The sequence below is a fragment of the Allokutzneria oryzae genome (assembly GCF_042429765.1).
Lineage (GTDB): Bacteria > Actinomycetota > Actinomycetes > Mycobacteriales > Pseudonocardiaceae > Allokutzneria > Allokutzneria oryzae.
This window is the reverse complement of sequence record NZ_JBHLZU010000002.1, coordinates 354,446-411,099: the sequence shown is the minus strand read 5'-3', so window position 1 is coordinate 411,099 and position 56,654 is coordinate 354,446. Positions and strand designations below refer to the sequence as shown.

The 56,654-nt window shown below is 70.7% G+C and carries 50 protein-coding genes and 1 pseudogene; 24 read left to right on the top strand and 27 right to left on the bottom strand.

All coding sequences use genetic code 11. The features are described 5' to 3' along the window. Nucleotides 1–161: 161 nt before the first annotated feature. Nucleotides 162–902: an MBL fold metallo-hydrolase gene (locus tag ACFFQA_RS02290; RefSeq protein ID WP_377849845.1), complete on the bottom strand. Its 741-nt coding sequence runs from the start codon at nucleotides 900–902 to the stop codon at nucleotides 162–164. Nucleotides 903–1,071: 169 nt separating this feature from the next. On the opposite strand from ACFFQA_RS02290, the gene ACFFQA_RS02285 reads away from it, so the two are divergent. Next, a complete protein-coding gene (locus ACFFQA_RS02285; protein WP_377849843.1) occupies nucleotides 1,072–4,098 on the top strand; it encodes an ATP-binding protein in 3,027 nt (1,008 codons plus the stop codon). A 103-nt stretch (nucleotides 4,099–4,201) separates the two neighbouring features. Here ACFFQA_RS02285 and ACFFQA_RS02280 read toward each other — a convergent pair whose 3' ends face one another. Then, nucleotides 4,202–6,208: a copper-translocating P-type ATPase gene (locus ACFFQA_RS02280; protein ID WP_377850205.1), complete on the bottom strand. Its 2,007-nt coding sequence runs from the start codon at nucleotides 6,206–6,208 to the stop codon at nucleotides 4,202–4,204. Nucleotides 6,209–6,487: 279 nt separating this feature from the next. Here ACFFQA_RS02280 and ACFFQA_RS02275 point away from each other — a divergent pair, with 279 nt between their 5' ends. Both ACFFQA_RS02275 and ACFFQA_RS02270 read left to right on the top strand, forming a co-directional pair. After that, nucleotides 6,488–6,697, top strand: a complete 210-nt coding sequence (locus ACFFQA_RS02275) for a heavy-metal-associated domain-containing protein (RefSeq protein ID WP_377849841.1) — start codon at nucleotides 6,488–6,490, stop codon at nucleotides 6,695–6,697. 52 nt (nucleotides 6,698–6,749) lie between these two features. Then, nucleotides 6,750–7,178, top strand: a complete 429-nt coding sequence (locus ACFFQA_RS02270) for a hypothetical protein (RefSeq protein WP_377849839.1) — start codon at nucleotides 6,750–6,752, stop codon at nucleotides 7,176–7,178. 284 nt (nucleotides 7,179–7,462) lie between these two features. Here ACFFQA_RS02270 and ACFFQA_RS02265 read toward each other — a convergent pair whose 3' ends face one another. The 3 genes from ACFFQA_RS02265 to ACFFQA_RS02255 all read right to left on the bottom strand — a co-directional run bounded on the left by ACFFQA_RS02265 (nucleotide 7,463) and on the right by ACFFQA_RS02255 (nucleotide 9,976). Continuing rightward, complete coding sequence (locus ACFFQA_RS02265; protein WP_377849838.1) at nucleotides 7,463–7,870, bottom strand: hypothetical protein; 408 nt, start codon at nucleotides 7,868–7,870, stop codon at nucleotides 7,463–7,465. Between the two features lie 242 nt (nucleotides 7,871–8,112). Then, nucleotides 8,113–8,502, bottom strand: coding sequence for a hypothetical protein (locus ACFFQA_RS02260; RefSeq protein ID WP_377849837.1), 390 nt, complete (start codon nucleotides 8,500–8,502; stop codon nucleotides 8,113–8,115). Between the two features lie 370 nt (nucleotides 8,503–8,872). After that, on the bottom strand, nucleotides 8,873–9,976 hold the full coding sequence (locus ACFFQA_RS02255; RefSeq protein WP_377849836.1) for a carboxylate-amine ligase: 1,104 nt from the start codon (nucleotides 9,974–9,976) through the stop codon (nucleotides 8,873–8,875). A gap of 123 nt (nucleotides 9,977–10,099) precedes the next feature. On the opposite strand from ACFFQA_RS02255, the gene ACFFQA_RS02250 reads away from it, so the two are divergent. After that, nucleotides 10,100–11,722 (top strand): PucR family transcriptional regulator, encoded by a 1,623-nt coding sequence (locus ACFFQA_RS02250; protein ID WP_377849834.1) that lies wholly within the window; start codon nucleotides 10,100–10,102, stop codon nucleotides 11,720–11,722. 69 nt (nucleotides 11,723–11,791) lie between these two features. On the opposite strand, the gene ACFFQA_RS02245 is transcribed toward ACFFQA_RS02250, so the two are convergent. Continuing rightward, on the bottom strand, nucleotides 11,792–13,009 hold the full coding sequence (locus ACFFQA_RS02245) for an MFS transporter (RefSeq protein ID WP_377849832.1): 1,218 nt from the start codon (nucleotides 13,007–13,009) through the stop codon (nucleotides 11,792–11,794). A gap of 11 nt (nucleotides 13,010–13,020) precedes the next feature. Next, nucleotides 13,021–13,533, bottom strand: a complete 513-nt coding sequence (locus ACFFQA_RS02240; RefSeq protein WP_377849830.1) for a helix-turn-helix domain-containing protein — start codon at nucleotides 13,531–13,533, stop codon at nucleotides 13,021–13,023. Nucleotides 13,534–13,731: 198 nt separating this feature from the next. On the opposite strand from ACFFQA_RS02240, the gene ACFFQA_RS02235 reads away from it, so the two are divergent. Next, complete coding sequence (locus ACFFQA_RS02235) at nucleotides 13,732–14,769, top strand: glycoside hydrolase family 5 protein (protein WP_377849828.1); 1,038 nt, start codon at nucleotides 13,732–13,734, stop codon at nucleotides 14,767–14,769. An 807-nt stretch (nucleotides 14,770–15,576) separates the two neighbouring features. Next, nucleotides 15,577–17,109 (top strand): NCS1 family nucleobase:cation symporter-1, encoded by a 1,533-nt coding sequence (locus ACFFQA_RS02230; RefSeq protein WP_377849826.1) that lies wholly within the window; start codon nucleotides 15,577–15,579, stop codon nucleotides 17,107–17,109. Nucleotides 17,110–17,161: 52 nt separating this feature from the next. On the opposite strand, the gene ACFFQA_RS02225 is transcribed toward ACFFQA_RS02230, so the two are convergent. The 5 genes from ACFFQA_RS02225 to ACFFQA_RS02205 form a co-directional block, all read right to left on the bottom strand. Continuing rightward, the gene (locus tag ACFFQA_RS02225; protein ID WP_377849824.1) at nucleotides 17,162–17,692 is read right to left on the bottom strand and encodes a CHRD domain-containing protein; all 531 of its coding nucleotides are present in this window, start codon (nucleotides 17,690–17,692) and stop codon (nucleotides 17,162–17,164) included. Nucleotides 17,693–17,801: 109 nt separating this feature from the next. After that, on the bottom strand, nucleotides 17,802–18,107 hold the full coding sequence (locus tag ACFFQA_RS02220) for a DUF3040 domain-containing protein (protein WP_377849822.1): 306 nt from the start codon (nucleotides 18,105–18,107) through the stop codon (nucleotides 17,802–17,804). Between the two features lie 67 nt (nucleotides 18,108–18,174). Then, entirely contained in the window at nucleotides 18,175–18,678 is a 504-nt protein-coding gene (gene def / locus ACFFQA_RS02215) for a peptide deformylase (RefSeq protein ID WP_377849820.1), read from the bottom strand. A 75-nt stretch (nucleotides 18,679–18,753) separates the two neighbouring features. Beyond that, on the bottom strand, nucleotides 18,754–19,206 hold the full coding sequence (locus ACFFQA_RS02210; protein ID WP_377850204.1) for an organic hydroperoxide resistance protein: 453 nt from the start codon (nucleotides 19,204–19,206) through the stop codon (nucleotides 18,754–18,756). A 14-nt stretch (nucleotides 19,207–19,220) separates the two neighbouring features. After that, entirely contained in the window at nucleotides 19,221–20,174 is a 954-nt protein-coding gene (locus ACFFQA_RS02205) for a quinone oxidoreductase family protein (protein WP_377849818.1), read from the bottom strand. Nucleotides 20,175–20,244: 70 nt separating this feature from the next. On the opposite strand from ACFFQA_RS02205, the gene ACFFQA_RS02200 reads away from it, so the two are divergent. After that, a complete protein-coding gene (locus tag ACFFQA_RS02200) occupies nucleotides 20,245–20,910 on the top strand; it encodes a TetR/AcrR family transcriptional regulator C-terminal domain-containing protein (protein ID WP_377849816.1) in 666 nt (221 codons plus the stop codon). 33 nt (nucleotides 20,911–20,943) lie between these two features. Here ACFFQA_RS02200 and ACFFQA_RS02195 read toward each other — a convergent pair whose 3' ends face one another. Further along, on the bottom strand, nucleotides 20,944–22,053 hold the full coding sequence (locus ACFFQA_RS02195; protein ID WP_377849815.1) for a glycosyltransferase 87 family protein: 1,110 nt from the start codon (nucleotides 22,051–22,053) through the stop codon (nucleotides 20,944–20,946). 71 nt (nucleotides 22,054–22,124) lie between these two features. On the opposite strand from ACFFQA_RS02195, the gene ACFFQA_RS02190 reads away from it, so the two are divergent. Then, nucleotides 22,125–23,372, top strand: a complete 1,248-nt coding sequence (locus ACFFQA_RS02190; RefSeq protein ID WP_377849814.1) for a glycosyltransferase — start codon at nucleotides 22,125–22,127, stop codon at nucleotides 23,370–23,372. 81 nt (nucleotides 23,373–23,453) lie between these two features. Beyond that, entirely contained in the window at nucleotides 23,454–25,214 is a 1,761-nt protein-coding gene (locus tag ACFFQA_RS02185) for an AfsR/SARP family transcriptional regulator (protein WP_377849813.1), read from the top strand. 332 nt (nucleotides 25,215–25,546) lie between these two features. Here ACFFQA_RS02185 and ACFFQA_RS02180 read toward each other — a convergent pair whose 3' ends face one another. The 10 genes and pseudogenes from ACFFQA_RS02180 to ACFFQA_RS02135 form a co-directional block, all read right to left on the bottom strand. Continuing rightward, nucleotides 25,547–26,728, bottom strand: a complete 1,182-nt coding sequence (locus tag ACFFQA_RS02180; protein ID WP_377849812.1) for a hypothetical protein — start codon at nucleotides 26,726–26,728, stop codon at nucleotides 25,547–25,549. Between the two features lie 405 nt (nucleotides 26,729–27,133). Continuing rightward, nucleotides 27,134–28,405 (bottom strand): HNH endonuclease signature motif containing protein, encoded by a 1,272-nt coding sequence (locus ACFFQA_RS02175; protein WP_377849811.1) that lies wholly within the window; start codon nucleotides 28,403–28,405, stop codon nucleotides 27,134–27,136. Nucleotides 28,406–29,093: 688 nt separating this feature from the next. Further along, nucleotides 29,094–30,641, bottom strand: coding sequence for a GMC family oxidoreductase (locus ACFFQA_RS02170; protein WP_377849810.1), 1,548 nt, complete (start codon nucleotides 30,639–30,641; stop codon nucleotides 29,094–29,096). Further along, nucleotides 30,638–32,149 (bottom strand): APC family permease, encoded by a 1,512-nt coding sequence (locus tag ACFFQA_RS02165; protein ID WP_377849809.1) that lies wholly within the window; start codon nucleotides 32,147–32,149, stop codon nucleotides 30,638–30,640. The genes ACFFQA_RS02170 and ACFFQA_RS02165 overlap by 4 nt, the downstream gene beginning before the upstream one ends. 66 nt (nucleotides 32,150–32,215) lie before the next feature. After that, the gene (locus tag ACFFQA_RS02160) at nucleotides 32,216–33,676 is read right to left on the bottom strand and encodes an aldehyde dehydrogenase family protein (protein WP_377849808.1); all 1,461 of its coding nucleotides are present in this window, start codon (nucleotides 33,674–33,676) and stop codon (nucleotides 32,216–32,218) included. Between the two features lie 116 nt (nucleotides 33,677–33,792). Further along, on the bottom strand, nucleotides 33,793–34,920 hold the full coding sequence (locus ACFFQA_RS02155; RefSeq protein ID WP_377849807.1) for an aromatic ring-hydroxylating oxygenase subunit alpha: 1,128 nt from the start codon (nucleotides 34,918–34,920) through the stop codon (nucleotides 33,793–33,795). After that, nucleotides 34,917–36,047, bottom strand: coding sequence for an N-methyl-L-tryptophan oxidase (solA, locus tag ACFFQA_RS02150; RefSeq protein WP_377849806.1), 1,131 nt, complete (start codon nucleotides 36,045–36,047; stop codon nucleotides 34,917–34,919). The genes ACFFQA_RS02155 and solA overlap by 4 nt, the downstream gene beginning before the upstream one ends. A gap of 14 nt (nucleotides 36,048–36,061) precedes the next feature. Continuing rightward, a complete protein-coding gene (locus tag ACFFQA_RS02145; protein WP_377849805.1) occupies nucleotides 36,062–38,467 on the bottom strand; it encodes a GcvT family protein in 2,406 nt (801 codons plus the stop codon). Further along, a pseudogene (locus ACFFQA_RS02140) lies at nucleotides 38,467–39,550 on the bottom strand (S-(hydroxymethyl)mycothiol dehydrogenase). The gene ACFFQA_RS02145 and the pseudogene ACFFQA_RS02140 overlap by 1 nt, the downstream one beginning before the upstream one ends. 226 nt (nucleotides 39,551–39,776) lie before the next feature. Next, nucleotides 39,777–40,559 (bottom strand): IclR family transcriptional regulator, encoded by a 783-nt coding sequence (locus ACFFQA_RS02135; RefSeq protein ID WP_377849804.1) that lies wholly within the window; start codon nucleotides 40,557–40,559, stop codon nucleotides 39,777–39,779. 123 nt (nucleotides 40,560–40,682) lie between these two features. Here ACFFQA_RS02135 and ACFFQA_RS02130 point away from each other — a divergent pair, with 123 nt between their 5' ends. Next, nucleotides 40,683–41,000: a bifunctional 3-phenylpropionate/cinnamic acid dioxygenase ferredoxin subunit gene (locus ACFFQA_RS02130; RefSeq protein WP_377849803.1), complete on the top strand. Its 318-nt coding sequence runs from the start codon at nucleotides 40,683–40,685 to the stop codon at nucleotides 40,998–41,000. Further along, nucleotides 40,997–42,148 (top strand): NAD(P)/FAD-dependent oxidoreductase, encoded by a 1,152-nt coding sequence (locus tag ACFFQA_RS02125; RefSeq protein WP_377849802.1) that lies wholly within the window; start codon nucleotides 40,997–40,999, stop codon nucleotides 42,146–42,148. The genes ACFFQA_RS02130 and ACFFQA_RS02125 overlap by 4 nt, the downstream gene beginning before the upstream one ends. Nucleotides 42,149–42,430: 282 nt before the next feature. Here ACFFQA_RS02125 and ACFFQA_RS02120 read toward each other — a convergent pair whose 3' ends face one another. After that, nucleotides 42,431–44,008 (bottom strand): Na+/H+ antiporter, encoded by a 1,578-nt coding sequence (locus ACFFQA_RS02120; RefSeq protein ID WP_377849801.1) that lies wholly within the window; start codon nucleotides 44,006–44,008, stop codon nucleotides 42,431–42,433. Nucleotides 44,009–44,098: 90 nt separating this feature from the next. On the opposite strand from ACFFQA_RS02120, the gene ACFFQA_RS02115 reads away from it, so the two are divergent. From ACFFQA_RS02115 to ACFFQA_RS02100, 4 genes are all read left to right on the top strand, one after another. Then, nucleotides 44,099–44,887 carry an AraC family transcriptional regulator gene (locus ACFFQA_RS02115; RefSeq protein ID WP_377849800.1) on the top strand — a complete coding sequence of 263 codons (789 nt, stop codon included), beginning with the start codon at nucleotides 44,099–44,101 and terminating at the stop codon, nucleotides 44,885–44,887. After that, nucleotides 44,884–45,243, top strand: coding sequence for a VOC family protein (locus ACFFQA_RS02110; protein ID WP_377849799.1), 360 nt, complete (start codon nucleotides 44,884–44,886; stop codon nucleotides 45,241–45,243). Before ACFFQA_RS02115 ends, ACFFQA_RS02110 begins: the two co-directional genes overlap by 4 nt. Nucleotides 45,244–45,288: 45 nt before the next feature. Further along, nucleotides 45,289–45,873 carry a TetR/AcrR family transcriptional regulator gene (locus ACFFQA_RS02105; RefSeq protein ID WP_377849798.1) on the top strand — a complete coding sequence of 195 codons (585 nt, stop codon included), beginning with the start codon at nucleotides 45,289–45,291 and terminating at the stop codon, nucleotides 45,871–45,873. A gap of 112 nt (nucleotides 45,874–45,985) precedes the next feature. After that, the gene (locus tag ACFFQA_RS02100) at nucleotides 45,986–46,255 is read left to right on the top strand and encodes a GlsB/YeaQ/YmgE family stress response membrane protein (protein WP_377849796.1); all 270 of its coding nucleotides are present in this window, start codon (nucleotides 45,986–45,988) and stop codon (nucleotides 46,253–46,255) included. Between the two features lie 61 nt (nucleotides 46,256–46,316). Here the strand turns inward: ACFFQA_RS02100 and ACFFQA_RS02095 are convergent, their stop codons facing one another. Then, nucleotides 46,317–47,348 carry an LCP family protein gene (locus ACFFQA_RS02095; protein ID WP_377849795.1) on the bottom strand — a complete coding sequence of 344 codons (1,032 nt, stop codon included), beginning with the start codon at nucleotides 47,346–47,348 and terminating at the stop codon, nucleotides 46,317–46,319. Between the two features lie 121 nt (nucleotides 47,349–47,469). Between ACFFQA_RS02095 and ACFFQA_RS02090 the strand changes: the two genes are divergently transcribed. The 4 genes from ACFFQA_RS02090 (at nucleotide 47,470) to ACFFQA_RS02075 (ending at nucleotide 50,071) form a co-directional block, all read left to right on the top strand. Then, entirely contained in the window at nucleotides 47,470–48,033 is a 564-nt protein-coding gene (locus tag ACFFQA_RS02090) for a sigma-70 family RNA polymerase sigma factor (protein WP_377850203.1), read from the top strand. Next, entirely contained in the window at nucleotides 48,030–48,686 is a 657-nt protein-coding gene (locus ACFFQA_RS02085; protein ID WP_377849794.1) for an anti-sigma factor family protein, read from the top strand. Before ACFFQA_RS02090 ends, ACFFQA_RS02085 begins: the two co-directional genes overlap by 4 nt. Beyond that, nucleotides 48,683–48,922, top strand: coding sequence for a glutaredoxin family protein (locus tag ACFFQA_RS02080; protein ID WP_377849793.1), 240 nt, complete (start codon nucleotides 48,683–48,685; stop codon nucleotides 48,920–48,922). Before ACFFQA_RS02085 ends, ACFFQA_RS02080 begins: the two co-directional genes overlap by 4 nt. A gap of 99 nt (nucleotides 48,923–49,021) precedes the next feature. Continuing rightward, nucleotides 49,022–50,071: an NAD-dependent epimerase/dehydratase family protein gene (locus ACFFQA_RS02075; RefSeq protein ID WP_377849792.1), complete on the top strand. Its 1,050-nt coding sequence runs from the start codon at nucleotides 49,022–49,024 to the stop codon at nucleotides 50,069–50,071. 255 nt (nucleotides 50,072–50,326) lie between these two features. On the opposite strand, the gene ACFFQA_RS02070 is transcribed toward ACFFQA_RS02075, so the two are convergent. After that, nucleotides 50,327–51,352 carry a sensor histidine kinase gene (locus ACFFQA_RS02070; RefSeq protein ID WP_377849791.1) on the bottom strand — a complete coding sequence of 342 codons (1,026 nt, stop codon included), beginning with the start codon at nucleotides 51,350–51,352 and terminating at the stop codon, nucleotides 50,327–50,329. Between the two features lie 3 nt (nucleotides 51,353–51,355). Continuing rightward, the gene (locus ACFFQA_RS02065) at nucleotides 51,356–52,636 is read right to left on the bottom strand and encodes a hypothetical protein (RefSeq protein ID WP_377849790.1); all 1,281 of its coding nucleotides are present in this window, start codon (nucleotides 52,634–52,636) and stop codon (nucleotides 51,356–51,358) included. Between the two features lie 152 nt (nucleotides 52,637–52,788). On the opposite strand from ACFFQA_RS02065, the gene ACFFQA_RS02060 reads away from it, so the two are divergent. Genes ACFFQA_RS02060 through ACFFQA_RS02040 form a run of 5 tightly spaced genes read left to right on the top strand, consistent with a single transcriptional unit; the run spans nucleotide 52,789 to nucleotide 56,300 of the window. Further along, nucleotides 52,789–53,433, top strand: a complete 645-nt coding sequence (locus tag ACFFQA_RS02060; RefSeq protein WP_377850202.1) for a glycosyltransferase family 2 protein — start codon at nucleotides 52,789–52,791, stop codon at nucleotides 53,431–53,433. Continuing rightward, the gene (locus tag ACFFQA_RS02055) at nucleotides 53,430–54,080 is read left to right on the top strand and encodes a TIGR04282 family arsenosugar biosynthesis glycosyltransferase (protein ID WP_377849789.1); all 651 of its coding nucleotides are present in this window, start codon (nucleotides 53,430–53,432) and stop codon (nucleotides 54,078–54,080) included. Before ACFFQA_RS02060 ends, ACFFQA_RS02055 begins: the two co-directional genes overlap by 4 nt. Next, nucleotides 54,077–54,679 (top strand): class I SAM-dependent methyltransferase, encoded by a 603-nt coding sequence (locus tag ACFFQA_RS02050; RefSeq protein WP_377849788.1) that lies wholly within the window; start codon nucleotides 54,077–54,079, stop codon nucleotides 54,677–54,679. Before ACFFQA_RS02055 ends, ACFFQA_RS02050 begins: the two co-directional genes overlap by 4 nt. After that, on the top strand, nucleotides 54,676–55,830 hold the full coding sequence (locus tag ACFFQA_RS02045; protein WP_377849787.1) for a molybdopterin-dependent oxidoreductase: 1,155 nt from the start codon (nucleotides 54,676–54,678) through the stop codon (nucleotides 55,828–55,830). Before ACFFQA_RS02050 ends, ACFFQA_RS02045 begins: the two co-directional genes overlap by 4 nt. After that, the gene (locus ACFFQA_RS02040; protein ID WP_377849786.1) at nucleotides 55,827–56,300 is read left to right on the top strand and encodes a hypothetical protein; all 474 of its coding nucleotides are present in this window, start codon (nucleotides 55,827–55,829) and stop codon (nucleotides 56,298–56,300) included. Before ACFFQA_RS02045 ends, ACFFQA_RS02040 begins: the two co-directional genes overlap by 4 nt. Nucleotides 56,301–56,654: the final 354 nt, after the last annotated feature.

Sequence of the window (56,654 nt, the reverse complement as noted above, 5' to 3'; positions counted from 1 at the left end):
GAGGGGCACCGCCGGCGCCGCGCCGCGCATGGGCCGGCGTGGTCGAGGGCTGCGCGTTTTGTAGGCATAATGCGCGAAAGAGCGCTCTCATTTCGCATCATGCCTACAAAACGCGAACGACGAACGACGAACGACGGGGTGGGGTGGGGCCGGGCGGGGGCTCAGAGCTCCAGCATGAGGCCGCCGGTGGCCACCCGGACCTCGCCGGCGTAGCCGCCGCGCGCCGCGGCGAGCGCCTGGCACGGCTCCACGCCCGGCCACAGGTGGGTCAGCAGCAGCCGCCCCGCGTCGGCCCTGGTCGCGTACGCCGCCGCCTGGGCGGCGCTGGAGAGGTAGCTGGCCGAGTCGTTCGGGACGCGGTCCGGGTAGGTGGCCTCCGCGAGGAAGGCGTCTGCTCCCCTGGCCAGCTCGACCAGGGACTCGCTCGGGCCGGTGTCGCCGGTGTAGGCCAGCGTCCTGCCGCCCGCGGTCAGCCGCAGCCCCGCGTTGGGCACCCAGTGCGGCAGCAGCCAGCTGTCCACTTGGAACGGTCCGATGTCGAAGCTGTCGCCCGCCTCGAAGTCCTTGGAGGTGAAGGACCTCGCCATTCGCGGCCCCGCGTCCAGCGCGAGCACGTGCTCCACCGAGCCGGGCAGCGCGTACAGCGGCAGCGGCGGTGGCGGCTCCTGCGCGTAGATCCTGGCGCGCAGCAACGGGTTCAGGTCCGCGCAGTGGTCGGGGTGGCCGTGGCTGACCAGCACGGCGTCCACCTGCGCGGCCTCCACCAGCTCCAGCAGCCTGGGCACCACCGCGTAGCCGGGGTCGACGAGCAGCCGGAAACCCTCGTGCTCCACCAGGTAGCCGCTGCACGCCTGGCCCGCGTCGGGCCACGCGCCGCATCCTCCGAGCACCGTCAGTCGCACGGGGACAGCCTAGGTTCCCGAGGTTCCGGCTGGGTTGCGAGTGGACAACGGCGCCGACCGGAGTTCACCCACACCGGAAAGGTCCGGCATCTTTTCGATGAGCCCTGTCCGAACCGCCCGCGCCTTCCCTAGCGTCACCAGGCACAGCACCGGCTCATGGGTGGGACACGTGACGGATCAGGTCAGGTTCGGCGTGCTCGGGCCGCTGACCGTCTGGGCGCGCGGCCGGCCGCACACTCCCGGGGGCGCCGGACAGGCGAACCTGCTGGGAGCGCTGCTGCTCGCCGACGGAAGGCCGGTCGGCAGCGGCCAGCTCGCGGAGTGGCTGTGGGACGGCCACCCGCCGGAGCAGGAGCGCAAGACCCTCCAGGTCGCGGTGTCCCGGCTGCGCGGGTGGCTGCGCGGGATCGGCGCGCCCGCCACCGTGGAGCTGGCCGAGGGCGGCTACCTGCTGCGGCTGCCGCCGAAGGCCAGTGACATCGGCGAGTTCGTCCAGCTGGTCGGCGCCAACCCGCCCGGTGAGTCCTATCTGGACCAGCTCGACCGCCTCGAACGCGCGCTGCACCTGTGGCGCGGCCCGCTGCTGGCCGGGCTGACCGCGCCGCTGCACGCGGCCCCTGCGGCGTTGCGGGTCGAGCGCGCGCGGGTGGAGGCGACCACGACGCTCGCCGAGGTCGCGATCCGCTGCGGTGAGCCGAAGCGCGCCGTGCCCCTGCTGGAGTCGCTCGCCGACGAACGTCCCTACGACGAACAGGTGCACGCGTGCCTCGCGCTGGCGTACTCCGCAGGCGACGAGCAGGCGAACGCACTGCGCACGGTGGACCGCGTGCGCGCCCGGCTCGCCGAGGATCTCGGCGTGTCCCCCGGCCAGGCCCTGCGGGACGCGCACGCGCGGATACTGAGCTCCCAGCACGAGCCGACGCACGACCGTCAGCGGTGGTGGGGGCCGCGACCGCGCTCCAGCCAGCTCATCGGGCGCGAGACGGAGCAGGGCGCGCTGGCCGCCGAGCTGGACGAGCACCGGCTGGTCACCGTGACCGGCCCGGGTGGCTGCGGCAAGACCAGCCTCGCCATGAATGTCGCCGAGCACCTCGACGGGCACCACGGGACCGCCGTTGCCGAGCTCGCGCCGCTGCAGGACGGCAACGCGATCATCCTCAACCTGGGCTCGCTGCTCGGGGTGACCGGTGACGGGGTGCACGGGGTCTTCGCCGGACTGGTGTCCTGGGTGGCCGACCGCCGACTGCTGCTGGTGCTGGACAACTGCGAGCACCTCGCCGAACCGTGCGCCGCGCTGGTGGAGCGGCTGCTCGCGTGGTGCCCGGAGCTGACCGTGCTCGCCACCTCGCGCCAGCCGCTGGGCCTGCCCGCGGAGCGGGTGTTCGCCCTCGGCCCGCTGGCCGCGCCCGCCGCCGGGTGCTTCGACGCGAGCAACCCCGCGATCGTGCTGTTCCGCGCGAGGGCCGGGACAGCCCTGCCCTCGGGCGCGGAGGCCGAGGCGGACGTGGCCACGATCTGCCACCGGCTGGACGGGCTGCCGCTGGCGCTGGAGCTGGCCGCCGCGCGGGTGCCGTCGCTGGGCCTGCGGCAGTTGCGCGAGCGCCTCGAAGGCGGGCTCGAGCTGCTGATCCGCCCGGCGGGCGAGCCACGGCACCGGACGATGGAGCGCGCGGTCGGCTGGTCGTTCCGGCTGCTGACCGAGCAGAAGCAGCGGCTGCTGGCGCGGTTGTCGGTCTTCCGGGGCGAGTTCGCGCTCGCCGACGTGGAGCCGGTGTGCGGGGGCGCCCCGCTGGACGGGCTGGACTTCGCCGCCCGGCTGGCCGACCTGGTGGAGCGCTCGCTGGTCCAGGCCCTCCCCGGGCAGCGCTACCGGCTGCTGACCGTGGTCCGCGAGTTCGCCGAAGCGCGGCTGGCCGACTACGACGAGACCGTCCTGGTGCGGGACCGGCACGCGCAACGGTGGACGCTGCGGGCCAGGGAGCTGGACGCGCTGCCCTCCTACGGCGACCGGCTCGCCGGGGTCAGCGCGATGGGGCGCGAGGTGGCCGACCTGGACTCCGCGCTGGCGCACGTGCAGCGGCGGGGCCGCAACGCCCAGTCCAACGAGCTGGTCGCGAAGCTGTTCGAGTTCTGGCACGTGCACGGCGCCTACATCGCCAACGGGCAGGCGCAGCTGGACCGCGCGCTGCGCACGGTGTGGGACAGCGACCCCGAGGTGCGCAGCCTGCTGCGGTTCCAGGAGGCGCAGCTGGCGCGGCTGCGCGAGGACTACGTCTCGGCGGTGTCGATCATGGCGTCGGCGCGGCGGGAGCTGGCGGCGCACCGGCCGCGCGAGCACCGCATCGCGTTGATCTTCGAGGTGAGCTGCCTGCGGTTCCTGCTCGACCCGGCCGCGGTGCACGGGACGCCGAGGATGCTGGAGCGGATCGCCGAGCTGGACACCGGCTCCGGCGACGACGTGGCGACCTCGCTGACCGCGGGCGGCGGGGTGTACGCGACGTGGGGGCGCTACGACCGGGCCGCGCAGCTGTGCCGCAGGCACGAGGTGCACCGGGCGGAGCGGGGCCTGTGGATCTCCACGGCACAGCTCGCCCTGCGCGTCGAGGTCGCCTTGGGACACAAGGACGTCGAGGCCGCCGAGGGCTGGTGCGCGATGCTGTCCGAGCGGCTGGGGACGACAGGGGGACCGCTGGAGCAGGAGCCCGCGCGCCGGGCGATCGGCACGACGTTGCTGGCCAGGGACCCGGAGCGGGCCGCGGTGTTCCTGGAGGACAGCGTGCGGCAGCTGCGGCGGTTCTACCCGAGGTCGCTGTCGCGGGTGGTGCGGCTGCAGTCGCTGCTGGCGGAGGCGCTGCGCCGGACCGGGCAGCCGCTGCGGGCGCGGGAGGTGCTCGCGGACGCGCTGGCCTCGGCGATCGGGCACTCGCACTTCCGGTTCGGCATGGCCGCCGCGCTGCAGGCCGCCCTGGTCGCCGCGGACCTCGGTGACCCGGCGGCCGGGGAGCTCGCGCGGGCCTGGGACGGCACGCGCACCCGCCTCGGGCTGCCCGCCCCGGTGGGGGTGGCGGGCGTGGTCGACGAGGTGCTCGGCATCGACCCCGCGCCCTCCGACCCCGGCCACCTTCCGTGGCCGGAGCCGGAGCTACGCGAGGTCGTCCACCAGGCCTACCTCTGGGCCGTCGGCCTCGGCCCGTGACCTGTCGGGCGGTGACACGTCCGTGGCGTAGGAGGAGGCGGACCCGAAGTGACGGCGAGGATCACCCATGCCGTGAGGGTCACCGCCCCCGCCTACCGATCGCCTACGGTGTCACCCGAACACGGCGCAGCAGCTGCGCGTTGAGCGCCACCACCACCGTCGACAGGCTCATCACCACCGCGCCGACCGCGGGTGGCAGCACGAACCCGACTCCGGCGAGGACTCCGGCCGCCAGCGGGACGGTCAGCAGGTTGTACCCGGTGGCCCACGCCAGGTTCTGCCACATCTTGCGGTAGCCCGCCGCCGACAGCCTGTGCACGACCAGCACGCCGCGCGGGTCGTCGGAGGCCAGCACCACCCCGGCCGATGCGATGGCCACGTCCGTCCCGGCGCCGATCGCGATGCCGACGTCCGCCCTGGCCAGCGCGGGCGCGTCGTTCACGCCGTCGCCGACCATCGCGACCCGGTTGCCGCGCCGCTGGAGCTCGGTGACCACGCCGTCCTTGTCGGCGGGCAGCACCTCGGCGAAGACCTCGTCCACGCCGAGCTCCGCCGCGACCGCCTCGGCGACCGGCCGGGCGTCACCGGTGATCATGACCACGCGGATTCCCTTGGCGCGCAAGGCTTCCACCGCCTCGCGCGACTCCGGCCGGACCTCGTCGGCCAGCGCGATCGCACCGGCGACCTCGCCGTCGGTCAGCACGTGCAGCACGGTCGCGCCGCGCCGGGACCACTCCGCCGTCTCGGGCAGCGGTTCGAGTCCGCGCTCCCGCAGCAGCGCGGGTCCGCCGACCGCGACGCGCACGTCTCCGACGAGGGCCTCGACACCGCGCCCGGTCAGCGACCGGAACTCCCGCGCGGGCGGGACCGGGCCCGCCGCCGCGACGATCGCCTTGGCCAGCGGGTGCTCGGAGTCGGCCTCGGCCGCCGCGGCCAGCGCGAGCACGTCACCGGTCACCTCGGTCACGGCCGGGCGGCCCTTGGTGAGCGTGCCGGTCTTGTCGAACAGCACCGCGTCCACGGTCCGCATCCGCTCCAGGGCCAGCCGGTCGGAGACCAGGATGCCCGCCTCGGCGGCGCGCTTGGTGACGATCGCGATCACCAGTGGGATGGCCAGGCCCAGGGCGTGCGGGCACGCGATGACCAGCACCGTCACGGCGCGTTCGACGGCGGCGGTCAGGTCCCCGAGCGCGGCCCACACCACGAACGTCACCAGGCCGGCGGCCAGCGCGAACCAGAACAGCGCCGCTGCCGCGCGGTCGGCGAGGGCCTGGGCCCGCGAACGCGAGCTCTGCGCCTGCTCGACCAGCCTCCTGATCCCGGCGAGCGCGGTGTCCTCGCCCACGGCGTCCACCCTGACCCGGATCGCGGAGTCGGTGCTGACCGTGCCCGCGACGACCCGCTCGCCCACGGTCCTGGGCACGGGGCGCGACTCGCCGGTGACCATGGACTCGTCGAGCTCGGCGCTGCCCTCGACCACCACGCCGTCGGCGGGCACCCGCGCCCCGGAGCGCACCAGGACCACCTCGCCCACCCGCAGCTCGGACAGGGCGACGGACTCCACGGCGCCGCCCGCGCGGACCACCTCGGCGGTGTCCGGGAGCAGCTCGGCGAGCGCGCTGAGCGCCCCGGACGCCTGGCCGAGCGCCCGCATCTCCAGCCAGTGGCCGAGCAGCATGATCACCACGAGCAGCGCGAGCTCCCACCAGAAGTCCAGCATGATGCCGGGCACGCCGAGCGAGGTGAGCGCGCTGGCCAGGAACGCGACGGTGATCGCGAGCGCGACCAGGGTCATCATCCCCGGCTGCCGCGCGCGCAGCTCGCCGACCGCGCCGGTGAGGAACGGCCACCCGCCGTAGAGGAAGACCACGGTGCCCAGCACGGGCGGGATCCACGTGGCCCAGGACGGCACGTGGTACCCGAGCAGCTCGGCGACCATGTGGCTGGCGGCCACGACCGGGACGCTGAGCGCGAGGCTGAGCCAGAAGCGGTCGCGGAACCGCGCCGCGTGGTCCCCGTGGTCCCCGTGGTGACCGTGACCGCCGTGACCGCCCTGGTGCTGGTCCCCGTGCTGGCCGTGGTGACCGCCGCCGTGGTGTTGTCCGTCCATCTCGCTCACCCGTTCTCCCTGGATACTGCTACCCCCTAGGGGTATACGCCGCGCGCCCCGGACGGGCAAGTCGGCGTGAACAGCGTCACGCATCCTTGCGAACTATACCCCCCATGGGTATCAATCCCGGTGTCGGCCGAAGCCCGGCAAGGCCGCCCCGCCGGTGCGAACGGGGAGTTCAGGACGCGCACGGACGCAAAGATCCGCGAGTCCAACGCCAGGCCCATCTGCTCCCGACACCGGTAACCGAACAGGTTGACGACCAACCGAGGAGATCCCATGTGCACTGTCACCACCGACTACACCGTCACCGGCATGACCTGCGGCCACTGCGCGGCCTCGGTCACCGAGGAGATCACCGCGATCGACGGCGTCCAGAAGGTCGACGTCGACGTGCCCACGGGGCGGGTCACGGTGACCAGCGCCGCCGAGCTGTCCGACCGCGACGTGCGCGCGGCGGTGACCGAGGCCGGGTACGCACTGGCGTGACAGAGCCGAGGCCATGAGCACAACCGTCCACAAGGGACACCGTCGAGGCCTCGTGCGCAAACCTGACGGAGAAGGGGAGGGCGGGGCCGGCGAGGTGGTACTGCCGCGCCACCGGCTGATCACGGCCGTGGTGCTGTCGGTACCGGTGTCCCTGCTGGCGATGGGCACCGGGACGTGGCGATCGAGGCGGGTGACCTGCGTGCCGTGGTGGACGCGATCCGGCTGGCGCGCCGCACCCTCGACACGATCAAGGGGGAACCTGTTCTGCGCCTTCGCCTACAGCGTCGCGGCGCTCCGCATGCTCAACCCGATGATCGCGGGCGCGGTGGTGGCGTTCTCCAGCGTCTTCGCCGTGACGAACAGCCCGCGGCTACGGGATTTCCGACGTGAGGCGCGGCGGGGAGGGCTCAACGCGAGCCCTCCCCGCCGAGTTGCCGCTCAGGCCTCGATCCTGCTGTCGATCGTCTTCCACGGCCCGTAGTTGGCGGAGGTCTTCAGCCGCACGGCCCGGAAGTAGACCTTCACGGTGCGCCCGTCGCCCTCACCCCGCCTGCCCCCCATATCGCGTTTTGGCAACTTGACGCGAGAAGAGAGCGCTCTCTTGCGCGCTAAGTTGCCAAAACGCGAGAAGCCGACCACGCCAGCCAGGCCACGCGCGCACACGGCGCCAGCCCGAACGGCCCAACGATTCCACTGTGGACGAATTGCGACCCGGCTTATGTGTCCACTTCGGACACGGCGGAAGAGCGGCCGGTGCCCCGGGGCTCAGCCTCCCGCCACACGCTCGCCGTTGAGCCGCTTCCACGCGCCGTAGCTGTTGAAGGTGCGCAGGACGACCGCCCGGAACTCCAGCGAGACACCCTCGGCGTAGACCTGCTTCCAGGTGACGGTCGTGCCGTTGCCATTCTGGTTCTTCGCCAGCATCGTGTCGCTGTTGTTGTTGCTCCAGCTGTAGTGCAGGCGGTACTGCATCGCGGCGGTGTGACCATCCGCCTTGGTGTCGCGGATACCGCAGGTGAAGGTGCTGTCCTGCATGCCGACCCCCTTGACCGAGCAGGTCACGTCGCCACCAACGGCGTCGGAGGTCGCGGACGCGGCGAGCGCGTTCGGCGCGGCGAACAGGAGGACGCTGGCCACGGCGGTGGCGGTGAGGACAACGCGGGGTGCGCGCATCGGACGGATCTCCTCGGACAGATGCCAATACTGTTCTTCGGGGAGCCACAATGCCTTTGCCATGGCCGGGAGAACCCGGATGTGTCCTTGCTCATGCGCTGGATTCGGCCTGAGGCGAAAGCACGGCCCGACAAGGGCGACATGCTCGCCGAGCCGGGCTTCCCAGCAGAAAAGAGGGGGAGGGCTCGGCTGAGCCCTCCCCCGGGACGCCCCTCGACAAGCGTCCTTTCCCGTGGTGGTCGTCAGAACGTCTTCCACTTGCCGAAGCCGTTGGTGGTCTTCAGCACCACGGCGCGGAACTGGAGCGTCACACCGTCATCGGAGAACCAGCGGAAGTTCTCGCACACCTCGCTGCCCACGCCGTCGTGGTTCTCGACGAGACCGCCACTGTTCACGACCTCACCCTTCCTGTTCACCCAACGCCACTCCATCGCGACGGAGTGCCCGTCGTGCTTGGTGTCGCGGACAGAGCAGGATGCGTCGATCACGGTGACCCCCTCGGCGATGCAGGTGACCTGACCACCGGCGGTCCCGGACGTCTTGACCCCGGCTCCGGCGAACGCGCCGGGAGAGGCGAGCAGGAGCGCACCGAGCGTGGCGGCGGCGGTGACGGCACAACGGCGCAGGAACATCGGGAATCCTCCGAAACACGAGGTGGAGCAGGGCGGTGCGGTCTTCGGAGAGTCCCTGCCGCGCAACGGTTCCCCATCGTGCCCCAGGTCACCCTTGGCGGTTCGGCGACGAACGAATCATGAAGAATGCTTGCGGCGCATGGGCTTTCGCTCCGATGCGGACGGAGGCGCCCTTACCGCCGATGAGCTTCTCCCACTTTCCCGTGCCCGCGCGTCACGGACCACGTGCCACCTGTCCTCCGAGAGCACCACGGTGCGCGGCCGATCGTGTCGATCGAACACGTACCCCTGGCCCCGGTCATCGAGGAAACCTTGGCGGTCACGCTTCGCCGTCGGGCGAACCACTTGCACCGCAAAGGGCTCAGCCTGCTCATGCGCCGGGTTCGGTCTGCGCCGAAAGCATGTCCACCAAGCCTTTCAGGCCACCGCTGGCCAACGCCCTGCGCTGTCGCTGCGCCCCTGAGCCGATCTCCCCCAGGTGCCGCAACACCGACTCCACGAAACCCAGGTCGCCGTGCCGCTCCAGCACGGGCGCCGTCCAGTCCACCAGGCGCCGCACCAACGCGGGCATCGGCGCGAGCAGGCCGGTGCCGAGGTCGTAGCCCTGCCCGGAGACGCCGTCGCGCGCGGCGCGCCACAGCGCGGCGCGCAGGGAGTGGTGCGGGATCGACGGCGCCCGATGCCCCGCCTTGAGCTCATGGACCGCTCGGGCGACGAGCGCCCGCGTCAGCACCGCGAGCAGCGTGGCCTCCTCGGCGGTCGGGGCGACGTCGCACACCCGCAGCTCCACGGTCGGCCAGTCCTCGGAGAGCCGGGCGTCCCAGTAGATCATTCCCCGGTCCAGTGCGGCTCCGCTGGCCAGCAGCTCGCGCACGGTCTCCTCGTAGGCGGCGTACGAGGCGAAGTACGGCGGCGGCCCGGCCGACGGCCAGCGCGACCAGGTCAGGGAACGCCAGCTCCCGTAGCCGGTGTCCACCCCGTCCGAGCACGGTGAGTTCACGCTCAGCGCCAGCAGGACGGGCAGCCACGGCCGCAGGTGGTTGACCACCTGGACCGCCAGCTCGGGATCGGCGACGCCCACGTGGATGTGGCAGCCGCAGCACGGCGAGGCGATGGCGAGCGCGCCCGCGTGCTCGGAGATCCGGTGGTAGCGGTGGCTCGCGGTGAGCCGGGGCGGGCCGGGCTCGCGCAGCGGCGCGGTACCGCTGGCGACCAGGCGCAGTCCGTGCCGCCGCGCTTGGCCGGCCAGGGTCGACCGGAGCTCGCGCAGGCTCGCCAGGACCTCCGTCGCGGTGGCGCAGACCGGGGTGGCCGACTCCACCTGGCACCGCGTCAGCTCGGCGTGCAGGTCGCCGCCGGTGTCCGGTGCGGCGCGCAGCAACGAGGGTCCCTGCCAGGACAGCTGCCTGGTGTCCGCGTCGACGAGCAGGAACTCTTCCTCGACGCCCAAGGTGAACAGCTCGCCGCGCTCCACGCCCCGTTCGTTCCCGTTGCGAGAACATCCCAATCCCGCCCCAGTGGACCTCTGACCCGCGCTGCGCGGGCGCGGCGGCACCTAGGCTGGGCCGGTTCGTCGTCCCCGGGAGATGGAGTGTGGATGTACCCGACGGTCGAGGACGTCCTCGCCCTGCCCGAGCTGCGGCGCGGACGGCCGGTGGTGGTGGCCGGTTCGGCCGGGCTGGAACGCAGGGTCCGCTGGGTGCACGTGGCCGAGGTGGCCGACATCGCCGGGCTGCTGCACGGCGGTGAGCTGGTGCTGACCACCGGGATAGCCCTGCCCGGCGACGAGGCCGGGCTGACCCGCTACATCGACGAGCTGGCCGGGGTCGGGGTCGCCGGGCTGGTGGTGGAGCTGATCCGGCGCTGGCCGGCCGAGCTGCCGCCCGCGCTGGTCACCGCGGCGCAGCGGCACGGGCTGCCGCTGGTCACCCTCGGCGAGGAGACCCGCTTCGTCTCGGTCACCGAGGCCGTGGTCTCGGCGATCACCAGCGCCCAGGTCAACGAGCTGCGCGCGACCGAGCAGGTGCACGAGATCTTCACCGCGCTCACCCTCTCCGGCGCGGGTCCGGCGGAGATCCTGCGCGAGGTGGCGCGGCTGTCGGAGCTGCCGGTCGTTCTGGAGTCGCTGGACCACCACCTGCTGGCCTACGACGCGGCGGGCGGCGATCCCGCGCGGCTGCTCGCGAGCTGGGAGCGGCGGTCGGCCGGGGTCGTGCCCGCCACCCGCACCGGATACGACGAGGAGTCGGGCTGGCTGGTGACGATGGTCGGCGCGCGTGGGGACAACTGGGGCAGGCTCGTGCTGTGCACCGCCGAGCGGCCGTCCCACCAGAACACGGTCGTCGCCGAGCGGGCAGCGTCCGCGCTGGCGTTGCACCGCCTGCTGGCGAAGGACGACGTGAGCCTGGAGCGGCAGAGCCACCGCGCGCTGCTGATCGACCTGCTCACGCCGGGGGTCGCGGTCGCGGACCTGGCCACCAGGGCGACCATTCTCGGGGTCCGGCTCACCGACCGGCGGCTGGTCGGGGTCTCGGTCCGCCCGCGCACGACGATCTCGGCGACGCCCGCGCCCGCGCTGGCCACCCAGGAGGTGCTGCGCGAGCTGTCGGAGGTGACCGCGTCGGCGGCGCGCCGGGCCGGGATCCCCGCGCTGGTGGGCGTTGTGGACGACACCAGCGTGCGCGCGCTGCTGACGCTGCCGATGGCCGGGGAGACCGACCCGACGCTGCACCGCTTCGCCAACGAGCTGCACCGGACCGTCGCGGCCACCCCGTGGGCGCTGCCGGTGGTGGTGGCGCTGGGCACGACGGTCACGGCGGCGCAGGAGGCCGCGCGCAGCCTCGCCGAGGCCGCCCACGTCGCGGAGGCGGCGCTGCGCTCGGGCGGCGCGCGCGTCTTCCACCGGCTGGCCGACGTGCGGCTGCGCGGGCTGATGCACCTGATGCACGCCGACCAGCGGGTGCGGGCGTTCGTGGAGCGGGAGCTCTCCGCGCTGCTGGCGCACGACCGCTTCCACGGCACGAGGCTCGTCGACACGCTGCGGGACTACTGCCAGCACGGCGGCAACAAGTCTGCGGCGGCAGGGGCCGCGCACCTGTCCAGAACCGCCTTCTACCAACAGCTCGCGCGCATCGAGCAGATCCTCGGCATCTCACTGGACGACGCGGAGTCCATGCTCTCCCTGCACGTGGCGCTGTTGGCCCACGACGCGGCGCTCTGATGTGGACGGATGGCGGAGCAGCCCCGGCGGGTGCTCCGCCGCTCCTCGTCGTCGCGTCGGTCCGCGCGTTCAGTCGCTGACCTTCGCCGGGACGCTGGTGAGAGCCCGGACCTCCTTGCTGCACAAGGCTCCCAGCGTCGCGAGCACGAGCAGCACAGCGCCGCCGAGCAGCGTCGCGCGCATCCCGAAGTGCTGAGCGAGCGGCCCGGCGGCCATCTCCCCCACCGGGATCGCCACGAACGAGCCGAGCGCGTCGTAGGAGTAGACCCGCGCGAGCTTGTCCTGCGGCACGTTCTCCTGGAGCGCGACGTCCCACGCGACGACGAACTGCTCGATCACCACACCGACCACGAACATGGTGGTCATCAGGAAGGGCACCGTCGGCGCCTCCGCGAGCACCACGAGCGGAGCGGCTTCGAGCACGGTCAGTGCGACGCCGACGTACAGCGCGCGCCGCGGCTGCCACCGCGCGGCGATCACCCCACCGGCCAACGCGCCCGCGGTCTCGGCAGCCAGCACCAGCCCCCACGCGGTCCTGCCGAAGCTCCCGTCGGCGATGACCGGGCCGAGCACCGTCGTCGCGCCGACGATGACCGCGTTGACGACCATGAACTGCGCCACCACCACCCACACCCAGGTGCGCGAGGAGAACTCCCGCCAGCCCTCGCGCAGCTCGGCGAGCGGCCGGGACCGCTCCGAGGGCGGAACGGGCGCGGTGACCGACCGCATCCTGGCGAACAGCGCCGAGGCGACCAGGAAGGTCCCCGCGTTGAACGCGATGCCCCAGCCGGGACCGACAACGCCCACCAGCATGCCGCCCGCAGCGGCCCCGATGATCGTCGCGGTGGTGGTGCCCATCCGGGCGAGCGCGTTGGCCTGGCGCAGCAGCCCGGGCGGAACCGTCTGCGGCACAAGGGAAGCCGTGGCGGGCATCGAGGTCGCGGCGGCGGCGCCGTTGAGCACGCTGAGACAGGCCAGCAGCGGGATGGAGGCGAACCCGCCGAGCACGGCGGCCGCGACCAGGCCCTGCGTCAGCCCGGCGAGCGTGGTGGAACCCTGGAGCACCAGCGCCCTCGGCAACCGGTCGGCGAGCACGCCGCCGAAGAGCAGCAGCGCGACGTTGGCGATCGAGCGCGCCCCGACCACGATGCCGAGGTCGATCACCGAGCCGGTCAGGTCCAGCACGGCGAAGGCCAGCGCGATCGGCGCGACCGCGTTGCCGAGGTGCACGGCGACCCTGCCCGCGACGAGGAACCGGAACGGCCTGTGCCGCAAGGGTTCCCGCATTCTCGGCGAGGTCACTCCTCGTCCATCTGGAACAGCGCGATGGTGGCGTTGACGTGGACGGTGCCCTCGGTGCGCGGTGGCCGGGCGGCGTCGTGCAGCTCCCCGGCGAGCGCCATGACGGTGTCGCGGACCCGGTGCCAGACCTCGGGATCGACCCACAGCTCGGCGTCGGTGGTCGCCCCCGGCACGCCGAGCGCCCGGTGCGTCATCCTGCGGCGCAGCTCGGCGCCCATGGTCGCGGCGAGCAGCACGTGGTCCTCGCGCCCGCGCGCCTTCACCCGGCTGCCGGTGTCGTGGTTGTGCCGGAAGCGCTTGGCCCGGCCGCCGCGGATCTCGACCTCCTCGGCGATCTCCAGCAACCCGGCGTCGTGCAGCCGCCGCATGTGGTAGCTGACGTTGGCCTGGCTCTCGCCGAGTTCCCGCGCCGCCTCGGCCGCGCTCATCGCCGCCCCGGTGACCAGGGAAAGGATGCGCAGGCGCAAGGGGTGCGCGAGCACCCGCAGCCCGTCCAGCTCGGTTTCCATACCGCGAGTCTGGCCCAGGACGCACCCGACCGTCAAACGGTCCTTTGCCGGTTGACTCGCAGTGATCCGGCTCACTACCATCGTCCGCACTGTTAGGAAACTAACTTAACTATTTACCTCGCTTCACACCGCCGCCGCGCCATCTCCGGAAGCCCCTCGGTGAACCCTGCACCGACTTCCGATCCGGGAGGAGAAGTGATGGGTCGGCATTCGCTTCGCACGATCGTGGCACTCGCGGCAGCCCTGCTCGTGCCGGGAGCCACGGTCGCCACCGCAACCGCCAGCGCCGCTGAGTCCTCCGCGCTGCCCGCGGGCTCGTTCGCCGCGGCCAACGGCCAGCTGCGGGTCTGCGGCCTGAAACTGTGCAACTCCAGCGGCCAGCAGGTCCAGCTGCGCGGCATGAGCACGCACGGGCTCCAGTGGTACAGCCAATGCCTGAAGACGGCCTCGCTCGACGCGCTCGCCAACGACTGGGGCGCCGACGTCCTGCGGATCTCGATGTACATCCAGGAGGGCGGCTACGAGACCAACCCGCGCAAGTTCACCGACATGGTCCACAACTACATCGAGGAGGCCACCAAGCGCGGCATGTACGCGCTGGTCGACTGGCACATGCTCACGCCGGGCGACCCGAACTACAACCTCGCCCGCGCCAAGACCTTCTTCACCGAGATCGCCGAGCGGCACAAGGACAAGACCAACATCCTCTACGAGATCGCCAACGAGCCCAACGGCAACAGCGTCACCTGGTCCCGCATCAAGAGCTACGCGGAGCAGCTCATCCCGGTGATCCGCGCCAAGGACAGCGACGCGGTCGTCCTGGTCGGCACGCCGGCGTGGTCCTCGTTCGGCGTGTCCTACGGCAAGAACGAGAGCGAGGTCGCCAACAACCCGCTGACCCTCGGCAACGTCATGTACACCTTCCACTTCTACGCGGCCTCGCACGGCTCGGAGTACCTGAGCACGCTCTCCCGCGCGGCCGACAAGCTCCCGGTGTTCGTGACCGAGTTCGGCACCCAGGAGGCCTCCGGCGACGGCGGCAACAACTTCACCCAGTCGCAGCGCTACATCGACCTGATGGCCCAGAAGAAGATCAGCTGGGTCAACTGGAACTTCTCCGACGACGACCGCTCGGGCGCGGTGTTCAAGCCCGGCACCTGTTCCGGCAACTCCTTCGCGGGCACGTCGGTGCTCAAGGAAGCGGGCAAGTGGATCAGGGACCGCGTCCGCGCCTGACCACCCACCTGCCTGACAACGGCGGTCCCCGGCACCAACCGGGGACCGCCGTTCCGCGCGCACAGCTCGCTCCCCCACCCCGGAGCGAACACCGGGAACCCCGTTCACCGACCGGATCCCCACCCACCCCAGACGTCCCGGTGCCCCGAGGTGCCGCCACCCCCGCGCACAGGATTATCGCGTTTTGTCACCTAAACGCGCGAAAGAGCGCTCCCAAATCGCGTTAAGGCTACAAAACGCGTGAAACGGTGGGGGGTGCCAGGGAGGGTGGTGTTGCCACTTGCAGGACAGGCGCTAGGCGATCCTGGAATCGGGGGGTCCCCCGCGCGGGCGAAAGCCACCCTCGCCCGCTGAAACGGCTTGTGCGACAACGGTTCCCTGCCGCCGCAGCACTTCCCTGCCGCCGCAGCACTTCCCTGCCGCCGCAGCGGTTCCCGGCCAGCGCAGCGCTTCCAGCCGCCGCAACGGTTCCCGGGCCGCCGTAGCGGTTCCCTGCCGGCACAGAGACGCGCGCCGCGCCACGACCACCACAGCGACGCGAGCGGCGATGCGGCCACTCCCCAAACGCGACAGCGGCCCAGCGACAGCGGCCCAGCGACAGCCGAGGCGACAGCCCGAGCGGCGCCAGCTGGGGCGAGCCAGTCACAGGGCTGCTGACCAGCGGTGACGCGCGGCGGGAGAGCGGGACGGCGCATGGGTGGACACACTGTGTGGTCAGCCGGGCAAACCAGTGACACTTTGCCTCTCCCGCCCTGGCCGAGCGACCCCCACGATGTTGTGCTCACCAGCAGAAACGAGGAGCGACCCATGGTGCTGCCCTCCTCCCCATCAGGCCAGACGACGCAATCCGACGGACGGGTGGAGTTGACCGACCCGGCCGCCATCGAGCAGAGCCCGTACTACAACGACGAGCTCGCCCCGGTGCCGATCGCGAAGCGGACGTGGAGCACCTACAACTTCGCGGCGCTGTGGATCGGCATGGCGCACAACATCCCCAGCTACCTGCTCGCCTCCGGGCTGATCGCGCTGGGCATGAGCTGGGTGCAGGCGTTCGTCACGATCACGCTCGGGAACCTGCTGGTGCTGATCCCGATGCTGCTCAACAGTCACGCGGGCACCAAGTACGGCGTGCCGTTCCCGGTGTTCGCACGCGCCTTCTACGGGGTGCGCGGGGCCAACTTCGCCGGTCTGCTGCGCGCGTTCATCGCCTGCGGCTGGTTCGGCATCCAGACCTGGATCGGCGGCGAGGCGATCTACGCGCTCGCCGGGAAGCTGCTGGGCTCGTGGTGGCGCGACGCGCCGGTCGTGCTGGGCCAGCCGTGGACGCTGTGGGCGGCGTTCCTGTTCTTCTGGGGCCTGCAGATGGTGATCATCTGGCGGGGCATGGAGACGTTGCGGCGCTTCGAGAACTGGGCCGCGCCGTTCGTGATCGTGGCCGCACTGGCGCTGCTGGTGTGGGTGCTGTTCGAGGCGGGCGGGCTCGGCCCGATCCTGGAACAGCCCTCGCGGCTTGGCTGGGGTGTGGAGTTCTGGAGCGTCTTCGCGCCCTCGCTGATGGGCATGATCGCGTTCTGGTCGACGCTGTCGCTGAACATGCCGGACTTCACCCGTTTCGGCGGCAGCCAGCGGCAGCAGGCGCTGGGCCAGGTGCTCGGCCTGCCGACCACGATGTCGTTCTTCGCGCTGCTGTCGATCTTCATCACCTCCGGCACCGCGGTGATCTACGGCGAGGCGATCTGGGACCCGATCAAGCTCACCGAGAAGTTCGACAACCCGCTCGTGGTGGCGCTGAGCCTGTTCACGGTCATGGTGGCGACGCTGTCGGTGAACGTCGCGGCCAACGTGGTCAGCCCGTCCTACGACTTCTCCAACGCCGCGCCGAGGCTGGTCAGCTTCCGGGTCGGCGGTCTGATCACCGGCGTGCTCGGCATCGCCATCCAGCCGTGGCACCTGGTCGCCGACCCGAACATCTACATCTACGTCTGGCTGGCGTTCTACGGCGGCCTGCTCGGCTCCATCGCGGGGGTGCTCGCGGCCGGGTACTGGGTGCTGGACAAGAAGACCCTGCACCTGCCGGACCTCTACGCCAGGGGCGGGCGGTACTGGTTCACCGGCGGCTGGAACCTGAACGCGGTCGCGGCGACCGTCATCGGCAGCGTGGCCGCGGTGGGCGGCGCGTACTCCGACCCCGGCAAGGGCCCCTTCCCCCAGGAGGGCCTGATCCCGGTGCTGAAACCGCTCTACGACTACAGCTGGGCGGTCGGGCTGGTGGTGGCGCTCCTGGTCTACCTGCTGCTCAGCGCGCCGCAGAGGCGCAGGGCGACCGATCTCGCGGTCTGAACCCGCTGGGAGCCGGTGCGGCGGCCGAGACCCGCCGCACCGGCCCGGTCGGTCACCGGCGCAACTGACCACGAACCGCGCCCGCGGCGAACTCCGCGTTGTGCACGTTCACGTAGAACCTGCTGGGGTGCATGCGAATCTCCCTGGCGAGCTCACGGCTGACCTCGGCGCACCCGTAACTGCGGCCGTTCGCGGGAGCCTTGAGGTTGACCACGACCGGACCGCTCGTCCCTGCCGCGCCCCGGTGGATGTGGGCGGCGGTCGCGGTGCCGATCCGGTTGACCGAGATCGCGGCGCAGACCCGCTTCGCGCCCACATCGACCGACGCGTAGCCGCGGCCGTCGCTGTCGCCGGGACCGGGCACCTCGGCTCTTCCGGTCAAGACGGCCGAGTACGAACCGCCGACTCCCAGGTCAAGGCCGAGGCCGAGGCCGAGGTCCACGTCCAGACCCAGTCCGATCCCGACACCGACGCCACGCTGCTCGTGGTGTGCCTCAGCGGCACCCGCTACGGGAGAAAGGGCGGCCAGCGCCAGCGCGGCGGCAATGGCGGACACGGCGAGGTTGCGGGGTGACAAACGCATCGGAGCCTCCCAGAGGTGGACTGCACTGTCTGTCCACGTATTCGGAAGGCTCCTGGCGGTCGATTGGTTCGATCACGACGTGCCCCGTTTCGGGTGGCGGGGCTGGTGTTCAGGGAAGATGCCTGGTATTCCCGGGTGGCGGAACCGACTGGCCGCGCCGGATGTGCCTGCGCCGCACCAACGACGAGAGACCGATCAGCGCGGCCCCGAAGAGCAGCAGCGAGAACGACATCGCCACCAGGGCGACGGCCACCGCGAGGATGCCGAGCGCGAGCGCGGTCACCGCCCACCAGCTGCGGTCCCCCGCGGGGCGGCGCGGTCGCCCCTCGCTGAGCGCCCGAGCGAACCGGGGGTCCTCCTGGGCCAGCTGACGTTCGATCTCCCGGAACCGAGCCTGGTCGTCGTGGCTGAGCATGGCGTCTCCCGTGGCTGCGTGAAGCTTGGCACCCGGGGTGCCCGCAGGTGGGGGTCGCCAAACAGGTTCAGCGCGCCGACCAGAACCAGTCGGAGCCGCGGGCGAGGCGGAACGCCTCCTTGCGCTGGTCGGCGGGCAGCCGGTCGATGTAGAGCATGCCGTCGAGGTGGTCGGTCTCGTGCTGCAGGCAGCGGGCCAGCTCGCCGTGACCGCTGACGACGACCGGCTCGTTGTCGACGTCGACGCCCCGCACGGTGGCGAACTTCGCCCTGCGGGTCGGGAAGTTCATACCGGGCACCGAAAGACAGCCCTCGGGACCGTCCTGCTCCGTGGTGGACAGCTCGACGATCTCGGGGTTGATCACGTAGCCGTGCTGCCCGTCGACGAGGTAGCTGAACGCGCGCAGCCCGACTCCGATCTGCGGCGCGGCAAGACCGGCGCGGCCGGGCAGGGTCACCGTCTCCATCAGGTCGTCCACAAGGGACCGGAGCTTGTCGTCGAAGACGGTCACCGGGGCCGACGGCGACTTGAGCACCGGATCACCGAAGTAGCGCAGCGGCCGGACGGCCATCTTTTCCCTCCCTGTCACTGTTTCCGCCCCGCCGCACGGGATCTGCGACGGGGCGGACAGGGAAACCAGACTAGCTCAGGCGACCGCGTGGGTGACCGCGATATTGCCCCTGGTGGCGTTGGAGTACGGGCACACCTGGTCAGCGGACTGGACCAGCTGCTCGGCGACCGCGCGGTCCAGGCCGGGCAGCGTGACGACGAGGTGCACCTGGAGGCCGTAGCCGACGCCCTCGGTCAGCGGTCCGATGCCGACCTCGGCCGCGACGGTCGACCCCTCGGTGCTGATGCTCGCACCCGCGAGCGGTCCTTCGGTGCTCTGCTTCGCCTTGCGGGCGACCAGCTTCAGCGCGCTGTGGAAGCACGCGGCGAACCCGGCGGCGAACAGCTGCTCGGGGTTGGTGCCGTTGCCGGAGCCGCCGAGCTCCACGGGCGGGGCGAGCGCGACGTCGAGCTTGTTGTCGCCGCTGACCGAACGCCCCTCACGGCCGCCGTCGACGGTGGCGCGCGCGGTGTAGATGACCTTGCTGATGCTCACGGGGGCTCCTAGCGGCTGGGGTCGAGAAGAAGCTTGCCGACCGTGCGGCGGGACCGGATGTCGTTGTGCGCCTTGGCAACCTCGGACATCGGGTAGTCGCCGCCGACGATCGGGCGGAGCAGGTCCTGCGCGGCGAGGCCGAACAGCTCGGCGAGCGGGTCGCCGATCATGCCGGGGACCCTGAAGCAGTCGGCCAGCCAGAAACCGATCACGGACTTGGAACCGCGCATCAACGCGGCGGGGATGACCGGCGTCGCGGCCTCCCGCGAAGCCGAGCCGTAGGTGACCAGGCGGCCGAACCGGGCGAGCGCGGCGAGCGAGGCGTCGAAGGTGGGACCGCCGACCATCTCCAGCACGATGTCGACGCGGTTGCCGCCGTTGGCCTCAATCAGCCGGTCCTTCAGTCCCTCGGGCGCACCGTCGACGGCGACGTCCGCGCCGAGCTCGATCGCCTTGGCGCGCTTGGCTTCCGTGGACGCGGTGGCGATGACCCGGCCCGCGCCCCACTGCTTGGCGAGCTGCACGGCGATGGAGCCGACACCTCCGGCGGCCGCGTGCACGACGACGCTCTCGCCCTTGAGCATCCGGGCGGAGGTGCGCAGCAGGTGCCACGCGGTGGTGCCCTGGAGGATCAGCGACAGCGCGGCGCCGTCGCTCACGCCCTCCGGCACGTCGAAGGTGCTCGCCTCGTCCGCGACGGCCCGCTGCGCGTAGCCACCGCCGTGCAGCAGCGCGACGACGCGGCGCCCGTCGGCGGTGCGGCCGACGACCTCGCCGCCGGGGACCAGCGGCAGCGACGCGGGAGCCAGGTAGGAGTTCTCGACCTGGTGGGTGTCGGCGTAGTTGATGCCCGCGCGGTCGACGGTGATCAGGACCTGACCGGGCGCGGCGACGGGCTCGGGAAGGTCGGTCAGGGTCAGCACCTCGGGGCCACCGAACTCGGTGATCTGCACGGCGCGCACGTTGCCACCTCTCGCTGTTCTGTACGGCGTACAGTACACCGTACAGTAGCCGCACCCGCCGGGAGACGTGATGTCCGACAAGCCCACGCGCGCCAGGGCGCCCCGCAACACCCTCAACCCGGAGCTGATCGTCACGACGGCACTGGCGTTGATGGAGGCACAGGGCCTGGAGGCGTTCAGCGTCCGCTCCCTCGCCAAGGAGCTCGGCGTGGGCCCGATGGCGCTCTACACCTACTTCCGCAGCAAGGACGAGCTCTTCGACGCGGTCCGCGACCACCTGCTCGGCGCGCGCAGGCTCTCCGCGGCGCGGGGTCCGTGGCAGGAGCAGGTCCGCACGATCGCGACGGGCCTGCGGCAGCTGCTGCTGGAGCACCCGTGCCTGCTGCGCATCCTGGCGAGCAGGCCGCTGAAGGGCCAGGAGACCGCCGCGGCGACGGAGACCCTGGTGCGCGCGCTGCGCGAGGCCGGGTTCTCCAAGGAGAACGCCGCGCGGGCGCACACGATGCTGTTCACGTTCGTGCTCGGCGCGGCGCTGTGGGAGTCGCAGATGAACGCGGAGAAGCAGGACCGCGAAGGGCGGCGGCGGTTGCGGGCGACGATGGAGTCCTTGTCCGCCGCGGACTACCCGACCGTGGTCGACCTCGCTGACGAGCTGTCCAGGACCAGCGGCGGGGACGCCCAGTTCGACTTCGGTCTGAACGCTCTCATCGCCGGCCTGGAACCGTTGCTGAACTAGGGCGGAGCAGTGCGGCGCTCACCGCGGCCCCGGTCACTGACGCACCTCGACGCGTGTGACGCGAACAACGAGCAGTACGAGGAACGCGGCGGCCACGATCAGGTAAGCGTTGCCGACGAGGTGCTGCCACCACTGGAAGTTCCCGTGCGGGGACATCAGCCGATGCGGTTCGGCGAAGAACACCGCCACCACCGCCAGCCATCCCCAGCTCCGCGTGAGCGCGAGCCCGACCAGCGCGGGCACAACCCAGACCCAGTGCGTCGTCCACGACACCGGCGAGGCCAGCAGACCGGCGACGGCGACGGCGAGCAGCGCCGTCAGGTCGTCACCGCGCCGGCGCAGGCGGGCAGCGACGAACCACGTCGCGGCGACGATCAGCACCACCCCGACCGCCCACAGCGGAACCACGGCGGAGTCCGGCAGCCACGTCCTGGCGAGCACTCCGCGCAGCGACTGGTTGTCCCTGGACCAGGGCGCCCCGATCCGATCGGTCCTGGCGAGAACACCGAACCAATAGGCCATGGAGTCCTTGGGCGCCAACAGGAACCCGGCCGCCGTCGCGCCGAGGAACCCGAGGACCACGGTGCCCGCGGGCCGCCACTGCCGCGCCGCCACGAAGTAGAGCCCGAACGCCGCCGGAGTCAGTTTGATCGCCGCGACCACGCCGATCAGCAGGCCGCGCGGCCACGGCGTCCTCGGCAGCAGGCAGTCTGCGGCGACGGCGACCATCAGCAGCACGTTGATCTGGCCGAGCCACAGCGTCGAGCGCACCGGCTCCACCAGGACGCAGACCACCGTGAACAGCAGGCCCAGCAACCAGTTCCGGCCGAAGTACCGCACGACGACCACGCAGGTCCCAGCCAGCGCGAGCACGGTCAGCAGCGTCAGCACCATCACGGCGCCGGTCATCGGCAGCAGCGCCAGCGGCGCGAAGAGCACGGCCGCGATCGGCGGATAGGTGAACGGCAGCCCGGTGTCGCTGGGCAGATACGGGAAACCACTGCCGTACAAGGCCTGCCCGTTGAGCCAGGCGTCACCGCCCGCCCGGTAGACCTGGAGGTCGATGAACGCTGACCCCCAGGTGAGCAGCGCGGCCAGCACGACCGACGCCGCGAGGGAGAGCAGCGCGTTCCGAGTGTTCACCACGGGTGCCTTCATACAGAGGCTCGGCGCTAGCGTTGCGATCGACCACTCTTTAAAGGGGAGATCGCACCATGCGTGTGTTGATTGCGAGCGCCGGATCCAGGGGCGACGTCGCCCCGTACACCGGCCTGGGCGTTCGGTTGGCGGAGGAGGGGCACGACGTCACCATCGCCACGCACGAGCCGTTCGCGGAGCTGGTGCGCGGCTGCGGACTGGGGTTCCGCGCGCTGCCAGGAGACCCGAGGGAGACGCTGAGGTCGGAGGACGGCCAGCGGTGGTCCCAGGCTAAGTCGTCCTCGATCGGCATGGTGAGGCAGCTGAAGATGCTGGGTTCGCACATGCGCGAGGCGGCGTTCGCCGTCGCCGAGGCCGCCGAAGCGGGCACCGACGTGCTGCTGCTCGCACCCATGGTCAGCCCGATCGGCCACCCGGTGGCGCAGGGCCTTGGCATCCCCAGCGCCGGTGTGTTCCTCAGCCCGGCCTACCCGACCCGCGAGTTCGCCCCGGTGCTGAGCAAGGGCGGCTCGTTCGGTCCGCTCGGCAACGTGCTCGCGGCCCGCGCCATGTCGCGCATCCTGGCCGCCACGTTCGCCTCGGGCGCCAACGCCGTGCGCGAGCGCTACGGACTGCCGAGGTTGTCGCCAGGGCAGGCACTGCGCCAGCAGGACGCGGAGAACTGGCCGGTGTTCCACGGCTACAGCGAGCACGTGATCCCGCGCCCAGCGGACTGGCGCTCCGGCCTTCAGGTCACCGGCTATTGGTGGCCGCACCTCTCGCGCGACTGGCAGCCGCCCACCGAGCTGCTGGAGTTCCTCGACGCCGGGCCGCCGCCGGTGTTCGTCAGCTTCGGCAGCATGGTGCCCGGCGACAGCGAACGCCTCGGACAGCTGGTCGCGACCGCGCTGCGCCAGGCGGGGGTGCGCGGCGTGGTCCAGGCGGGCTGGCTGGGGCTCGACGTCGCTTCGGACGACAACCTGATCACTATCGGCGACGCGCCGCACGAGTGGCTGTTCCCGAGGATGGCCGCGGTCGTGCACCACGCGGGCGCGGGCACCTCGGCGGCGGCGCTGCGCGCGGGCGCACCGGCCGTCCCGGTCCCGGTGCTGGCCGACCAGCCGTTCTGGTCGGGCAGGCTCCACGCGCTCGGCGTGGCCACCCCGCCGGTGCCGATGCGCACGATCACCGCGGACCGGCTGGGCGCCGCCATCCACGCCGCCGTGACCGACCCGCGCTACCGCGAGCGCGCTGAGGCGCTGGCCAAGCTGGTCAACGCCGAAGACGGGGCGACCGGGGTGGTGGAGTTCCTCCGCCGGGTATGACCGCGGTATGCCCCCGGTACAGCGTGTTTAGCGAGCCTTCAGTGCCGATCGGCATCCTGGTCTCAGGGCAGGGGGTGCCAGATGGATTTTCGGGTCCTGGGGGAGCTGGAAGTCGGGGGCGCGCGCGGCCGGATCCCGGTCAACGGGAAGCGGCAGCGCGCGCTCCTGACGATGCTGCTGCTGCGCGCCGGGCGGGTCGTCCCGGTGGACGAGCTCGCGGCGTCCGTGTGGTCGGACCGCCCGCTGGAGAGCGCGCGCAAGCAGGTCAAGATCGCGGTTTCCGCGCTGCGCAAGACCTTCACCGAGTCCGGCGGCGATCCCGGCGTGATCGTCACCAGAGCGCCCGGCTACCTCGTCGAGCTCGACGGCCACCGCGTGGACCTGCGCCGGTTCGAGTCACTGGTCCGCGAGGGCCGCGCGGCGCGGGCCCCTGAGGAGAAGGCGCGCTGCCTGCGCGAGGCGCTGGAGGAGTTCCGGGGGCCGGTCCTGCCGGGCATCGGCGGCGCCGAGATCGAGGCGTGCGCCGCGGTGCTGGAGGAGCGGCGGGCGGAGATCACCGAGGAGTGCGCGGAGCTGGAGCTCGATCTCGGGAGCCACGGCGAGCTGGTCGCCGAGCTGACGCTGCTGTCCGAGCGGTACCCGCTGCGCGAGCGCCTGCGCGGACTGCTCGCGACCGCGCTGCACCGCTCGGGCAGGCAGGCCGAGGCGCTGCGGCTGTTCCAGGACGCCCACGAGGTCATGGCCGAGCTCGGCGCCGAACCCGGCGCGCAGCTGCGGCGGATCGAGCAGCACATCATCGCCGGGACCTCGCCGGAGGTCCGGCCCGCCCAGCTGCCCGCCGACGTCGGCGATCTCGTCGGCCGGATCGCCGAGGCCGACCAGCTGTGCACGACGCTCACCGCGACGACCTCGGGCTACGCGGTGCCGCTCGCGGTGGTCACCGGCGCTCCGGGAACCGGCAAGTCGGCGCTCGCGGTCCGGGTCGGCCACCGGGTGCGCCCGGAGTTCCCGGACGGCCAGCTGCACGTCGACCTCCGCGGCGACTCGGCGACCCCACTGCCCCCGATGGACGTGCTGGGCGGTTTCCTGCGCGCGCTCGGCGCACCTCCCCCGGACACCCTCGACGAGCGCGCGGCGCTCTACCGCAGCGTCCTCGCCGAGCGCCGGATGCTGGTGCTGCTGGACAACGCCGCCGACGAGGGACAGGTCGCGCCGTTGCTGCCGGGCGCCGGCGGCTGCTCGGTGCTGGTGACCTCCCGCAGGCGGCTGACCGGGTTGGCCGGGGCGCACCGCGTCGAGCTGGGCGGCCTGAACGCCCAGGAGGCGCTGGCCCTGCTCGGCGCGCTCGTCGGCGACGGCAGGGTCGCCGCGGAGATGCTGGCCGCGCGGCGGATCGTGTTCCGCTGCGAGGGACTGCCGCTCGCGCTGCGCATCGTGGGGGCCAAGCTCGCCGATCATCCACAGTGGACATTGCAACGCTTGGCCGACCGCCTCGCCGACGACGCGGGGAGGCTGGCGGAGCTGCGGCACGGCGCGCTGGACCTGCGCGAGGCGCTGGAGGGCTGCGTGCGGACGCTCGGCCCGCAGGCGGGCCGGCTGTTCCGCAGGCTGGGGTTGCTGGGGTTCTCCGAGATCACCCCGGTGATCGCTGGGGCACTCGCCGGAGTGAGCTCGGAGAAGGCGGCGGAGCTGCTGGACAGCCTCGCCGCGTCCCGGGTGCTGCTCACCGGTGGCCAGGACCGGTACCGGATACCGGATCTGTTCCGGGTCCTCGCCAGGGAGCACTGCGCACCCGAGGGGGAGGGCAGGCCGGCTCAAGTCGGGCTGGGGGTCCTGACTTGAGCCGACCGCCCTGCGTGCCGGCGACCAGGGCGCACAGATCACCGGCGGCAATATGGTCTTGGAGAATTCCCGCGGAGCTTGCTGTTCCTCGGAATCGATCGAGCGCAAAGCTAGCAGACACCCAATGGCGTCATTATCCTACTGTGACCCGCATCACATCCCGCTTAACCCACATTTAGGGTATGGGTTGCAAAGCTGAAGATAAGCTGACGAAGTTTCATTATTCGATCACGCGCGAATCCCTGAAAGATCCTGGTCTCAGGCTCGCTCCAACGTGAAATCTTCCTCAAGCAAACGTTGGGCAAGCGAATAATGCGACAAGCCCCTCATTTCTACTTACCAGTAAGCGTGCGCCAAGGGATGTGCGCGACGACCCGTTCCCGCAGCTGTTCGTTCATCAACCACAACTCACCAGTAGCGGGCCAGTAGGACAGGTTCTGGTTGTTGACAGGAGCCTCGGTCAACTGCGAAACCGTTTGCCCGGGGACGCCGCCGTGCAAGCAGCTCGGAAGATCGACCGGCTTCCCCGCGTGCTGGACACAAGCGCCGGACACCACGACGTAGCCGTTGTGCGAGACAGCGCCCTGCATGGCCCACACCGGCGACGCGAAAGCCTCCACGGCCCGCACCGACCCGTTGGCCTCCGCCCTGAGCAACCCGGTGGCGGGGTCGATGGGCCACCGCACCAGACGTCCGTTCCCGCCCTTGGCGACGTGCTCGACGGTCACGAAGGAACTGGTCCCACGGTCCAACGACAGGCTCGCCGAACAAGGCTTCTCACCGGTGACCTTGCCGCAGCCGCCGCCCTGGTACCAGTAAGCGCCGACCTGCGGCAGAGCCCACGCGTGGTACCGCGCGGAGAACCGGCCATCACCGTTGCGCCCCACGTGTTCCGGCGCGGTGTCCATGGCCCAGAAGTGCCGCAGGTCGAACACCCGCAAGACGCTCCCCTGCATCAGGTAGAGGTAGTCGCCGTACCACGACAACCCGTCCCCGTGGCTGGAGATGGCCTTGAAGTCCCCACTGAGATGGGGCTCGACCAACAGCACGTGCCGGTAGGCGAGCGTCTTCTCGTCGAGGAATGACACCCGGGTGAAGGTGTCCCCCGGGGTGTGCCAACTCGCCGCGACGATCCGCTTCCCGCCGACGGTCCCACCGGCTTGAGCATCACCGGAACCCGTCAACCCCTGGGGGATCCAGGCGTTCTTGTCGTCATCCTCCCCGTCCTGCCAGCAGAACCCCTTGGGGCCGAGCCCGGCCTTGAGATGGGTGCCATGACAGAGCGGCCGCCCCTTGCGGTTGGCGCTGGCGAGAACATCGTTGAGCCCCTTGGGTCTCAGCTGCGCGTTGCGCTCAAGCGAGTCGATGTTGGCCTTGTAGACGGCAAAGGTCTGGCCTTGCACGTAGACGAACTTGCTCGCGTCGATGCGCGGAAAGGGCACAGCCGCGGTCGCCGGTGTCGCGAGCCCGACCAGAACCAGCGCGAGGACGACAAGAAGCCTGGCAGCGCGCACGGCAGCCTCCATCGTTGACAACCAACGGGATACTCTCACTTCGCGTGATTCTCTCACAACCGGTGGGCGTGGTCAGCCCCCATTGGGCCCAGTGGGCGGGTTTGAGCTGTTCAGCCGCTCAGCACGGAGGGGGTTTCCTTGGGTGGCGCCCTGTCCTTCCAGCGCGCTGAGCATCCGCTCCGGCGGGGTTCCCACGCCAACCACCGTTGCGTGCGCCCACAGTCCGAAGCCCGTCGTGTGTCCTCCCGCCCTCCCAGCAACCCCTTAGCTTTCACAGCAAACCGATCTTTGAACTCAGCCCCGGCAGGCCAACCCACCCAGAAACCCAGCAATGGGCAGCCGTGGTCACCCGTCCAGGACGACGGCACTCACGTGCGGGAGAGCGATCCGGTACCCACCAGCCCACTACCCCGGCACCTCATACCGACCACCGCCGGTCGGCAGCATCGTCTGCCACGCCGTCCGGATATTGCGCCGAGGTTGTCGAGCCGGGTCGACCCAGGAGGGTGGGATGAACACCGGCAGCCCGTGGTCGAACTCGATCTCCCAGTCCCCGTCGTGGATCACCGTGTGGTGATGTCGACACAACAACACCGTGTTGCACAGGGCCGTCGGGCCACCTTCTGACCAGTGGATCACGTGATGGGCATCCGCCCACGCCGCGGGCATCGTGCACCCCGGGAACGCACACCCCTTGTCCCGCACCGCCAACGCGGTGCGCAGGGGCCCGGTGACGGTGCGCTGCGCCTGGCCCACATCCAGGGGAATACCCATGGTGTCCAACACCACCGGGATGATCCTGGCGTCGCAGGCCATCCGCCGGATCGTCTTCGCCGTCATCGGCCCACCCCACGACGCCCACCCGGAGGACAAACCATCACGCAGGTCGGCGTAGTCGATCGTCACGCTGATGTGCGGACGCTCTCCCCCGACCTTCGGCAACTCACCGGCTTGCAGGGCTTGGGTGGTCAACGCGACCAGCGCGTCGGCCTGGCGCTGTTCGGTCGACCGGAGGTCCACATCGCCGTCCTGCGCGGACTCGGGTTTCGACAGGGCGTGGATGGCGGTCCTGAAGGCTTCGCCACCCTCGGGGTCCAGACAGCCGCTGAGATGCACCCACCCCTTCGCGTCCTGGGAGACGCGCAGGAACCGCTTGGCGACGCCCTCGTTCTCCTCCGCCAGCGTCCCGTCCTGGTCCAGGACCGCCCGCAGGTGCTTCCCGGCCTTCTGCAGTTCCTTGTGATTGAGGAAGCGAGCCTGCTCCGCGAGGACCTTCTCCGCGTCATCCATGACTTCCACGGGCAGGTTGGCCGGGAGAGCACGGAGAACGTCGGAGACCGCGAGGGCGTGGTCGAGGGTGATCGCCCCCTCCCGCAGGGCTTGCCGTGTCTCCGGGAGGGCGGGGAGTTCGTGGACCAGGCGGCCGCGTCGGCGAGCCTCGTGCGGGGTGAGGTTCAACACGCCGCGCAGCAAGGCGGCGATGTCGCGGCAGCCGTGCCGCACGTGCAGGCTCCGCTCCTCCGCCTGGGCCGCTAACTCCTGGGAGACCGCCGCGATCAACCTGGAGGCCTTTTCCAGGGCCTGCAACATGGGCAGGATGTCGGCCTCGGGCATCTGGTGCGAGCGGCCGGAGGCGAGGTGGTCGGTGAGGTGGGTGATGTAGTCGTGGGTGTCCAAGGGTTCACCTCCTTTCGGTTTCCATTGAACTCGAACACATGATCGACAGCAAAGTACGAGCGGGTGAAACCGTTGGGGTGAAAGGGAAATCGAAGACGCACCACTCCCCAACCGGGTGACGGGACCGTGCCCGAGCGGCGAGATTGCCAGAACGCCCCGAACCCGGTCCTCTAGCAAACCGCTTGACGACGCGACCGGGACCGGCCAAGAGACGGCCGCGCACGCGGTCCCGCTCGCGGACAGAACTCCATCAACGAGGCAGGCACCGATCGCCCTGGTGACGCAGTCACTGCGCAGGCGATCCCATTGGAGCGAAAGAGGAAACGCAGACGCACCACTCCCCAACCGGGTGACGGAACGGTACCCAAGCGACGAGATTGCCAGAACGCCCCGGACCCGGACCTCCAACGAACCGCTTGACGACGCGACCAGGACCGGCCAAGAGACGTCCGCCCGCTCGCGGACAGAACTCCGTCGACGATGGCAGGCACCGATCGACAGCAAAGCCCGAGCGGGCGAACCCGTTGGAGCGAAAGAGGAAACGAAGACGCACCACTCCCCAACCGGACAACAGGAGCGGGGCGGGAATGACAGGACGCCAAGCTACACAACGGTTCTGGAGGCAACAGCCACGGACTACTCGGCCCTTGGCGCAAGGGGCATCCGCGCCAAGGGCACGACCGGTCCGCTAGGCGTTGTCCTGCTTCACCATGTCGGCGCACTTCTCGCCGATCATCATGGTGGTGATGCACGGGTTCACCGCGATCAGGAACGGCATCACCGAGCCGTCCGCCACCCGCAGGCCCGAGACGCCCTTCACTCGCAGCCGCTCGTCCAGCGGCGACATGGCGTCCGGGCCCATTCGCACCGTCGATGACGGGTGGTACACGGTGTTGTGGGTCTTGCGGATGTAGTCCAACAGCTCGTCGTCGGTCTGCACGTCGGGACCCGGAGCGAGCTCCGCGCCCGCCCACGGAGCCATCGACGGTTGCGACACGATCTTCCGCGCCAACCGCAGTCCGTAGGTCATCACGCGGATGTCGTGCTCGTCGGTGAAGTAGCGCGGATCGACAAGGGGTCGGTCACGGAAGTCCCTGCTCTGCAGGCGGACCGTGCCGAGCGAACGGCTTCTGGTCACGTTCGGCGTCAGGCAGAAGCCGTTCTCCGTCGTCGGGTAGCCGTGCCGCGCCGTGTTGAGGTCGAACGGGACCGAGCCGTAGTGGAACATCAGGTCAGGGCGGTCCAGGCCCTCCTCGGTCGTGGTGAAGACACCGATCTCCCACCACTGCGAGGACTCCGTCGGCATCGGGCGCTTCGCCTCCCACTGGATCACGCCTTCCGGGTGGTCCTGGAAGTTCTCGCCGACGCCCGGCGAGTCCGCGACCACGTCGATGCCGAACTCCGCCAGGTGCGCCGCCGGTCCGACTCCGGACAGCATCAGCAGCTTCGGGCTCTCGATCGCTCCACAGCTGACGATCACCTCACGGCGCGCCGCGACCGTCAGCGTGTGCAGGAGGTCCGGCGCCAGGTACTCCACGCCGGTGCACCGGCGGGACGAGTCGATCACCAGTTTCTTCACGCGGACACCGGTTCGCACCTCCAGGTTGGGGCGCTTGCCGATGATCGGGTGGAGGTAGGAGACCGAGGCCGAGGAACGGGTGTTCTCCGCGTCGGCGTTGATCTGGAACCAGTTCGCGCCGTGGGTGACCGTCGTGCCGGAGTTGAACTGGGTACGCGGAATGCCCACCTCGGCGCACGCTTCGAGCAGGGCGGCGCCGCACTGGTCGGAGGACTTGATCGTGCGGATGTGCACCGGTCCCGTGCGGCCGTGGTGGTCGCCTTCGCCGTCATTGGTCTCAAGGCGTTGGTACAGCGGGAAGACCTCCGCCGCGCTCCAGCCGGTGCAGCCGTTGGCCGCCCACTCGTCCAGGTCCTCCGCCGGGGCCCAGAAGGCGATGCAGGAGTTGTGGGAGGAGCAGCCTCCGAGCACCTTCGCCCGCGCGTGGCGCATGAAGGAGTTGCCGTTGGCCTGCTTCTCCACCGGGTAGTCCCAGTCGTAGCCGGACTCCAGCAGGGCCATCCAGCGGTCCAGGCGCAGGATCGCCTCATCATCCACATCGGACGGTCCAGCTTCGAGCAGGCAGACCGTGACGTCCGGGTCCTCCGACAGGCGTGCCGCCAGCACCGAGCCTGCCGTGCCTCCACCGGCGATCACGTAGTCGAACTCGTCCATCACGATCCTTCCGTTGGTTCACAGGCGTTCTCCGCGCGCACACCCGTCTTGTGTCGCAGCACCAACCAGTAGTAGGCGAACCCGACCAGCGCGACGCCGCCGACGAACAGGAACGCGCCCCACCGCAGGTACCAGTGGTACGGCTCGGTCGGGTTGTAGATCTCCTGGCGGGGCCACATCAGGTTGACGGTCATGCCCAGCCCCCACAGCACGGCCAGGACGTTGACCGGGACTCCCCAGCGCCCCAGGGTGAAACCGGTCTCCGGTGCCGTCCACCGTCCGCGCAGCCGCGCGATCAGCATCGGCACCGTGACCAGCAGGTAGGCCACGTAGATCATGATGATCGCGATGCTGGTGATCACCGCGAAGATCTGCGGCTGGCCGATGTTCACCGCCAGGATGCCCACCGCGAGCGCGCCGCTGATCACGGCGGGGGCGACCGGCGTCCCGAAGCGGGGGCTGACCCTGGCCAGCGTCCTCGATGCGGGGAGGTTGTTGTCCCGCGCCATGGCGAAGGCCATCCGGATGCACGCCGTCTGCACCGCGAGCACGCAGACCGTGATCGCGATGATCACCGTCCAGAGGAAGATCTTGCCGACCGTCGGGCCGAGCACGTCCAGGATCACGTACTGGAGCCCGATCGTGGTCAGCTCCTCCGCGTTGATGTCCTTCACCGCCATCAGGGCGAACAGCAGGATCAGCCCGCCGAGGAAGAACGAGGCGACCAGCGCGCGCAGGATCGCCTTCGGCGCGTTCCGGCGCGGGTTGAGCGACTCCTCACCGAGCGAGGCCGCCGTGTCGAAGCCGTACATCACGTAGGCCGAGGCCAGCGACGCCGTCAGGAACGCGCCGAGGTATCCCAGCGAGTTCCCGGCTCCGGTGCCGTGGGTCTCGGTCACCACCTCCGGGCCGCGCGTGATGTTGGCGGCCAGCACGATGATCAGCAGCACCGCCGCGATCAGCTCGATGAACACGCCGGCGCTGTTGATGCGGGCCATCAGCTTCACACCGAAGGCGTTGACCACGGTGGTGAACAGGATCAGCAGCGCGCCGAGCACCACCGCGTTGGTCGCGCTGTCAGTGGCGTTGCTGCCGGTGCCGACCAGCTGGAAGACCGAGGAGATCTGCGGCAGCGTCTGCTGGTAGGCCAGCGCCACCGCCGCGATGCTCACGACCGACGCGGTGAGCATCATCCAGCCCGCCAGCCAGGCCACGTGCGGGTTGCTCAACCGCTTGGCCCAGTTGTAGATCGAGCCCGCGACCGGGTAGCGGCCCGCCAGCTCGGCGAAGCACAGCGCCACCATCAGCTGACCGACGAAGACCATCGGCCACGACCACCAGTAGGCCGGGCCACCCTGGCCCATGCCCAGGTAGAACAGCTGGAACGTGCCAGTGAGGATCGAGATGTAGCTGATCCCCGCCGCGAAGGTGTGGAAGATCCCCAGTGTGCGTTTGAGCTCTTGTTTGTACCCGAACTGCGCGAGTCCCGTGTCCTCCGAACTCTCTGCCACGTGTTCTCCGCCCCGACTCGGTTGAACCCACTATGGACAGCTGAGATCCCTTGCAGGGAACCGTTTTCAGCTCCCGGAGAACCAGTTCTGCGGCTCCGGCCTGAGGTTCTGCCAGATGTGCTTGGTCTCCCGGTACTCGTCGAGTCCGCTCGGGCCGAGCTCTCGGCCCACGCCGGACCGCTTGAAACCGCCCCATTCCGCCTGCGGCACGTAGGGGTGGTAGTCGTTGATCCACACGGTCCCGTGCCGCAGCCGTGCCGCGACCCGCTGCGCCTTGCCCGCGTCGCTGGTCCACACCGCTCCGGCCAGACCGTAGAAGGTGTCGTTGCCGATGCGCACGGCGTCGTCCTCGTCGGTGAACCGCTCCACTGTCAGCACGGGACCGAAGGACTCGTCGCGCACCACAGACATTCCGGAGCGGCACTCGTCCAGAACCGTTGGCGGATAGTAGAAACCGGGTACCTCCGGAGCCTTTCCGCCGCAGCGCAGCACCGCGCCTTCCGCGACACCAGCGGCGACATACGCCTCGACCTTCGCCCGATGCGCCTCCGAGATCAGCGGTCCGGTCTCCGCGTTGTCGTCGAACGGGCCGCCGAGGCGGATCCGCTCGGCACGGCGGACGATCTCGTCGACGAAGCGGTCGTGCAGCTCGTCCTGGACGATCAGCCGCGCTCCCGCCGAGCAGACCTGGCCGGAATGCAGGAAAACCGCGGTCAGCGCGTAGTCGACGGCGGTCTCGAAGTCCGCGTCCGCGAAGACGATGTTGGGGTTCTTGCCGCCGAGCTCCAGCGCCACCTTCTTCACCGTCGCGGCGGCGGAGGCCATGATGCGCTGCCCCGTGGCCAGCCCACCGGTGAAGGACACCAGGTCCACGTCGGGATGCTCGGACAGCGGCGCCCCCGCCTCCGGCCCCGCGCCGAGCACCAGGTTGGCGACCCCGGCGGGCAGTCCCGCCTCCTCAAGCACCTTCATCAGCAGGATCGCCGTGGAGGGGGTGAGCTCGCTCGGCTTGAGCACGAAGGTGCAGCCCGCCGCCAACGCGGGCGCGACCTTCCACGCCGTCTGCAGCAGCGGGTAGTTCCACGGTGTGATGAGTCCGCACACGCCAACGGGTTCGTGCACGACGCGACTGAGCACGTCCGGGTTGTTGGCGTCGACGACGCGGCCCGACTCCGTGCCGACCTGCGCCGCGAAGTAGCGGAAACAGGCCGTCACGTCGTCGATGTCGTACTCGCTCTCCACCAGGCGTTTGCCGGTGTCCAGCGACTCCGCGCGGGCGAAGTCCGCCTTGTCGCGCTGGAGCAGGTCAGCGACCTTCAGCAGCAGCCTGCCGCGCTCCACCGCCGGTGTGCGCGGCCACGGCCCCTCGTCGAAAGCCGTTCTGGCAGCCGCGATCGCGGCCTCGGTGTCCTCGCGGGTCGCTTCATCCACAGTGGACACAAGCGTGTGGTCGGCCGGACATCGGATCTCACGCCGGTTCCCGGCGCTCGCCGACACCCACCTGCCCCCGACGTACAGCTCAGGCATCGGATGTCCCTTCTTCCGGGATCCGACCCTAGCCCAGGCCGCGAGCGGCCCGCCGCGTCAGAACGGCTGAACTGAGGAATTCTTCACATCAGCCCCAGCTCAGCGGGAACACCCGACTACCGGCTGTCCGCCGTCCGTTCGACAACCCACTTGTGGAACTCGCCGATGTGGTGCTCACTCGGCACCAGGACCCCGCCCTCGCGGTAGGCGCGGGAGTCCATCGCGGGCTGACACCGTTCGCACGCGTCGAAATCCTGCTGGTTGACACGGTGGAAGAGCTCGACGGAGCGGGAGACGTCGCGGCCCCGCTCCACGACCTCCTTGGAGTAGAGCCAGTCGCACTCCACCACCGTGCGGTCGGCGGCGAGCGGGAACATGCGGTGGATGATGACGTGGTCGGGCACCATGTTGACGAACACCTGCGGTTTGATGGTGATCGCGTAGTAGCGCCGGTCCTGGTCGTCGGCGATCCCGGGCAGCCGGCCGAAGCCCTCGCTGCCGTCGACGGTGAAGCCCTTGGCCTCCTCGGCGAACTCGGCTCCATGACCGACGTAGTACTGCGCGGCGTAACCGTCGGCGAACTCCGGCAGGACCTCGGTCAGCTCGGGGTGGATGGTGGCGCAGTGGTAGCACTCCATGAAGTTCTCGACGATGAGCTTCCAATTCGCCCTCACGTCATAGGTGATCCGCCGTCCCAGGGTCAGCGTGTCCACCTCGTAGCGGTCGAGGGACTCCGAGTCGCCGAGTCGGTCGACCACCTCGCGCAACACGGTGTCCTCGAACGACGGCGGCTCGTCGGCAAGGCACAACCACACATAGCCCAGCCATTCCTTCAGATGCACGTTGACCAGGCCGTAGGTCGTGCGGTCGATGTCCGGCATCTTCGTCAGGTTCGGCGCGGCGATCAGCTTGCCGTCCAGGTCGTAGGTCCACGCGTGGTACGGGCACTGGAAGTTGCGCCGCACCTCCCCGCTCTCCTCGACGCACAGCTTCGCGCCGCGGTGGCGGCAGATGTTGAGGAACGCGCGCAGCCCGCCGGAGCGGTTGCGCGTGATCATCACGCTCTCGCGTCCTATTTGGACAGTTCGGAACGCGCCCGGTTTGGCGAACTCGTCACAGCGCGCCGCGCAGAACCACATCCGCTCGAAGATGCGCTCCTGTTCGCGCCGGAAGTTCTCCGGGTCGGTGTAATCGCGGCCGGGCAGGGTCGGGATCAGCGATGGGGGCAGGCCCGTGGTGGTCATGCGAAGCTCCTGCTCGGGTCGAACAGCGCGATCGGGTGCTCGGTGCGGCCGTCGAGGGCGAGGTCGGCCAGGATCTCGCCGACGACGGGGACGAACTTGAAGCCGTGCCCGGAGAACCCGCAGGCGACGGTGACTCGCTCGTGCGCGGGGTGCCGGGCGATCACGAAGTGCTCATCGGGGGTCGTGGTGTACATGCACGTCGCCGCGCGGAGGAACTTTCCCGGCAGGTTCGGGATTCGCGTGGCCATGTGAGCAGCCATCGCGTCGATCTCGTCCTGGTACACGGTGCGGTCGATGGTGTCCGGGGTGCACAGCACGCCCTTGCGGAAGAACGCGACCTTCGCGCCTCCGGAAGGGCCGTCGTGCGCGGGGAATCCGTAGACCTGCACGCCCTCGGCGTTCTCCCAGATGTAGATCGGGTGGTGGCTGTGGTCGAACTGCGCGACTCCACCTGCCGGGTCGAACCAGTACTGGATCTGGCGCTCGATGGCGAACGGCACGTTGAGGTCCGCCAACAGATCCGGAGCCCATGCGCCGGGACAGATCACCAGCTCCCCCGCCTCATAGGTCCTCTTCGCGGTGACGACACGCACTCCGTCCGAAGTGGACTCGAATGCCACCATCGGCTCTTCGAAGTGGATGTCCGCGCGAGCGGCGGCGAGCTGGAGGTGGGCGGTGACCGTCTCCTCTGGACGGACGAATCCGGCACGAGCCTCGTACAGCGCGACTTCGTCCGGCTCTGGCGTCAGTGTGGGAAACCGTCTTCGGATCTCGTCGGCGTCCAACATCTCGTGCGGAAGGCCCCACTGTTGCGCGGACAGCAGGCTGCCCGCGACGGTCTTGCTCAACGGCGGGCCGACCATGACCCCGCCGGTCATCGACAGCAGATCGCGCCCGGAGTCCCGCTCCAGCTTCTCCCACAGCTCGTACGCCCGTAGCAGCAACGGAACGTAGGCGGGGTCCTCGAAGTAAGACTGCCGGATGATCCGCGAGCCGCCGTGACTGGAGCCATTGGCGTGCGCGGGGCCGAACCGCTCCAGCCCGAGCACGCGCGCTCCTCTGCTCGACAGGTGATGTGCCGCCGCACTGCCCATTCCACCGAGTCCAGCGACGATGACGTCGTACATCGGTTCTCCTCCGGTCAGCGACGGATGCGGGTCATCTCCGGGTCGAACAACGGTTCGGCGGCCACGGTCGCCCGGTAACGGCTGCCGAAGTAGCCGATCTCGACGGGGGTACCGGGCTGCGCGAGCGTCGTAGGCAACCACGCGTAGGCGATCGGCTTGTCGATGGTGTACCCGTACGCGGCGCTGGTCACGTATCCGACGACTTCGCGTTTGCTGTACACCGGTTCCTTGCCCAGCACGACGTGTGTGCGGTCGTCGAGCGTCAGGCACACGAGCCGTCGGCGTGGCTCTGTGCGGTCCACGAGTGCGTCACGTCCGATGAAGTCGCCCGCGTCCATCCGCACCGCGAAGCCGAGACCCGCTTCGTACGGATCGTGCTCCGGCGTCATGTCGGTCCCCCACGCGCGATAGCCCTTCTCCAGCCGAAGACTGTTGAACGCACTGCGCCCGGCTGCGATCACGCCGTGCTCCTGACCGGCTTCCCACAACAGGTCCCACAGCCGCTGTCCGAGATCCGCGCTGGTGTAGAGCTCCCAGCCCAGTTCGCCCACATAGGACAGTCGCATCGCGGTGACCGGAACGTTGCCGAGGTAGGCGTGCTTCGCCTTGAAGTAACCGAATCCCTTGTGCGAGAAGTCAGAACTGGTCAGCGGCTGGACGAGATCCCGCGCGAGCGGCCCCCACACCCCGACACAACACGTGCCCGCGGTGATGTCCCGGATCTGCACCGAACTGTCCGGCGGCAGGTGGCGGTTCAGCCAGTCCAGGTCCAGGTTTCCGTTGGCGCCAACCTGGAACCGGTCGGCCGCGAGTCGAGCCACGGTGAGGTCGCTGCGGACTCCGCCGGTGCGGTCGAGCAACAACGTGTAGGTGACCGCGCCAGGCTTCTTGGCGAGGTTGTTGGTGGTCATCCGTTGGAGGAACTCCAGCGCGCCAGGCCCTGCCACTTCAAGCCGTTTGAGCGGGGTCATGTCGTAGAGGGCGACCTTCTCCCGCGTGTGCCTCGCCTCGGCGGCGGCGATCGGCGACCAGTACCGCGCCGACCACGAGTCCCGCCCCGGCAGGTCTAGCCCCTCGGCGAGGTTCGCGTTCGCCGAGTACCAGTGCGGCCGCTCCCATCCCGCCGCTTCGAGGAACACCGCGCCGAGCTCGCGTTGGCGGGTGTGGAACGGGCTCACCCGGAGCGGACGCGGCGACTCCATGGGTTGCGACGGGTGCAGGATGTCGTAGACCTCGACGAAGTTCTGGCAGCCCCGCTCGGCGATGTAGTCCGGAGCGAGCTGGACCTCCTCGAAGCGGTGCACGTCGCACTCGTGCAAGTCCACTGTGGACTGCCCGTGCACCAGCCACTCCGCGACGGCCTCGGCCACACCGGCGGAGTGCGTGACCCACACGGCTTCGGCCAACCAGAAGCCGCGCACCTCACGGGACTCGCCGAGCAGCGGGAACCCGTCCGGTGTGAACGAGAAGATCCCGTTGAACCCCTCGTCCACCTTGGCTTCGGCGAGCGCGGGCAGCAGTCGCTGACAGTCCTGCCACGGCCCGGCGAAGTCCGCCTCGGTGAACTCCAGCATCGAGGGCATCTGCCCGGTGTCGCTGAGGTCGTCGAGGTCGACGGGCATCGGCCGGTGCGCGTAGGAACCGATGCCGATGCGGTCGTGGTGCTCGCGGAAGTACAGGTCGCGGTCCTGGTGCCGCAGGATCGGCCGACCGGCCTCGCGCGAGGCGTCCAGCCCGGCGACCTGGGTAGTGCGGACATATTGGTGCGCAAGGGGAATCAGCGGCACGGTCATGCCGACCATCGCGCCGACGCGCTGTCCCCAGAACCCGGCGGCGGAGACCACGATGTCGGCGGGGAACGTGTCGTGCTCCGTGCGAACACCGGCGACTCGGCCGTTCGCCTGGAGGATCTCGACCACCGGCTGGCCACCGAGGAACACCGCGCCGCGCGCCATCGCCCGCCGCGCCTGGGCTTCTCCGGCACGCACGGCCTTCGCCAACCCGTCGTCGGGGGTGTGGAACCCGCCGAGCACCTGGTCGGCGTCGAGCATCGGCCACAGCTCCAGGCACTCCCTCGGCGAGAGCAGCTCGCTTCGCACACCCCACGCCTGGGCGAAGCCGTGCCGCCTTTCCATCTCGGCCAACCGCTCCGGGGTCGTGGCCAGCTCCAGGCCGCCGACCTGGTTGAACGCCCCGTCGAGCGCGGCGAGCTTGCGCACCGTGTACGCGGCGAAGGACGTCATGGTCTTGGACGGGTTGGTCTGGAACACCAGGCCGGGCGCGTGCGAGCTGGACCCGCCCGTGGCGAACAGCGGCCCCTGGTCGAGCACGGTCACGTCGGTCCAGCCGCGCGCGGTCAGCTCGTCCGCCAGCGAGCAGCCGACGATCCCGGCCCCGATCACGATCACCTTGGGGGGCATCAGAACACCACCACCGAACGCAGGACTCTGCCGGAGTGCATCCGCGCGAAGGCGTGCTCGACCTCGTCAAGGCCGATCGTCTCGGTGACGAAGGCGTCGAGGTCGAGCTTGCCGCTGAGGTAGAGGTCGATGAGCATCGGGAAGTCCCTGCTGGGCAAGCAGTCCCCGTACCAGCTGGACCTGAGCGCGCCACCACGGGAGAACAGGTCGATCAGCGGCAGGTCGATGGTGATCTCGGGGGTGGGGACGCCGACCTGGACGACCGTGCCCGCGTGGTCGCGCATGTAGAACGCCTGCCGGTAGGTCTCGGCGATGCCGACGGCCTCGATCACCACGTCCGCGCCGTGACCACCGGTGAGCTCACGAACCGCTTCCACCGGGTCGGCCGTGCGGGAGTTGACCGTGTGTGGCGCCGAAACCCATTGCCGCGTCGAGCTTCGCGTCATCGACGTCCACCGCCGCGATCAGCCGTGCCCCGGCGACAGCGGCCCCGGCCACGGCGGCGTTGCCGACCCCGCCACAGCCGATCACCGCGACGGTGTCGCCCCTGCTCACCGTGCCGGTGTTGACCGCGGCACCGAACCCGGCCATCACCCCGCAGCCGATCAGCCCTGCCGCCTCCGGGCGCGCGGCCTTGTCGACCAGCACGCATTGTCCACTGTGGACCAGGGTCTTCTCCGCGAACGCGCCGATGCCCAGCGCCGGGCTGAGCGGCGTGCCGTCGGCCAGCGTCATGGGCTGCGTCGCGTTGCGGCTGTCGAAGCAGTACCAGGGCCTGCCACGGCGACAGGACCGGCAGCCGCCGCACGGCGCCCGCCACGCGATCACCACGTAGTCGCCGGGAGCCAGGTCGGTCACGTCCGGCCCGACCGACTCCACCAGCCCGGCCGCCTCGTGGCCGAGCAGGAACGGGAACTCGTCGTTGATGCCGCCGTCGCGGTAGTGCAGGTCGGTGTGGCAGACCCCGCAGGCCAGCACCTTCACCACCGCCTCACCGGGACCCGGGTCCGGGACGACGATCGTCTCGACCCCGACCGGCTCGTTGCGCTTGCGCGCCACGACGGCGCGAACCTCCTGCGGCACTGGCTTTCTCCGTTCCGTGGTGGACGTCATGTCGGAATCGAGGTTTGAAGCTCGTGCGGAGTGGGAATCGCGCGCGGGCGCGCGACTAAGAAACAAGGCCGTTCCGGCCGGGGATACAGGGGTTTGTTGCGCATGGTGCGCGGTGTTGTGCGATTGGAGACACCATGGGTCCCACCGCAGGCCGTGTCAAGACCCGCCGGTTTGCCTTACCGCGCTTGGAGCAGCGTCAGTTGAAGCCCATGCGGCGCGACGCCTCGACGCCCGCCTCGACGACCTGCTGGGTGACCTCGCGCAGGCGCTGCTCGGTGAGCCGGTAGGACGGTCCGGACACGCTGATCGCGCCGACCACGACGCCGTCGTAGGAGCGCACGGGGGCGGCGGCCGCGTTCAGGCCGATCTCCAGCTCCTCGAAGGAGAACGCGCAGCCGGTGGCCCTGACCTGGACCAACTGCTCGCGCAGCGACTTCGTCGAGGTCACGGTGTTGTCGGTGAACCGGGCCAGCGGGCGGGCCAGCGCCAGGCGCAGCCGCTCCGGCGGCAGGAACGCGAGCAGGACCTTGCCGCTGGAGGTGGCGTGCAGCGGCGTGCGCCTGCCGACCCAGTTGTGGCTGGTCACGGCGGCGGAGCCGCGGACCTGCGCGACGTTGACCGCGGCGTCGTGGTCGGCGATGGCGACGTTGACCGTCTCGCCGAGCCGCGCGGCGAGCTGCTCGCACACCGGGCGGGTCTCCTGGGACAGGTCGAGCCGGGCCGCGGTCGCCCCGGCGAGCCGGACGATGCCCACGCCGAGCCGGTACTTGCCCCGGTCCCCGGTCTGCTCCACCAGGCCCCGGTGCTCCAGCGCTCCGAGCAGGCGGAACGCGGTCGACTTGTGCACCCCGAGCTCGGCGGCGACGTCGGTCACCCCGGCCTCGCCGTGCTTGGCGAGGATCTCCAGCACGCTGACCGCGCGGTCCACGGACTGCACAGAGTTCGCGCCACTGCGGCCCGTTCCGGATCCGTTGACCATGTGCCCACGGTAGTCACGCGCGGGCGCACTGCTCCAGACGGGTCTCTTGACGCGTCACGGCCCTGGGTCGCACCCTGTTGCGTATTGCACGATAGGTTTCCCCATACGCAACAAGGAGACCCGATGCTGCGCGTCTGCGACCTCTCCCAGCTGCCTCCCGGCGAGTCCATCCGCGTGGACGCGGACGTGCCGATCGCGGTGTTCAACGCCGACGGGGTGATCTACGCGATCGACGACACCTGCTCACACCAGGACGCGTCGTTGTCGGAGGGCTGGTTGGAGGGTTGCTGGGTCGAGTGCCCGTTGCACGCGGCCTCCTTCGACCTGCGCACCGGGCTGCCCACCTGTCTACCGGCGAAGAAGCCCGTGCGAACCCACCAAGTGAGTGTTGTCGATGACGTCATCTGGCTGCACCAGGGTCTCGCCGAGGAAGTCGCTTGAGAACGGTCGCCGTCGTCGGCGCGTCCCTGGCCGGGCTCTCGGCGGCCCGTGAGCTGCGGTCCCAGGGCTTCGACGGCCGACTGGTGATCATCGGCGACGAGCCGCACCGCCCCTACGACCGGCCGCCGCTGTCCAAGGACTTCCTCCTCGGCCGGGCCGAACCCGCCGACCTCGCGCTCACCGACGACGACGAGCTGGCGGAGCTGGACGCGGAGTGGCTGCTCGGCACGACCGCGACCGGCCTGACCCCGGCGGGCCGCGCGGTCCGGCTCGACGACGACCACGAGGTGGTCGCAGACGGCGTGGTCATCGCGACCGGGGCCCGGCCGAGAACCCTTGTGGGGCAAGGGGGGCTCGGCGGCGTCCACACCCTGCGCACCCTCGATGACGCGCTCGCCCTGCGCGCCGACCTTGAGGCGGCCGAACGGGTGGTGGTGGTCGGAGCGGGCTTCATCGGAGCGGAGGTCGCCTCCTCCTGCGCGGCGCGCGGGCTCCACGTGACGGTGCTCGAAGCCGCCCCGAAACCCTTGGCGGCGCTGGGAACCGAGATGGCCGAAGCGTGCGCGGCACTCCACGGCGACCACGGGGTCCGGCTGCTCTGCGGCACGGGAGTGGTGGGCCTCAGCGGAGACCACCGAGTCCGGGAGGTCCTGCTGACCGACGGGAGCAGCGTCTCCGCCGACGTGGTCGTTGTGGGCGTGGGAGTCGTGCCGACAACCGGATGGCTGACGGGCTCAGGACTGTTGGTGGACAACGGGATCGTCTGCGATCCGGGCTGCCGGACATCACTGTCCACTGTGGTCGCTGTTGGCGACGTGGCCAACGTCGGCGGAGTGCGGGTGGAACACTGGACCAGCGCGACCGAGCAGCCGAGGACCGCGGTGCGCAACCTGCTCGCCGGAGAGCTGGTCGAGTCCTGCGCGCACGTGCCGTACTTCTGGTCGGACCAGTACGGCGTGCGCATCCAGTTCGCGGGACGAGTGCGCCCGGATGACAGCGTCGAGATCGTGGAGGGCAGCGTCGCCGACCGGGGATTCCTCGCCGTATGGCGAAGAGACGGCGTGGACGTGGGCGTGCTCGGCTTCAACAGCGCGCGGTCGTTCGGTCGCAGACGACGCGGTCTGACACCGGCGCTCAACCCGCCCTGACCCCCCTGACCCCCCTGCCCGACCCCCACCTCACCACCCCCGCCACCTCGCCACCCACCCCCACCCCGACCTCACCACCCACGCCCACCTCATCGCCGCCCCGGCGCCCACCACACCGCCCCGCGCCCCGCGCCCGCGCCCGCGCCGACCTCACCGCCCCCGGCGCCCAACACACGTGCCCCCCAGTTCGCGTTTTGTAGGCTTAATGCGAAATGGGAGCGCTCTTTCGCGCATCAAGGTGACAAAACGCGAAAACCCGACCACGCCAGCCAGCCAGTGCGGCTAGTGCATCTGCGCGCTGCGCAGGTCGATCCGGCGCAGCACTCGGTCGACCGCCTGGGGATCGGTGCCCGCCTCGGTGCGCGCCTTGAGGACCTCGCGGCGGGCGGCGGCGAGGACCTCGATCTGGATCTCCCGGAAGAGCTGGATGCTCTTGATGCGCAGCGCCTGCTCCTCCTCGTAGTTCTGCGGCTCCTTGTCCGCGTAGAGCGCCGCGAGCAGTCCCTTCTGCCGCGACTGGATCTTGGCGAACATGTCCTCCGGCAGGTCGCGGATCGCGTCGAGCTCCTTGAGCCGCTTGATCCCCGCCTTGTACGCGCGCTTGGCCAGCAGCTCGTCCGCGGCCTGCTCCGCGTCGGACTCCGCCTGCACCCCGAGCACCTTCACCAGCGCGGGCAACGTCAAGCCCGGCAACACCATCGTCACCACGATCACCGCGAAGGCGATCAGCAGCAGCTCCGCGCGGGCGGGGAACTCCGCCCCCGCGTCGGTGGCCAGCGGGATCGCCAGCGCCAGCGCCAGCGTCGCCAGCCCACGCATCCCGCACCACGACAGCACGAGCCCTTCGCGCCAGTTGCGCGGCGCGCGCTCCGGGTCGCCGGAGCGGCCGACGAGCCACGCGCCCATCCCCAGCCACAGCGTGCGCACGACGATCACCACGACGCAGATCAGCGCGGCCCGCCCGCCGATCTCCAGCAGCCGCCCCTCGTTCGCCGTCAGGACCTCGCGCAGCTCCAAGCCGATCAGCCCGAACGCCACACCGGTCACCAGGAGCTCGACGACCTCCCAGAAGGCGCCGCCGCTGAGCCGCCCGTCAACGTCGGACTCGTCCACCGTGTGCCCGATGTAGAGCGCGACGGTGACGACCGCGAGCACTCCGGAGGCGTGCACGCTCTCGGCGAGAAGGTATGCGGCGAAAGGAATCACCAGCGTCAGGCCGCTGCGGGCGGTGGCCTCGGCGGTGCGGGTCAGCACCCACCTCGCCACCCAGCCCAGCGCGAGTCCGAGCACCACCGCCGCCGGGGCGGAGTAGACGAACCGCAGCAGCGCGCCCCACGGCGAATACGAACCGGTCACCGCAGCGGCGACGGCCAGCTGGTAGATCACCAGGGCGACGGCGTCGTTGAACAGCCCTTCGCTCTGCAAGACCGCGACGAGTCGGCGTGGCATCCGCAGCGGCCCCGCTACCGCTTCCGCCGCAACGGGATCGGGCGGTGCGGTCAGGGCTCCGAGTGCCACCGCGGCGGCGATGGTGATGCCCGGGACGAGCAGCCACGCGGTCACCGCGACGGCCGCGACCGTGATCAGCACCAGCACCACCGCGAGCAACAGGATGCTGCGCCAGCGGACCTTGAACATCGACCACGAGGTGCGCTGCGCGGTGGCGTAGAGCAGTGGCGGCAGGAACAGCGGCAGAATCAGCTCCGGCGGGACCACGAGCACCGGCAGGCCCGGGATCAGGGCCACCGCGATGCCCAGCACTGTCACCAGAACCGGGTACGGCAGCCGGATGCGTTCGCCGACGCCGACGAGCAGCACGGTCGCCAGCATCAGCCCGATGATCACAGCCAGTTCCGACACGCGCGCTCCCTCCAGCGGCTGACCTCGGACGTTAACGGCTGGAGCGGCTCTCCGCTCGCGAGTGTCAGGGGTGGCGGGTAGACAGCAGGCATGGCCACGGCGGAGCTGACCCACCACCACCCGGGTCCCCCGCTGTCCGCGCACGTCCGCGACTTCTGCGGCTACCGGGAGCGGACGGCGGGTCCGTTGTCCCGCCGCGAGCTGCCGCACCTGGGCATCACCGTGGTCATCAGCTTCGGTGAGCCGCTGGAGGTCGAGCGCGCCCTCGTCGAGTCCTTCGTCGCCGGGCTGCACGACGTGCCGGTCCTGACCACGCACTTCGGCGTCCAGCACGGCATCGAGGCCCGCCTGACCCCGCTCGGCGGCTACCGGCTGCTCGGCCTGCCGATGAGCGAGCTGGCCGGTGCGGTCGCCCACCTCGGCGACGTGCTCGGCCGGGCCGGGGACGAGCTGGCCGACCGGCTCGCGCACCTGCCGGACTGGCCCTCGCGCTTCGCGCTGCTGGAGCGGTTCCTGCTGCGGCGGCTGGCCGAGGGCCCCGCGCCGCCTCGCGAGCTCGACTGGGCGTGGCGGCGCATCGCGGGCAGCGCGGGCCGGGTGCCGGTGCTGTCGCTGGCCGAGGAGCTCGGCTGGAGCCGGGGCCGCCTGGTCACCCGGTTCCGCGAGCACGTCGGCCTGCCGCCGAAGGTGGTGGCCAGGGTGGCGCGGTTCCAGCACGCGATCGCGCTGCTGGGGCGGGTGTCCCCGGCGGAGCTGGCGCTGCGCTGCGGCTACTGCGACCAGTCCCACTTCAACCGCGAGTTCCGCGCGCTCGCCGGCTGCACGCCGACCGAGTTCCGCGCGCTCGAACCCGTACTCGTCCCCCGAGGAGAGCCGTGAGCCAGTCCGTCTTCCCGAGCCTGCGCTACCGCGACGCGGCCGCGGTCCTCCCGTGGCTGGTCTCCGTGTTCGGCCTGACCGAGCGGGCCGTCTACGCCGACGCGGACGGCGTCGTCCGGCACGCCGAGCTCGGCTGGGACGACGACACCATCATGATCGGTACCGCCGCGTCCGGCGGAGGGTCGTCGTGGCTGTACCTGACGGTCGCCGACCCGGACGGCCACCACTCCCGCGCGGTGGCGGCGGGCGCGGAGGTCGTGCACGGACCCGCCGACAAGGACCACGGCTCCCGGGAGTACACCGCCCGCGACCCCGAGGGCAACCTCTGGACCTTCGGCACCTACGTCCCGGCGTGATCGTCCACTTCGGACGTGAACGCGGAGTCGGTAAGGTGCTCGCCCGTGACAGGCGAAGCGGTTGAGGAGTCCGGAGTCCGTGCCCGTACCCGCCGGGCCATCCTCACCGCGGCGGCGCTGGTCTTCGCCAGAGACCGCGGAGCCTCCCTGTCCACGGTGGCGCGGGAGGCCGGGGTCGGGCGCACCACGCTGCACCGCTACTTCCCCGACCGCGCCGCACTGGTGCGCGAGCTGGCCTACGAGGTGGTGCGCGAGACCACCGAGGTGCTGGCCCGCGCCGACCTGGAGTGCGTGCCGGTCTGGGAAGCCATCGAGCGGGTGATCTACGAGTTCGTCGCGATGGGCGAGCGCTACTACTTCCTGCTGCAGGAGCACGACCTGGACAGCGACACCAAGCTGGCCAGCAGTGACAGCGCCGCGCTCGCCCCGTTCCTGGAGCTGCTCCGGCGCGGGCAGGCCAGTGGCGAGCTGCGCGCCGACCTACCGGCGGAGTGGCTGCTCCAGGTGACGGACTCGCTGGTCAACGAGGCGTGGCTGGCGACGATGGACGGCACGCTGGCCCGGACGGACACGGTGCGCGCGGTCATGGCGACGCTGCGCGGCGGCATCGCCGCCCCGAGCGACCACTAGGGGATGACGTGGCCGGATTTCAGGGCTGAGACCTGATCCGCGCGGGCGCCCGCGCGGGCAGTCTTGTGTCATCAGCCAGCCGCCGTGACCGGCGGAGATGAGAGGACACAACGTGGCCATCACCGGGTTCTTCAGTGCCATCCTGGTCGGCGCGATCATCGGTGCGCTCGGCCGTCTGATCGTGCCGGGCGAGCAGAAGGTCTCGGCGCTGACCACCGTCGTCGTCGGTATCGTCGCCGCTCTGCTCGGCACCGCGCTCGTGACCGTCTTCGGCTGGTTCTTCTTCAGCCTGCCGTGGCTGGTCGAGGTCGCGGTCCAGGTCATCATCGCCGCGGTCGGCGTGATCGCGATCGCGGGCTCCAGGAGCAGGCAGGCCGTCTGAGACCACCATCGCGAAGGGCCCCCGGGGATCACCCCGGGGGCCCTTCGCGTGCTGCCGGGCGCTAGCCGCCGACGATGACCGAGGACGGCACGTCGACGTCGCGCTTGAGCGCGTCGAAGAGCTGGGCCGCCTTCGTCTTGTCCCACTGGACGGTGGAACCGACGCCGGAGATGTTGCCGGTGCGGCCGATCGGCACGGTCGTGGTGACCACGGCGCCGCTGCCCGCCCCGCGCATGCCCCACGCCAGCCCGGCCAGGTGGTGCAGGTGGTCGTCGTTGTTCACGATCATCGCCGCCGGAACGTCGCTGAGCAGCGGGAAAACCCGGAACGGGTTGAGAATCGTGCCCCAGCTGGTGGCCTTGTCCATCACCGCCGACATGAACGCGCGCTGCCGCTCGATCCGGTCGAGGTCGGCGCGGGCGCTGGCCCTGGTGCGGACGTAGCCCAGCGCCTGCGCGCCGTCGAGCTCCTGGCAGCCCGGCTGGAGGTCCAGCCCGGCCTTCGGGTCGTGCATCGCCTTGTCGATGCACATGTCCACGCCGCCGAGGGAGTCCACGATGCCGACGAACCCGCCGAAGCCGATCTCGGCGTAGTGGTCGATGCGCAGCCCGGTCTCCTGCTCGACGGTCCGCACCAGCAGCTGCGGGCCACCCATGGCGAAGGCCGCGTTGAGCTTCTGCTTGCGCTTGCCGGGGATCTGCACGTAGGAGTCGCGGGGCAGGCTGACCAGTGTCGGCTTGGCGCTGCTGGACGGCAGGTGCAGCAGCATCATTGTGTCGGTGCGCTTGCCCGCGGCGCCACCGGTGGCCAGCTCCTCCCTGTCCTCCTCGGACAGTCCCTCACGGCTGTCCGACCCGACGATCAGCCATGTGGTCCCCGGCGTCTCGGCGGGCCTGCCGGAGTACTCCGGCAGCGCGTCCGTGCGGTTGAGCGAGGAGTCCACGTAGATCCACGTGCCCACGAAAGCCACCGCGAGCACCAGCAGCACGACCAGCACGATTCTGCCGATCCGCACCTTGCGGCGTGGCCTCCGCGCGGGAGCCCGCCGCCTGTCGTCATAGGCGTAGCCTGACCGACCGTAGGGAGCGTTCATGTCGCGTCCATTCGCACGCGGCCAACGATACGCAGATCGGGCTCGCGACCGCCGGGCTCGCGGAAACGGACGCGCCGCGTTCGACCTTCCGGGGCACAACCGCCAAGATGTCGGGATGGCGCTGAGCCGGTTCACCCGAGCAGGCCGGACACGGTCCGGCCGCGAAGCCGTGCCACCCACCGCCGACGCCGAGCTCGTCACCACGCTCTACGAGCGTTTCGGCGGGCCGTTGCTCGGTCACGCGCTGAAGCTGACCGGCGGCGACCGGCACTGGGCCGAGGACGTGGTGCAGGAGACGCTGTTGCGCGCGTGGCGGCACGCGGAGCGGCTGGAACGCGACCCGGACCTGTTGCGCGCGTGGCTGTTCACCGTCGCCAGGCGGATCGTCATCGACGCGCGGCGGAGCAGAGGCGCGCGCCCGCAGGAGGTCGACGCCGCGCCACTGGAGCGGGTCCCGGTACCCGACCGGACCGAGGCGTCGCTGGCCGCGATGGTGGTATCCGAGGCCATGGCGGCGCTGAGCCAGGAGCACCGGGACGTGCTCGTGCACACCCACCTGCACGGCCGCAGCGTCACCGAGGCGGCGGAACTACTGGGGATTCCGGCGGGAACGGTGAAGTCGCGTGTGTACTACGCGATGCGCGCGCTGCGCCGGGCCCTCGACGACCGAGGAGTCACCCGATGAGGCCGTCGTTGGAACACACCGACCTGGGCGCCTACGTGGTGGGTGCGCTCTCCGACGAGGAGACCGAGGCGTTCGAGGCGCACCTGATGGAGTGCGCGCAGTGCCAGCGGGAGCTGAAGGCCTTCGCCCCGCTGCCGGATCTGCTCGACCAGGTCGACGAGCGCCCGCGACCGCGGCTCGACGACGACGTGGTGCTGACCGGCCTGCTGGAGCGGGTGGCGGCCGACCGGCGCAGGCGCAGGCGCACCTGGGTGGTCGCCGCGGCGGCGGCGCTGGTGCTGATCATCGCCGGACCGCTGCTGGTGCTGGGCTCGTTGCCGTCGGACCCGTGGCCGGACCGGTCAACGACGCTGACGGCGACCAAGGGCGAGGTCTGGGCGAAGCTCGCGGTCGACGGCAAGCCGTGGGGCACCGAGGTGCGGCTGGAGCTGGGCGGCATCACCGGCCCGCTCAGCTGCGAGCTGCGCGCGGTGACCAGGACCGGTGTCACCCGGCCGCTGATGGACTGGGCGGTGCCGCAGTACGGCTACGGTGTGCCGAGCCAGCCGAAGCCTTTGGTCGCCAGCGGGATGACGGCGCTGCGGCGCGAGGAGATCGCGCGCTTCGAGGTGCGCACGTCCGACGGCAGGGACCTGGTCATACTGGAGCCATGAGTGCGATCGTGGAGTTCTACTGGCGTCCCGGCTGCGGTTTCTGCTCGGCGCTGCGCGCGGGCCTGTCCCGGACCGACCTGACCGTTCGCGAGGTCAACATCTGGGAGGACCCGGACGCGGCGGCCAGGGTGCGCGCGGTGGCCAACGGCAACGAGGTCGTTCCCACGGTCTTCGTCGGCGAAAAGTCGCTGGTCAACCCGTCCGTGGCCGAGGTGGTCGCCGCAGCGGCCGCCTGACCGGTCCCGTCCGGACGGCCCCGCCGCAAATCTGACGGATTTGTGACGGCGGGGCCTTCGGGGGCGACGGAGGGCCGCCGAGGTCCTAGCGTCGGCGGAGTGCGAGTACTCGTGACCGGCGGTGCCGGGTTCGTCGGATCCCACATCGCCGACGCCCTTGCGGCGCAAGGACATGAACCAGTGCTGCTGGACGCCTTCCTGCCAGCGGCCCACGCCGGCGCGACGGTCCCCTCGTGGTGCGAGCCGTATCCCTTGGTGCGGGCCGACATCAGGGACTCCGCCAAGCTCACCGAGGTTCTGTCCACAGTGGAAGCGGTGTGCCACCAGGCGGCGATGGTCGGTCACGGCGTCGATCCCACGGACGCCCCGGACTACGCGCTGCACAACGACTACGGCACGGCGGTCCTGCTCGCGACGATGCACCGGGTCGGCGTGAAGCGGCTCGTCCTGGCCTCGTCGATGGTGGTGTACGGCGAAGGCCGCTACCGCTGCGCGGAACACGGCGTGGTGCGCCCGGCCCAACGCCGCTGGGAGGACATCGAAGCGGGCCGTTTCGAACCGCCCTGCCCGAGCTGCGCCGAGCCGCTGGCCTCGGAGCTGATCTCCGAAGACGCGCCGTTGGAGCCACGAAGCACTTACGCCGCAACGAAACTGGCCCAGGAACACCTGGCGGCGGCATGGGCGCGTCAGACCGGCGGCGGCGTGTGGGCGCTGCGCTACCACAACGTCTACGGCCCCCGGATGCCCCGCGACACCCCCTACGCCGGAGTGGCGTCGATGTTCCGCTCCTCGCTCGCCCGTGGTGAGGCGCCCCGGCTGATGGAGGACGGCGCCCAGCGAAGGGACTTCGTGCACGTCACGGATGTGGCTCTGGCCAACGTGCTGGCGCTGGAGACCGAACCGCCCACGGGCGCGCTCGAAGCGGTCAACGTGTGCTCCGGCGACCCGCGCACGGTCGGCGAGCTGGCGGTGGAGCTGGCGGTGGCCCACGGCGGCCCGATGCCGGAGGTGGTCGGTGGAGCCCGGCCCGGCGACGTCCGCCACATCGTGGCCGACCCGGCCAAGGCCGCTCACCTCCTGGGCTTCAAGGCCCGCACCACCTTCACCTCCGGCGTCCACGCGTTCGCCACCGACCCCCTCCGCACCTGACCTGGTGGGCCCACTCATCCATCGGCCCCACTCTCATCGGCCCACTTCTCATCCGTCGGCCCCCACCCCCATCGGCCCCACTTCTCATTCGTCGGCCCCACCCTCATCGGTCCCACTTCTCATCGGTCCCACGAGGTGACTGGAAAGGTCGCGTTTTGTAGGCATAATGCGAAAAATAGCGCCCCAAATTCACAATAAGCCTACAAAACGCGAAAAACAGCGGGGGTGGGACGGAGGGCGGCGGGGGCTAGGGGGCTAGAGGGCCAGGGGGAGGCGGAGCTCGAAGCGGCAGCCGGGGCCGTGGTTGCGGGCCTCGATGCTGCCCTTGTGCGCCTCGACCAGGCCGCGGGCGATCGCCAGGCCCAGGCCCGCCCCCGCGGGCTGGTGGCCGTGGTCCGGGGTGCGGGCCGGGGTGCCGCGGAAGGCCACCTCGAACACGCGGTCCAGCTCCTCCGCCGGGATGCCGCCGCAGCCGTCGTCCACCGCCAGCCACGCCTCCCGGTCGTCGTGGCCCGCGCGCACCACCACCGATCCCGAGGCCGGGGTGTGCCGGATCGCGTTGGACAGCAGGTTCCGCAGGACTCGCGACAGTTCCGGGGTGCTGCCCTGCACCACCGGCCAGGCACCCGGCTCCGCCGCGAGGTTGACGCCCTTGCGGTCGGCCGCCGGGTGCGAGGCGCTGACCGCCTCCTCGATCACCTCGCGCAGCGCCACCGGGGCCATCGTCAGCTTCAGCGCCCCCGCGGTGATCTTGGACAGCTCGAAGAGGTCCTCCACCATCGCGTTGAGCCGCACCGCCTCCGTGCCGATCCGGCCGCCGTAGTCGCGCACCTCGACCGGGTCCGCGACCACTCCGTCGGAGAGTGCCTCGGCCATCGCGCTGATTCCGGCGAGCGGGGTGCGCAGGTCGTGGCTGATCCAGGCGACGAGCTCGCGGCGGGACGCCTCGGCCGCGCGTTCCCTGGCGCGGGCCTCGCGTTCCCACACCGTCCGCTTGGCGATGCCCCTGCCGAGCAGGACCGCCATCGGCACCGTGACCGCCGCGACGAGCAGGCAGACCAGCAGCGTGATCGTCAGGGTCGGGGTGAACATGAAGCCGCTGATGCCCACCGCGCCCGCGAAGGTCGCTCCGAGCGGGATCAGGATCAGCACGGTCATCGAGGTGGTCAGCGAGCGGTCGCGCAACGCGTGCAGCAGCCAGCCGCCGAGCAGGAACACCGGCAGCGACAGCCCCACCGCGTAGGGGGCGATGTGCGCCAGGTGGGCCAGGATCTCGTCCACAGGTCACCAGTTCGTCAGCAGGAGGTGGTTCACCGCGAGCGCGGTCACCGCTTGCGCGGCGAGCCAGCCCCGGTGGTCCCGGTTCGGCAGCAGGGCCACCGCGGGCAGCAGCCAGACCGCGAACGGTAGCCAGATCCGCTCGACCTCGGCCTTGCTCAGCCCCGAAAGGGTGGCGGCCAGCACCGCGAGGACGGCGGCTCCGACGATGAACAGCAGCAGCCGGTCCCGCGAACCGAACAACCTCTGCAGCCCCGGAGCCACCGCCGGACCGGTCGCCAGCAGCAGGCACGCCAGGTTGGCCCACACCCAGTATCCATAGGGCCGGTAGAGCCCGATTCCTTGGTAGTACCGGTCGATCACCAGGTGGTAACCGTCCAGCCACCAGAATCCGGCCAGTGTGAACGCCGAGGCGACCACGAGTGCTCCGAGCACCGTGTAGCCGACCGCGCGCCACCTGCCGCTCATCAGGGCGACCACCAACGCCAACGGCCCCAGCAACACCAGGCCGTAGGACAGGTAGATGCCGAAGCCGAGCAGCGCTCCCCCTGCCAGCCAGGTGCTTCTGCGACCGAGCGCCACCAGCGCGACTCCCGTCGCCGTGACTCCGGCGAAGAGCCCGTCGGCCGACGCTCCGACCCACACCGCGCCGGGGAACAGCACGAGGAACGGGAGCGCCGCGCGGGCGGCGTCCGGCGCTCCGAGAGAACTCAGGGTGACCGGGACCGCGACCACGACGGCCGACCCGACGACGACGCAGGCGATGGCCGCCCACGCGCCGCCGCCGAGACCGATGCGGTCCAGCCACACGAAGACCAGGGTCGCGCCGGGTGGGTGGCCCGACACGTGGGTCGTCCACGAGTCCGGTTGGTAGTCGAGGATCCGGGCGGTGAAGCCGCGCAGCATCGCCGGGATGTCCACGATGCCGGGGACCTCGTGCAGGTACTCGTCGCGGCTGGCGAGCTTGTCCGCGAAGCCTGTCCGCCATCCGTCGACCATGGCCAGTGCGAAGGTCCACGCGAGGGCGGTCAGGTAGCCGGACACCAAGGCGTGTCGCCACGTCAAGCGTTTGACGAGATCAGGGCCCCAGGCGCACACCGCGATCGCGATCACCACCGCGAAGGGGGTTCCAGGGCCGATGTGCGGGGCCCACTCGCCGAAGACCGGGGCGGCACGGGCAAAGATCGGCGCGCCGACGGAGTTGAGGTGGTAGCCGACCGCGACCGCGGCGGCGAGCAGGACAGCTGCGACGCCCACGGCGACGAGGTCGGCGCGACGCGTGGTCATAGGAGGCACAGTAGGGCCGCTGCACCGCGACGAAGCTCACTGAGGCTGTTCCGTCAGACTTCCGTAATACCTGGTCGGACGTCATGATTTGGTAAGCACTGCAAGGCTTCCTGACCGTCCACGGTGGACCTAGCGTCCGACGCGTGGATGAGATCGACGTGGTGTTCCCGTGCCTGGACGAAGCGGCCGCGCTGCCGGATGTGCTCGCCGCGCTGCCGCCCGGCTACCGCGCGGTTGTGGTGGACAACGGTTCGAGCGACGGCTCCCCGGAGGTCGCTCGGGCGCACGGCGCGACGGTCGTGCATGAACCGAGCCCCGGTTACGGCGCCGCCGTGCACACCGGCCTGCTCGCGAGCCGTTCGCAGCTGGTGTGCGTGCTCGACGCGGACGGCTCCCTCGACCCGGGTGAGCTGCCCAGGCTCGTCGAAGCCGTCGCCTGCGGGCGGGTCGATCTCGCGGTTGGCCGCCGCGTCCCCGCTGAGCGCGGCGCGTGGCCGTGGCACGCCCGTGCGGGCAACGCCGTGCTGGCCGGCCTGCTGCGACGCCGTGGGCTGCCGGTGCGCGATATCGGGCCGATCCGCGTCGCCTACCGGGAAGCGTTGCTGGAGCTCAACATCACCGACCGGCGGTTCGGCTACCCGCTGGAGCTGCTGTTGCGGGCAGGCGCCGCCAACTGGCGAGTGCAGGAGTTCGACGTCGCTTACAAGCCACGCGCGGCGGGAACGCGCTCGAAGGTCTCCGGTTCCGTGCGCGGCACGCTGCGCGCGGTGCACGACATGGCCGGGGTGCTGCGATGAACGGCGCGCTACTTGTGGTTGCCAAGGCCCCCGTACCGGGCTTGGCGAAGACACGACTGTGCCCGCCCGCGACACCGCACCAGGCGGCTGAGATCGCTGCTGCGGCACTGCTGGACACCTTGGACGCCGTCCTCCGCACTCCGGGCACGACGCCGTATGTCGCGTTCACCGGCTCGTTGGCGCAAGCCCGGCGCAGCAACGAAATAGCCGCTCTGCTCGCTCAGTGCCAGGTCTTCGAGCAGCGAGGTGAGTCCTTCGCGGACCGGCTCGCGGCCGCGCACGCCGAAGTCGCACGGCGCAGCCCCGGACTGCCCGTCGTGCAGATCGGCATGGACACGCCGCAGGTGAGCCCTCTGCTGTTGAGGTCGGCGTTCGCCGCGATTCGGGACGCGGCGGTCGGCCGTGCGCCCGACGGTGGTTGGTGGGCGTTGGGACTGCGCGACCCCAACCACGCGGAGGTGCTGCGGTCGGTGCCGATGTCACAGGACGATACAGGTGATCTCACCGTGAAAGCACTGTCGGACAAGGGACTTGACGTGTCAGAACTCCCCATGCTGTCCGATGTGGACACGATGGTGGACGCGTTCGCGGTCGCCGACGCCGTACCGGCCGGCCGCTTCGCCCAAGCCGTGGAGGCGTTGCGATGACCGTGTTCGACGCTGCTCTGCTCGGCACTCCGAGCTGGCTGGACACCGCGGGCGGAGAACGCAGGGAGCTGCATCCGGACCGCTGGATCGCCGAAGCCGACGCCGCCGACGAGGTGATGCTCGGCGCGTGCCGGGGTCCCAGCCTGGACATCGGCTGCGGTCCCGGCAGGCTCACGGTGGCGCTGGCCGCGCGCGGCGTTCCCGCACTGGGCGTGGACATCTCAGCCGTGGCTGTGCGGTTGACCACCCAGCGGGGCGGGTTGGCGCTGCGCCGAGACGTGTTCGACCCGCTGCCGGGCGAAGGGCGCTGGCAGCACGTGTTGCTGGCCGACGGCAACCTCGGCATCGGGGGCAATCCCGTGGCGCTGCTGTCCCGCGTGGCGGAGCTGCTCGCCGCGAGCGGGCGCGCGGTGGTCGAGGTCGACCCACCCGGTGGCGGCGTGCGCAGGGATCGCGCGCGGATGGCCGGCGGGCCGTGGTTCGACTGGGCCTGGGTGGGCGCGGAGTCGATCGGCATGGTCGCCGCCGTCGCGGGCCTGCGCACGCTACGGGTCAATGAACACTCCGGCCGCTGGTTCGCGGAAGTGGAAAAGCCATGAATCTCAAGCGGCTCCTGCGGCGCCTGCCCGAACCACCGTCCGAATCGGACTTTCGTTCACCGGTGCACGACGAGCGGGTCGCGGCGCGGATCGGGCTGTGGCTGGGTGTCGCGTTTGGACTGTGCTTCGCCACGGGCCTGCTCAGCCACGGCATCCAGAACCCGCCGGGCTGGTTCACCTGGCCGACGCGGCCGGTCAGTCTGTACCGGATCACACAGGGCGTGCACGTGGTCTCCGGTATCGCGTCGATCCCGCTGCTGCTGGCGAAGCTGTGGAGCGTCTACCCCAAGCTGTTCAGCAGACCGGCCATCCGCTCGCTGCCGCACGCGCTGGAACGCGGCTCGATCCTGGTTCTCGTCGCGGCGGCGTTCTTCGAGCTCGCCACCGGCTTGTTCAACGTCGCGCAGAACTACCCGTGGTCGTTCTTCTTCCCGACAGCCCATTACGCGGCGGCCTGGATCGCGGTCGGCGCGCTGCTGGTGCACATCGCGGTGAAGCTGCCGGTGATCCGCACGGCGCTGCGACGGCCGGTCCGCGAGCCCGAGGAGGCGTCCAAGCGCACGTCCGCCCTGTCCCGACGCGGGTTCCTGCTCGGCACCGGAGCCGCGACCGGTGCCGCCGTCCTGGCGACAGCGGGCTCGACGGTGCCCTGGCTGCGGGACATGTCGGTCCTGGCGTGGCGTTCCGGCAAGGGGCCGCAGGGGGTCCCGGTCAACCGGACGGCCACCGCGGCCGGGGTGGCGCGAGTCAATCCACAGTGGACGCTTGAGGTGGTCGGTCCGAGGACCGCGCGGTTCACGCTGGCGCAGCTCCAGGCCATGCCGCAGGTCGAGGCCGAGCTGCCGATCGCGTGCGTCGAGGGCTGGAGCGCGTCCGCCCACTGGACCGGCGTCCGCGTCGCTGACCTGCTGAAAGCAGCGGGAGCCGAACCAATGTCCACAGTGGTCGTCGAGTCACTGGAGCGCGCGGGCAAGTACCGCTCCAGTGTGCTGCCGCCCATCCACGCTGCCGACCCGCTCACGCTGCTGGCCTTGAGGCTCAACGGCGAGGAGCTGGACATCGACCACGGCTACCCGTGCCGCCTGATCGCGCCGAGCAGGCCCGGTGTGTTGCAGACGAAGTGGGTCTCCAGGCTGGAGGTCATGCCATGACGCGTTGGGTGCTGGGCGGAGCAGGGGTCGCGCTCGGCCTGTGGGGAGCCGTGCTGGCGTTGCCGTTGCTCACCGGCCCGGAGATGTGGTCGTTCGGCGCTTGGCTGCTCGGTGGGCCGGTCCTGCACGACGTCCTGGTGGCTCCGCTGGTCGGTGGTATCGGTCTGCTGCTGTACCAGTCGTGTTCGCCGCGCTGGGCGAGCCTGCTCGCGGGTGGCCTGGTCACCACGGGAGTGCTCGGTCTGATCGCGGTTCCGCTGTTGTGGGCCCCGAACGCTCCGGCCAATCCGGGGCTGCACGACCGGGACTACGGCTCGGGACTGCTCGTCGCACTCGGCGTCGTGTGGCTCGTCGTGCTCGTAGCGGGCGTGTGGCCGCGCGGGAAGAACTCCGGCGCCCGTCATCAGCGCCCGTCCTGCAAGTCGTCCCGAAATGACGCGTCAACCCCGCGCCACGCTGTGCACGCGTGAGCCGGCAGGCGCGGTCAGGGTTTTCGCGTTTTGTAGGCTTATTGCGCAAGAGAGCGCTCCCAATTCGCATTAAGCCTACAAAACGCGAAATTGAGTGACACGCGGGTGGGGGCGCCGGATGGGGGCGGCGGGTGCGGCGCCGGGTGGGGGCGCCAGTCGGGTGCGGAGGCGGATGGGGACGCCGGATGGGGACGCCAGTCGGGTGCGGCGCCGGGTGCGGGCGACGGATGGGGACGCCAGTCGGGTGCGGCGCCAGTCGGGTGCGGGCGCCGGATGGGGGCGCCAGTCGGGTGCGGGCGACGGATGGGGGCGCCGGATGGGGACGCCAGTCGGGTGCGGCGCCAGTCGGGTGCG

Excerpts from the sequence above, each read along its gene's own strand:
- ACFFQA_RS02135 (WP_377849804.1), bottom strand. The coding sequence starts at position 40,559 with ATGGTCAACGGATCCGGAACGGGCCGCAGTGGCGCGAACTCTGTGCAG.
- ACFFQA_RS02095 (WP_377849795.1), bottom strand. The coding sequence starts at position 47,348 with ATGAACGCTCCCTACGGTCGGTCAGGCTACGCCTATGACGACAGGCGG.
- ACFFQA_RS02055 (WP_377849789.1), top strand. The coding sequence starts at position 53,430 with ATGAACGGCGCGCTACTTGTGGTTGCCAAGGCCCCCGTACCGGGCTTG.
- ACFFQA_RS02185 (WP_377849813.1), top strand. The coding sequence starts at position 23,454 with ATGGATTTTCGGGTCCTGGGGGAGCTGGAAGTCGGGGGCGCGCGCGGC.
- ACFFQA_RS02190 (WP_377849814.1), top strand. The coding sequence starts at position 22,125 with ATGCGTGTGTTGATTGCGAGCGCCGGATCCAGGGGCGACGTCGCCCCG.
- solA (WP_377849806.1), bottom strand. The coding sequence starts at position 36,047 with ATGTACGACGTCATCGTCGCTGGACTCGGTGGAATGGGCAGTGCGGCG.
- ACFFQA_RS02050 (WP_377849788.1), top strand. The coding sequence starts at position 54,077 with ATGACCGTGTTCGACGCTGCTCTGCTCGGCACTCCGAGCTGGCTGGAC.
- ACFFQA_RS02130 (WP_377849803.1), top strand. The coding sequence starts at position 40,683 with ATGCTGCGCGTCTGCGACCTCTCCCAGCTGCCTCCCGGCGAGTCCATC.
- ACFFQA_RS02240 (WP_377849830.1), bottom strand. The coding sequence starts at position 13,533 with ATGGAAACCGAGCTGGACGGGCTGCGGGTGCTCGCGCACCCCTTGCGC.
- ACFFQA_RS02080 (WP_377849793.1), top strand. The coding sequence starts at position 48,683 with ATGAGTGCGATCGTGGAGTTCTACTGGCGTCCCGGCTGCGGTTTCTGC.
- ACFFQA_RS02230 (WP_377849826.1), top strand. The coding sequence starts at position 15,577 with ATGGTGCTGCCCTCCTCCCCATCAGGCCAGACGACGCAATCCGACGGA.
- ACFFQA_RS02155 (WP_377849807.1), bottom strand. The coding sequence starts at position 34,920 with ATGACCACCACGGGCCTGCCCCCATCGCTGATCCCGACCCTGCCCGGC.
- ACFFQA_RS02235 (WP_377849828.1), top strand. The coding sequence starts at position 13,732 with ATGGGTCGGCATTCGCTTCGCACGATCGTGGCACTCGCGGCAGCCCTG.
- ACFFQA_RS02160 (WP_377849808.1), bottom strand. The coding sequence starts at position 33,676 with ATGCCTGAGCTGTACGTCGGGGGCAGGTGGGTGTCGGCGAGCGCCGGG.
- ACFFQA_RS02260 (WP_377849837.1), bottom strand. The coding sequence starts at position 8,502 with ATGTTCCTGCGCCGTTGTGCCGTCACCGCCGCCGCCACGCTCGGTGCG.
- ACFFQA_RS02045 (WP_377849787.1), top strand. The coding sequence starts at position 54,676 with ATGAATCTCAAGCGGCTCCTGCGGCGCCTGCCCGAACCACCGTCCGAA.
- ACFFQA_RS02225 (WP_377849824.1), bottom strand. The coding sequence starts at position 17,692 with ATGCGTTTGTCACCCCGCAACCTCGCCGTGTCCGCCATTGCCGCCGCG.
- ACFFQA_RS02200 (WP_377849816.1), top strand. The coding sequence starts at position 20,245 with ATGTCCGACAAGCCCACGCGCGCCAGGGCGCCCCGCAACACCCTCAAC.
- ACFFQA_RS02280 (WP_377850205.1), bottom strand. The coding sequence starts at position 6,208 with ATGGACGGACAACACCACGGCGGCGGTCACCACGGCCAGCACGGGGAC.
- ACFFQA_RS02085 (WP_377849794.1), top strand. The coding sequence starts at position 48,030 with ATGAGGCCGTCGTTGGAACACACCGACCTGGGCGCCTACGTGGTGGGT.
- ACFFQA_RS02220 (WP_377849822.1), bottom strand. The coding sequence starts at position 18,107 with ATGCTCAGCCACGACGACCAGGCTCGGTTCCGGGAGATCGAACGTCAG.
- ACFFQA_RS02065 (WP_377849790.1), bottom strand. The coding sequence starts at position 52,636 with ATGACCACGCGTCGCGCCGACCTCGTCGCCGTGGGCGTCGCAGCTGTC.
- ACFFQA_RS02265 (WP_377849838.1), bottom strand. The coding sequence starts at position 7,870 with ATGCGCGCACCCCGCGTTGTCCTCACCGCCACCGCCGTGGCCAGCGTC.
- ACFFQA_RS02275 (WP_377849841.1), top strand. The coding sequence starts at position 6,488 with ATGTGCACTGTCACCACCGACTACACCGTCACCGGCATGACCTGCGGC.
- ACFFQA_RS02245 (WP_377849832.1), bottom strand. The coding sequence starts at position 13,009 with ATGCGGGAACCCTTGCGGCACAGGCCGTTCCGGTTCCTCGTCGCGGGC.
- def (WP_377849820.1), bottom strand. The coding sequence starts at position 18,678 with ATGGCCGTCCGGCCGCTGCGCTACTTCGGTGATCCGGTGCTCAAGTCG.
- ACFFQA_RS02250 (WP_377849834.1), top strand. The coding sequence starts at position 10,100 with ATGTACCCGACGGTCGAGGACGTCCTCGCCCTGCCCGAGCTGCGGCGC.
- ACFFQA_RS02145 (WP_377849805.1), bottom strand. The coding sequence starts at position 38,467 with ATGCCCCCCAAGGTGATCGTGATCGGGGCCGGGATCGTCGGCTGCTCG.
- ACFFQA_RS02115 (WP_377849800.1), top strand. The coding sequence starts at position 44,099 with ATGGCCACGGCGGAGCTGACCCACCACCACCCGGGTCCCCCGCTGTCC.
- ACFFQA_RS02040 (WP_377849786.1), top strand. The coding sequence starts at position 55,827 with ATGACGCGTTGGGTGCTGGGCGGAGCAGGGGTCGCGCTCGGCCTGTGG.